The sequence below is a fragment of the uncultured Pseudoxanthomonas sp. genome (genome assembly GCF_947498795.1).
Taxonomy (GTDB): domain Bacteria; phylum Pseudomonadota; class Gammaproteobacteria; order Xanthomonadales; family Xanthomonadaceae; genus Pseudoxanthomonas_A.
The window spans coordinates 168,651-222,932 of the sequence record NZ_CANMLQ010000004.1 but is presented as its reverse complement, the minus strand read 5'-3'; the positions used below and the strand labels follow the sequence as shown (position 1 = coordinate 222,932).

Genomic DNA, 54,282 nt, shown 5'->3' with positions numbered 1-54,282 from the left:
GTGATCAGCCTGGGTTCGATCGGCCTGCCGGGCCAGGTGAGTTTCATGGCCACGGTGATGCCGGTGACGCAGTCGATGGGCCTGCCGATCGAACCGCTGGGCCTCCTGCTGGCGGTGGACACCATTCCCGATGTGTTCGCCACGACGGGCAATGTCACGGGTGACCTGACCGCCACCAGCATCGTCGCGCGCCAGTCGCCCGACGCCCACGACACGGATACTCCTACCGGCTGATGCCATCGGTCTCGTTGTCAGGCGTGCGGCGACCGATGCCGACAGCGTCTGCGCGCCGTGCTGCGATGTCTCGATGGCCGATGGCGTCTGTGTTTGCCGCCCCGCCCTCGCCATGCACCGGCGCATGTGGGCATCCCCGATTCCCGGATCCGGCGCGCCCTCAGAACGGCGTGAATCGCGGACCCGAGCGGCGCGCAAGCGACGCAGGGTGGTGCGAGAGCCTGTACGTGCTGACGAGTTGGCGGAGCGGATCGGCAATGTCCGCGTGCGCCTGCAGCGACGCGATCACGTCATCCCAGATGCCGTCCTGTGCCCAACGGGTGAAGCGGACATAGATGCTGTGCCACCGCCCCCATGCCAGGGGCAGCCGACCCCACGGTTGCCGCGTGACGGCGACCCACAGCACCGCTTCGAGGAATGCCCGCGTCCGCTCGCCATTCAGGGCACGCGCGCGGACCAGAGGCGGCAACGCGGCCAGGATCGCCTCCCAGCGTGCATCGTCCAGTCGCAGCATGTCGGTCTGATCGACCCCGTCTTCGCGTTCCACCCCGAGCACCGGGTTCCTGTCTTGTCCTTCCATCCTGCGTGTCTCCTGACGCCCCGGAAAAACATGCGCGTTTGCACGCGCTGCGGTATCCATCCGCTTGCTGTTTCATTCGTCGCGACGCCATGAAACGGGACACACTTCATGCCCCGGCGGGAATTGCAATCGCGCAACTGCTGAAAGTTCCCATCGCGTCCGCGCAATTTATGTACCGCTAAGTTTGGTATTCAGGAGGTGTTGTGAGCGGCGGCGGATACTTCGTGCACCGTCGCTTCCCTGGAGCGACGGACACACAACAACTAGAGAGAAAGACGTCCCATGAAGAAGTCCTTGCTTGCCCTGACCCTGTTGGCTGCCGCTCCGTTCGCCGCGTCGGCCGCGGAAGGCGTTTCCTACAACTATGTGGAAGGCGGTTACACCGCCACGAACATCGATGGCCCCGATGCCGATGGTTGGGCATTGAAGGGATCTGTTGCGCTGCACCCGAATTTCCATGTCTTCGCCGACTACAGCACGCAGGAAGTCGACGACGTCAACGTCGATTTCGACCAGTGGCGCGTCGGCTTGGGCTACAACCATGAGCTGTCCCAGCGCGTCGATCTGCTGACCCGTGTTGCTTACGAGAAGGCCAAAACCGACAGCTTCAACGTCGGCGGCGTTCGCGTCCCCAGCTACAGCGCAGACGGTTACAGCGTCGAAGTCGGCGTAAACAGCGCGCTGACCAGCCGCCTCAACGGCTACGCGCTGGCGGGCTATGAAGATGGCGATGATTACGATGGCGAGTTCTACGGCCGCCTCGGCGCGCAGGTGAAGTTCACCCCGAACTGGAGCGCTTCGGCCGACGTCAAGTTGGTCGACGGCGACACCCAGTGGTTCGTCGGTCCCCGCTTCAGCTGGTAATCCTCAACGCTCCCCTCGCGACGCGTCCTCTCTCCCCGCGTCGCACCCCAAAGCCCGGCCCCACGGCCGGGCTTTTCTTCGTGTGATGCGCTCCATTGCGCAAAGAAAAAGCCCGGCATGGCCGGGCTTGTTTCGTCGCATGTCGACGGCACTTACTTGAACAGCGTTTCCGGGTATTCCGGCTTCTGTTCGCGCGAGAGCAGGTGCTGCAGGCCATCGCGCGGGGTCAGGTCGCCATGCAGCACGGCGCGCACCGCGCTGGATATCGGCAGGTCGATGCCGTGCTTGTCCGCCTGGCGCATCACTTCGTCGGCCGTCTGCACGGACTCGACGACCTGCCCGATCTCGCGCACCGCGTCCTGCAACGACTGGCCGCGGCCCAAGGCCAGGCCAAGGCGTCGATTGCGCGACAGGTCACCGGTACATGTAAGCACCAGGTCGCCGAGACCGGCCAACCCCATCAGGGTTTCCGGCTTGGCGCCGATCGCCGCGGACAGGCGCAGCATCTCGTTGAGGCCGCGCGTGATCAGGCCTGCCCGGGCATTCAGGCCCAGCTGCATGCCGTCGGAAACGCCGGTCGCCACGGCCAGCACGTTCTTCATAGCACCGCCGAGTTCGGCACCGACCATGTCGTCGCCGGTATAGGCGCGGAACGCGGGGCCGTGCATCACGTCGGCGACCGCCTGAGCGAACGCCGGATCGGCGCCGTGCACGGTGACGGCGGTGGGGAGGCCCAGCGCGACTTCCTTCGCGAACGAGGGACCGGTGACGACCGCGATCGGCACTTCCGGACCCAGCACCTCTTCGGCGACCTCATGCAGGAAGCGGCCGGATCCTGTTTCGAAGCCTTTCGTCGCCCACGCCACACCCGCCCTGGCCGGGCGCAGAGGCGCCAGCTTGTGGAGCGTCTCGGTGAAGGCGTGCGATGGCACGACGACCAGAACTTGGTCCACATCGGCGAGCGAAGTGGCCAGGTCCGTGGTGGCTCGCAGGTTGTCCGGCAGGGGAATACGGGGCAGGTAGCGGGTGTTCTCGTGCCGCTGGTCGATCGCCTCGGCGACGGCGGCATCGCGGCCCCACAGCGTGACCGCGTGCCCGTGCCTCGCCATCAGCGCGGCGAGCGCGGTGCCCCAGGAACCGGCCCCGAGCACCGCGATCTTCAGCGGATCAGCGGATTGCAGATCAGTCATCCGTCACCCCTGTACGACGCCATTCCGACGTGACAGTGCACCCCGACTCAGGCGTTGCCGACGGGTTCCGAATTGGCCAGGCCGGCATCGCCGCCCTGCGCGGCGCGCTGGCGCAGCGATTCAGCGTACAGCGCTTCGAAGTTGATCGGCTGCAGGAAGAACGGCGGGAAGCCGCCGGCCTGCACCAGGTCGCTGACCAGCTGGCGCACGTACGGGAACAGGATATTCGGGCACTGGGTGCCGAGCAGCACGTCGACCGCCTGCGGCTCCAGACCGATCAGGCCGAAGATGCCCGCCTGCTGCACTTCCGCCACGTAGGCGGTCTTGTCGCCGGCCTTGCAGGTCAGGGTCACGCCCAGCACGACTTCGAAGGCGTTCTCGCCGAGGCGCTGCACGCGCTGGTTGAGGTTGAGCTGAAGCTCCGGCTGCACGTTCTCGGCGTAGACCGCCGGCGCACCGGGGACTTCGAAAGAAACGTCCTTGACGTAGATCTTCTCGACAGTGAAAGCGGGGCCAGCGGCTTCGGCGGCAGGCGCGACCGCGCCGTTGGTGGTCTCGTCGGACATTTCTTTGACTCCGGAATCTGGATTGCGGCGGTGAATGGAAATTATGTCATGGCGGCTCGCGGGGCCCGCTTCAAGGGCGGGTCCGCGGCCACGGGAACGGGCGGATCAGCGGCCCTTGACCAGCGGCAGGTCCGCCTGCTGCCAGGCGGCGATGCCGCCCTCGAGGGCGTAGACCTTCTCGAAACCCGCCTTCTTCAGGCGTTTTGCAGCGCCACCGGAGACCTGGCCGGTGCGGCAGACCAGCACGACGGGCTGCGACTTGGCGCCGGCCAGCAGCTTGTTCTCGGGGTCGAAGTTGCTCGGCAGTACGTTGCGGCTGCCCGCAATGTGGCCTTTCTCGAAGTCGTTGCTCGCCGACAGGTCCACGACCAGGGCGTTTTCGCTGTTGACCAGATGGGTCAGCTCGGCGGGGCGAAGTGCCTTGTAGCCGCGGAACATGCGCGCGATCTCGGTGTAGACGATGGCGACCGTCAGGCCCACGAGGGCGAGCGACAGGATCTGGTTGAAGGGAGAACGGGTGGCGAAAGCCAGGATTTCTTCGAAATTCACGGAGTTGGCGATCTTCGAGCGGGCGGCGATTGTCGCACAGGACGCCGCCGGGGCGTCGCTCGCTTATTCGCCGTTCCAGAGGTCGGGCAGGCCCACCACCAGCCACCAGCGCTTCACTTCCGGATCCCACCGCCAGCGTTCGCGGTAACGCATCGTCCGTTCGGCCATGGTGTGCTTGTTGATGACGCGCAGTTCGATCGCGCGCTCGACGGTTCCGTCGGGACCTCCGCTGGTCGACAGGTCCCGGTATCCCGATATCTGCACCTGCTGGTAGCGCTCGAACTCCAGCTCGGTCATCGGATGCTCGGCCTTGTAGGCCGGGTCGACGGCCTTCCAGGCATTCTCGAAGTCGCCCCAGCGGATCGAGGCCGCATACGCATCCTGGACTTCCTGCAGCTTGCCGCGCTGCAGGCGGCCTTGCGCCGCCGCGGGCACCAGCGCCAGCACCAGTCCCGCCGCCAGCAGCCATTTCACGATCACGCGCATGAGCACCCCCCGGTCATGCCGGCATGCTACCGCTTCGCGATGGCGACGAACCGCCCGCTGAGCGTGGTAGCCATTCCGCCTTCAGGCAACCGCACGCTCGCCTCCACCTGGATGCGGGCGCGACCGCGCTGCACGAGCGTGTCGATGAAGGCCTCCATCGACTGGCCTTCCGCGAAGGTCGCCTCCGCGACCAGGTCGCCATAGAGCGGTGCGAGGTAGCGGATCTGGCTGTCGGCCACGTAGACCTCGGCTTTCAGTCCGGCCAGCCGCAGCTTCAGCGTCACCAGACCCCAGCCGGCCACCGTCATCAGCGAGGTCAGGCTGCCCCCGAACGCATTGCCCTTGTCGTTGACGTTGGCCGACAGCGGCGCCGTCAACCGCAGGACGTCGTCGCGGAATCCCTCCACCTCCACGCGCATCGCTGCCACCGGCGGCATGCCGCGGCAGTAGTCGCTCAGTTCCTGCAGGGCTTCTTCGGGACGCATCACTCATAATCCGCGCATGGGACATCCAACGCCGCCGGCATGGTACGTCATCTCGCTGCGGCCCCAGGGCGCGCACGACGCACTCAGGCGCGCCGCGCGCCGCCGCGACGCCGGCCTGCTCGCCCTTTCGCCCTGGCGCATCCGACGCTGCGACGATGGCGCGGCGCGCGATGCCTTGCGGGCTGCGCTGGCGTGCCCGATCGTGGTGTTCACGAGTCCGGCCGCGGTCGCTGCGGCCCATGCGCTGCAGGCCCTGCGCGACCGGGACGGACAGGTCTGGCTGGCCGTAGGCAGCGGTACTGCCGCCGCGTTGCGGCGCGCCGGCATCGGACACGTCTCGTTTCCCGCACGAATGGACAGCGAAGGCCTGCTGTCCCTGCCCGAACTGGCCAGCATCCGCGGCACACCCCTGGGCTTCGTCACCGCGCCGGACGGTCGCAACCTGCTGGTTCCGACGCTGCACTCCCGCGGCGCCCGCGTGCACCTCGCGGAGGTCTACCGGCGCGAGCCAGTGGCGCTGGATGCCCGCGCGATCGAGGCGTTCGCCGCCCTGGATGCGCCTGCCTGCCTGCTGCTCAGCAGCGGCGCAGCACTCGAACAGGTGCTGGCGCAACTTCCGGGAAGCCTCGCCGCCCGGTTCAAGGCCTTGCCGGTGGCAGCCGCTAGCCAACGCCTGGTGGACGCGGCACGCGAAGCCGGCTTTGCCCACGTGGTGCTCGCCGAGGGACCGCGACCGGCCCAACTGATGAAGGCGGCGTGCACGATCGGCTGCCCCGGCATCCGGTAGCATCTGCGGCATCCATCACGTTTCGCCTGCCGCCAAGGACGCCTGTGAACGACCAGCCCTCTTCTCCGCACGGTTCCGGCTATCGCGCGCGCCTGGCGTGGGCGGCGCTGGCGGTGGTGGTGGTCGGTATCGGCGCGTGGCGGGGCTGGGCGTGGTGGCAGGAACGCGACGCGCGCGCGCAGACGCTTCAGTCGGCAGCGGAGCAACGCCTTGAAGCGCTGGAGTCGCGCACCGATGCCCTGCGTCGCGACCAGCGTGCGCAGGCACAACGCCTGCTGGACGCGGCGGCCACCAACCGCGTGCTGCGCGACGAAGTGCTCGGCCTGGGCCAGCGTGGTGCGCTGCTCGAGGAGAGCGTGGCCAAGCTCACCGATCCCACCCGCCATGGCGCGCAGGCGCTGCGGCTGGATGAAGTGGAGTTGTTGCTCTCGCAGGCCGCGCAGCGGCTGGACATCGCACGCGATGTGGCGGGTGCGCGGCGGGCGTACGCGTTGGCTGCCGGCGTCCTTGACGGGATCGACGACCATCGACTGCTCAACCTGAAACAGGCACTGGCGCAGGAGCGCGCGGCGCTGGATGCGCTCGGCGAGGGTCCGCAGGCGACAGCCATGAAGCGGCTGGAGGCGATCGCCGCCGCCCTGCCCGGATTGCCGCGCGAGCGGGACGCCGTCGCCGACCAGGCGTCGCGTCCGGCCTGGCAACGGTGGCTGTCACCGCTGGTCGACGTGCGTCCGACCCGCGACAGCACGCTGGTGACGCCGGAAGACCGCGCCACCGGCGACGCGGCGCTGCAGATCGAGATCAGTCTGGCGCGGGCTGCGCTGGAGCGCGACGACGATGCCGCCTTCCGCGCCGCACTGGCGCGCGTCGAGGGCTGGCTGCCGCGCTTGTGGCCCGATTCACCCGCACGACGGCAGGTTCACGCGCAGTTGCGCACATTGCAGGCGACGCCGGCGCCGGTCCGTCCCACGGAACTCGGCAGCACGCTGCAGCAGCTGCGCGCACTGCGCAGCGCGGGCGTGCGCCTGCCGGTGTCGACGCCATCCACCGATCCGCAGGAGGCCGCGCTATGAAGGTGTTCCGTACCGTGGTGGTGCTGTTGGTGCTGCTGCTGGCCGGCGTGCTGGCGTCGCAGTGGATGGCGACCACCGATCGCGATCTCGGCGAGGTGTTCATCCGGTTCGCAGGGTACGACCTGCAGACCAATGTCCCGCGCGCACTGCTTGCCCTGCTGTTGATCACGGCCGCGGCCTGGTTGTCCTGGCACCTGCTGTCGCTGCCGTTCCGCGCATGGGGCCGCCATCGTCGCAAGCAGGCGCGCGCACGGCTCATCGATGGCCTGGACGCCCTGCACGCCGGGCATTGGCAGAAGGCGGAAAAGCTGCTCGAACGTGCCGCAGACGACACGGAAGTCGGTGCCATCGCGCGCGTGGCCGCGGTGCGCGCGGCGCAGGCCCGTGGCGACGATGCGGCCGTGCAGCGCCATTTGAATGCACTGCGCGAGCGATCCGTCCAGGCGCACGCGATCACGGCCGCGCAGATCGCGCTCGATGGCGGACAGCCTCAAGAAGCACTGGCCTTGCTGGATGCCGTCGACGTGCAACCCCTGCCCCCGCGCGGCCTGGCACTGCGCGCCGATGCGCTCGCGGCCACCGCCCGCGCAGGTGAGGCCTATGGCTTGTTGGGCGCATTGAAGCAGCAGCAGGCCTTGGCGCCGTCCGCGTTCGACGCGCTGGAGATCTGCTTGGCCACACAGTCGTTGCGCGAAGCGGCCGACCCGAACGTGCTGGCCGAGCGCTGGGAAGCCCTGACTAAACCCTTGCGCGTGCAGGCGACTGTCGTGGCCGCCTACGCGGAGCGGGCCGCCGCGCTGCGCTGGGAGGACGCGGCGACGCGCAGCATCGAACAGGCCCTGGAGTCGCGCTGGGATGAAAGCCTCGTGGCCCTGTACGGCCGCCTGCCGGTGGGCAAACTGGATTCCCGTCGCGCCAGCGCGCAGCACTGGCTGCACGCGCACCCGGCCAGTCCCGCCCTGTTGGTGACGCTGGGGCGGCTCGCGCGGCAGCAGGGCCAGTGGACCGCAGCGCAGGAATTCCTCCATCGCGCGGTCGCGCAGGGCGCCGGCGCCGACGCGTGGGAAGAGCTGGCCACCGGCTTCAACGAGGCGGGCGACACCGTGTCGGCGCAACAATGCCGTGCCAACGTGGTGAAGGCCGCGCGGGGAGAAGCGCCGGTTCGTTTGCCGGTGCGCGACATGCGGCAGGAAATCCATGACGCCGCCGTCGTCGAAGAGCGCGACGCGCACGGCCTGCCGCGGCTCAAGGAGTGAGGATCACGCGGCGGACGGCTTCCTGCGCCAACGGCGCCACCCGATCACCGCCGCCAGCACCACCAGCCACACCGGCCACAGGGCAGCCAGCGCCACCACGACCTGCTGGCCGGCACGCCAACCCACCCTCAGCGCATCGCCCAGCTGGCTGAAAAAGCCGGGTCCGTTGTCGCGGAACACGGCATCCACGTCCACGCGCTCTGCCTTGCGTACCTGCACATCCTGACGCAGCGACAGCGTGATGGTGCTGAACGCCACGCGGTCCTCGAACTCTTTCTGCGCGATCACGGCTTCGTCGCGCTGGCCACGCGCTTCGCCACGCGCTTCGATGGCGTCGGCTTTGTCGCCGAGCTTGCCGCCTGCCTGCACCGCGTCGCCGAGTTCCTGCTGCTGGTCCTGTGCGCGCTGCCGCGCCAATTGCTGACGCAACAGCTCGAACTGCGCATCGCGCGCACTGAAGTTGCGGCGCTCCAGGAACTCCATCTGCGATGCGATGGCACGCAGGAATACCTGGGTCCGCTCGCTCGGCACGCGCACGGTCAGTTCGCCCTGTAGCCGGTACTCGGAAAGCTCCAGTCGCTTGCCGTCGCCGATCGGTCGGCTCTGCACGCGCTGCACTTGTGCCTGGATGTCGTTGTCGACGGTGAAACCGCCCTGCTTCGCGACTTCATCCTCGATCGCCAACGCCGTGCGGTAGACATCCTTCACCTGGAACTCCGCGGCGGCGGTGCGGATGAAGCGGCGTTGCGGATCCACCTGCACCAGCACGTCGGAGGCCAGTTGCGAGGCATCGACGCCCGGTGTCTGCAGCGGTGGCGGTTCCAGGTTTTTCTCCGGTGGCGCCGCTGCTGCGGCATTAGCGGCTTCGGCCATCGCCGGGGCGGACTCCATCGCCACCTCTGCGTCGGCCGGGGCCATCTCGTGCTTGCTGCAGGCGGTCGCCAGGGCCAACAGGCCCAAGAAGGAAACGACAAGGCACTTCCTGTACATGCGCATGGGAACTCCGGAGAGAGGAAAAAGGCGTAGCCGGATGGCCGTGCCGCACTCCAACGCGCGGCGGCGTCGAATGGGGTCGCGAGGCGTCATGGCGCCTTCGTCGTCGGTCCGGGTTCGCAGATCACGCAGCGGCCGCCGGGGTGCTCGGCGTTTCGCACCGACTTTAGGATGCGACGGGCTTCTGCCTGGCGCCGGGCGACGGTTGCGGTTTCTTCGGAGCCGTAGCGTTCGGCCAACGCGTACAGCACGACGACGTTCTCCATCGGACCTCCCGCCATGTTCAACGCCGCCCAGTCGGACAGCAGGTTCGCCACTACTGGATCCTTCGGCAGGACGAACTGCATGCGCTCGCCCAGCTGGTAGGCGAAGGCCTGATTCAGTGCGTACGCGTCGACACGCCGGCCGTCGTTGCCGGCCGGCAAGGTGGCAGGCAGTGGCGGGACCGTTGCGTCGCCGAACTGTAGGCCCGCAATCGAGTACCTCGCCAGGCGCACGGGATCCTTCGCCGACGCGAGCTTGCTCTCCAGGATCCGCGCGTGCAGCCATTCGGTACCGAAGTGTTCCGCCGGATTGCGCTGGATGCCCAAGCGTATCCAGGCCAGCGCCGGCGCGTCGTGGCCGGAAAGCTCCAATGCCGTGCCCAGATTGGCTGCTGTCTCGTGGTGGCCAGGCCAGCGACGCTCGATGGACAGCAACAGCTGCGCCGCCCGCGAGTGCTGGCCCTGGTACATCAGCAGGATGGCGAGCTTGGTCAAGTTCTCCAGGTCCGGCACCGACTGGGCCTCGGCGGTGAGGCTCCGCGCGTTCCGCAGATAGTGCTTCCTGACCTCGTTCGACGTCAGTCTCGCTTCCAGCTGTTCGCCGACGTCATCGTGGACATCAAACTGCCGCCCCTGATGATCGGTCCCGATTGCGTTGACGCAAGCCTGCACCGGACCTGCCGCACCGAAGGCAAACGCCGCCAGCAGCATCCATCCCTTGTGTCGCATCCTGCCGCCCCCCTGCCTGCATCCCATAACGCACGCTATCCGATGAGCGGCCACAGGGGAACGGGGGTGGGCCGTGGGCGTGTGACAATCGGATCAGCTGCCCTTCGGTAATCCGCGATGACCCGAACCCTGCACGTCCTGCTGCTCATGACGCTCCTCGTCATCGTGCCGGCGCAGGCGGAGACACCGGTCGCCCGGGGAACCGGCGGCGCTGCCGCGACGATCAGCGAGCAGGCCACGCAATCCGCCATCGCGATCCTGGACCAGGGCGGCAACGCGGTCGATGCCGCCGTCGCGGCGGCGGCGACGCTCGGGGTGACCGATCCTTTCAGTTGCGGCATCGGCGGCGGCGGTTTCATGGTGGTCTACCTGGCGAAGGATAGGCGGGTCATCACGATCGATCATCGCGAGACCGCGCCGGCTGCCACCACGCCGGCACTTTTCATCGAAGACGGCAAGGAGATGGACTTCGACACCGCGATCGCCAGCGGGCTGTCCGTCGGCGTGCCCGGCACCGTGCGCGGCTGGCACGAGGCGTTGCAGCGGTATGGCTCGATGTCGCTCGCGCAGGTGCTCGCGCCTGCGATCACGGTCGCGGAGGAGGGCTTCACCGTCGACGCCAACTTCTCACGCCTAGCGGAAGTGAACGAACGCAAGTTCAACCGTTTCCCCGCAACGGCGGCGTTGTACCTGAGGCATGGCAGGGCCATCCCGGCCGGCACCCTGCTGCGCAATCCCGATCTCGCCCGCACGTACCGCCTGCTGGCGGACGGCGGCGTGGATGCGTTCTACGCGGGCCCGCTGGCGAGCGCCATCGTCGACACGGTCAACCGCCCACCGACCGCGCCGGGCGTGCCGGTGCGGGGTAGCCGCATGACACTCGCCGACCTGGCCAACTACGAAGCGCGCCTGCGCCTGCCAGTGCATTCCACTTATCGTGGCTACGACCTCTACGGCATGGCGCCACCGAGCAGCGGCGGCGTGACCGTATTCGAAGCGCTGAACATCCTTGAGGGCTACGACCTGAAGACGATGTCGCGTGCGCAGGTCGAGCATCTGTATCTGGAAGCAAGCCGCCTGGCCTTCGCCGACCGCGATGCCTACCTGGCCGACCCGGAGTATGTCGATGCGCCGGTGACGGGCTTGCTCAGCAAGGACTATGCGGCACAGCGGCGTACGCTGATCGCTCGCGACAAGGCCGCATCAGGGCGCGTGGCCGCCGGCGATCCCTATCCGTTCCAGCAAGATCCCAGTCATCCCCTGCGCTCCACACCTCGCGCACTGCCCCCTGAAAACACGCACACCACCCACCTGACCGTGTCCGACAAGGACGGAAACGTCGTCGCCTATACCTTCACCATCGAAGACTGGGGCGGCAGCGGCATGGTGGTGCCGGGCTACGGCTTCCTGCTCAACAACGAGCTGACCGATTTCGATTTCACCGCGCCGCATCCGAACATCCCCGAACCCGGCAAGCGCCCGCGCAGCAGCATGACGCCGACGATCGCGCTGAAGGACGGCGAGCCCGCATTCTCGATCGGCAGTCCGGGCGGTTCCACCATCATCACGACGGTGCTGCAGACCATCGTCAACTACGTCGACCTCGGCATGCCGATGGACCAGGCCATCGACGCGCCGCGGTTGTCGCAGCGCAATGGCGAGGTGACCGATATCGAACCCGGGTTCGCCGGCAGCGCCCAGGCGAAGGCGCTGGCGCATCTCGGGCAGCGCTGGTCGGATCAACCCGAAGAGATCGGCGCCGCGAACGCGCTGGTCTTCAATGCGGATGGCACGGTGACGGCGGTAAGCGAAGGCCACCGTCATGGCGTCGGCAGTGCACAGGTGCAGACGCCGGCCCGCTAGTCGCGACCGGCGCCGCGCGATCGCCTATCGCTCGATGATGGCGACGACGCCCATGCCGCCTGCCGTGCAGATGGACACCAGTGCACGGCCGCCGCCGCGCTGCTTCAGTTCCTTCGCCACCGTGGCGACGATGCGCGCACCGGTGGCGGCGAACGGATGGCCCGTCGCCAGCGAGGAGCCATTCGGATTCATCTTGGCCGGATCGATCCTGCCCAGCGGTGCGTCCAGGCCCAGGCGGTTGCGGCAGTAGTCCTCGCTCTCCCACGCGCGCAGCGTGCACAGCACCTGCGCGGCGAAGGCTTCGTGGATCTCGTAGATGTCGAAATCCTGCAGCGTCAGGCCGTTGCGCTTGAGCATCTCCGGCACGGCCACCGTCGGCGCCATCAGCAGGCCTTCGCCGTGGACGAAGTCGACCGCCGAGACCTGCGCGTCCCTCAAGTACGCGAGCGGCTCGTGGCCGTGCGCCCTCGCCCACTCGTCGCTGGCCAGCAGCACCGCCGCGGCGCCGTCGGTCAGCGGGGTGGAGTTGGCGGCGGTCAGCGTGCCGCGGCCCGAGGTCTTGTCGAAGGCGGGCTTCAGCGTGGCGAGCTTCTCCAGCGAGGTGTCGGCGCGCAGGATGTTGTCACGCTCCAGGCCGCGGAAGGGCGCGATCAGGTCGTCGAAGAAGCCGCGCTCGTACGCGGCGGCCAGCTTCTTGTGCGACGCTACGGCGAGTTCGTCCTGCGAATCGCGGGAGATGTTCCACTCCTTCGCCATGTCCTCGCAGTGCTCTCCCATGCTCTTGCCGGTGCGCGGCTCGGCCACGCCGGGGAATTCGGGCTTCAATTCGCCGAACTTGAAGCCGCTGACCAGCGCCTTCAGCTTGTCCTGCGTGGTCTTGGCCCGGTTGGCGGCCAGCAGGCGTGCGCGCAGCTTCTTGCCGTAGACGATCGGCACTTCGGAGGTCGTGTCCGACCCGCCGCCGATGCCGGACTCGATCTGGCCCAGCGCGATCTTGTTGCCGATGTGGATGATGGTGTCCAGGCTGGTGCCGCAGGCACGCTGCAGCGTGATGCCCGGGGTCAGCGGCGACAGGCCGGAGGAGAGCGCGGCCTCGCGGCCCAGGTTCCAGTCGGACGAATGCTTGATCACCGCACCCATCGCCACTTCGCCGAGCTGCTGGCCATGCAGGCCGAAGCGCTCGACCAGCGCGCCCAGCGTGCGCACCGACATGCCCAGGTTCCCCACATCCGCGTAGGCCGTGTTCTGGCGGCAGAACGGAATGCGGACGCCGCCGAGGATGGCGACGGGGCGGGGTGCGGGCATGGGGACCTCTGTGCGAATGGCGATGACGGGATAGTGAAGATGCGCCTGCGTACGGCAGGCATAATGGGGGAGTGTAATGCGCCCCTCCATCGCCTCCAACCGCTGACATGACTCGATCCACAACCAGCCCTGTCGTGATGGGCGTGATGGCCCTGGAACTGGCAGCGGGCAGTACCCCTCGGCGTGCCGCCCTGAGTGCCGCCGATGCGAGCGGCCTGGCGGAAAAACTCGGCCGCGACCTGGCGACGCATGCGCCGCAGGTGCGTGACCTGGATCTCGTCTTCGCGGGCGCGCATTTCGATCCCGCCGAAGCGCTGCGCCCCGGTTGGCCGCTGCACCAGCGGCTGCGCGAGTTGCACCAGCGGGCACCGGGACGTGGCGACGGGGCGCGGGTGATGGCGTTCGGCGCCGACGACACCGGTGACATCCCGATGCCGCTGCAGGCCGACGACGGCTTGCGCGGCGGCCTGCTGCGCGTGCTGCCCTTCGTGCTCAGCGGCGACGTCTCCGCGGTCGAAGCGGTGGCAGAACGGCTGGAGAGCGTCCTGCTGGAAACCGGGATGGCCCAGGCCGATACCGCGCTGCTGGCGCAGACCGCATTCGGCGCGCAGATCGAACACGCACGCTACATGACGCTGCACGATCTCGCCGCCATGACCGCGATGCAGTACGACCATGGCGGCCTCGGCGCACTGTGGCCCGTGATCGAAACCGCCCTGATGGCCCCGACCGACGAGGCGTGGCTGGATGCCGTGCCGGAACCGCTGCTGCGCTACGCCAGTGGCGAGGTCCACATCGCGCTGTTCGAACCGATGGCCTGGCGGGCGCGCTATGCGACGCAGGAAGCGACCGACGAACGCCTCGAGCGCGCCTACCAGCATTTCCAGGCCCGCCAGCAGCAGATCGCGGCCGTGCTGGAAGCACATGGCATCCCGGTGACGTTCGCGCACTGCCCCGCCAAGACCGATGCGCGGGACACGTTGAAGTCCTAGCGTGCGCCATGCGCACGACCATGAGGACCACACATCATGCGGTCGTGCGCGTGGCGCACGCTACGATGTCGGGTGGTACTACTGGGTGACCTTGATGATCCCGCAGGCGACGCGCGCGCCTGCGTTGCCGGCCGGCTGGCTGGCGTAGTCGTCCGGCGCGGCATGCACGATCAGCGCGCGTCCGGCGACGTCGTTGACGGCACCGCCACCCAGCGTGAGGCCTTCGAGGTGCGCATCCACCTTGGCCACGCCGTCGGCATTGGCGGTCAGGTTGTTCATGTCGCCGGCATGGTGCGCGCCGCTGCCGGCCTTGCCGTGCGCGGCATTGAACGGGTTGAAGTGCGGCCCCGCGCTGCTGGCGTCGGCGGCGCTGCAGTCGCCCTTCTCATGGATATGGAAGGCGTGCGTGCCGTTCGCGGGCAGGCCGCCGATCTCACCGGTCAGGTGCAGGCCCTTGCCCATGGGCGTGAGGGTGACGCTGCCGCTGACCAGGCTGCCGGACGCCGATGCCAGCACGGCGACCGCCTGCCTGGCGGTACTGGTGGTGGGGACGACGGGCGTCGCCGTTGACGCCGGCGACGACGACGACGGCGTGGTGCTGCATGCCGCGAGGGCGAGGGCGGAAGCGGCGGCCAGCAGGACGATGCGCATTAGAGGGCTCCAGTACGGGTCGTGGCCGGGTACCGTAACCACCGCTACCTTCACGATCAATGAAAATCGCTGCGTTCCCTCATCCGCGCTTGCGACCGGGCCCCAGCTTCCGCGTCACGGTGTTGCGTCCCACGCCCAGCTTGGCCGCGGCTTCGGCGCGGCGTCCATGCGTCAGCTCCAGGGCGACCTCGAGCAGCGTGCGGTCCAGGCGCTCGCGGGCTTCCGCATGCAGCGCCTCGGCGCCTTCCAGCAGGCGGCGGCGCGCCCACTCGCCCAGCGCGTGGTCCCACTCGCCGCGTCCACCGGCGACCGGTGCATGCAGCAGTGCGCCCTGCAGGTCGGCGGTGTTGATGACATCGGCCGGTGCCAAGGCCGCCAGTCGCCAGCAGACGTTTTCCAGTTCGCGCACGTTGCCGGGCCAATCGTGGGCCTGCAGCAGATCCAGCGCTGGATTGCTGAAGCGCTTGGGGGCGATGTCGAGCTTGCGCGTGGCCATGGCGAGGAAGTTCTCGGCCAGTTGCGGCACGTCCGCGCGACGCTCGCGCAGGGGCGGCAGTTGCAGGCGCACGACGTTCAGGCGGTGCAGCAGGTCGGCGCGGAAGCGACCCTCGGCGACCAGCCCATCGAGGTCCTGGTGGGTGGCGGCGATCACGCGCACGTCCACGCGGATCAGTTCGCGTCCGCCGACGCGGAAGAACTCGCCTTCCGCCAGCACGCGCAACAGGCGCGTCTGCAACGGCAGCGGCATGTCGCCGATCTCGTCGAGGAACAGCGTGCCGCCATCGGCCTGCTCGAAACGGCCGATGTGCCGCTTCTGCGCGCCGGTGAACGCACCGGCCTCGTGGCCGAATAGTTCGCTTTCCAGCAGTTCCGACGGGATGGCGGCGGTGTTCAGCGCGACGAAGGGTTTGCGCGAACGCGGCGACTCATGGTGCAGCGCATGCGCCACCAGCTCCTTGCCGGTGCCGGTTTCGCCGGTGATCAGCACCGACAGCGGCGCCTGCGCCAGCCGGCCGATCGCACGGAACAACGCGCGCATGGTCGGCGTATCGCCGATCAGCTGGGGCGTGGCCGCCGCCGTCGCGTCGGCGTCCTGGGCAGCGTCGGCGCTCTCCTCCGCATCGGGCAGCGTGCGCGCGGCCAACGCCACAGCATCGTCCAGATCGAACGGCTTGGACAGGAATTCGTGCGCGCCACCGCGGAATGCGCCCGCCGTGCTCGCCACGTCGGTGTACGCCGACATCACGATCACCGGCAGCTGCGGATGCGTGGCCTTCAGCTTGTCCAACAGTACCAGGCCATCGTCGCCCGGCATGCGTACGTCGGTGAACAGGAGGTCGGGGGCCCCCCTCGCGCCGAGCGCGCTCAACGCGGCGGCGGCGCTGTCGAAGCCGTCCACGGCGTACCCCGCATCGCGCAGGGCGGTGGCGAGCACGAAGCGCACCGAGCGGTCGTCATCGACCACCCAGATGCGGCGCGCGTCGGCGGCGCTGCCATGGGCAGCCAGGCGATCAGTGGACATGACGTTCCTCGTCGTGGTCGTGCAGCGACTGCGGCAGCAGCAGGGTGAAGACCGTATGGCCGGGGCGCGAGCGGTAGGTCAGCGACCCCCGGTGTTCGCGTGCCACCTGTTGCGACAGTGCCAGGCCTAGCCCGCTGCCTTCGGCACGGCCGCTGACCAGCGGCAGGAACAGGTGCTCGGCGAGCGCTTCGGGCACGCCGCGGCCGTCGTCGACGATCTCCACCCGCAGCGCCATGGCGTGCAGGTGGTCGTGGATGCGCGAGCCGTGTTCGACACGGGTGCGCAGGATGATGTTGGCCGCACCCGCCTGCAGGGCGTTGCGGACCAGGTTCCAGACCGCCTGGGTCAGGCGGTCGGCGTCGCCGGACAGTTCCGGCAGGCTGGGGTCGTAATCGCGCTGCAGGCGCACCGACCAGCCGCCTTCGTTCTCGGCCAGGCGCAATACCCGCTCCAGCACGGTGTGGATGTTCAGCGGCGCATGCGGGCGCTGCGGCGAGGGCGACAGCAGTTGTTCCAGCAGTGTGTTGAGGCGGTTGATCTCGGACTCGATCAGTTCGATCAGTTCGCGCTCGTCGTCGTTGTCGTCGCGGTGCGCGGCCCGGCGTGCCAGCAGCTGGGCGGCACCCTTGAGGCCCGCCAGCGGATTGCGCAGTTCGTGTGCCAGTCCCTTCAACGCCGCGCTCAGCGCGTTGGGCAGGGCCTGGGTGGGATCGAGCGCGGGGAATTCGTCCACCGGGTGCGCTTCCAGCAGCCAGCCGCCGCCCTCCAGCCGCGACAGCCAGCCCTCGGCGAAGCACGGCGATTCGCCGGGCATACCCAAGGCCATGCGGTGCAGGCGCAGGACGTCGCGGTCGGTGTTGTCCAGGAAGCGCGCCATAGCGTCGCCTTCGATCTCCAGGGCCGCCAGCGGTTGCCCGATCAGGCGGCGGGTACTGACGCCCAGCCAGCGCGCGAAGGCCGGGTTGACGCCACGGATCAGTCCGCCGTCGTCCGCCCAGGCCACCGGCGTGCTCAGCGCGTCGGTGGTGGGGTCGAAACGCATGCGGGAGAGGTCCGGGGACGACATTGCACCAGTTTAGTGCAAAGCCGTCCCCGGCAAGCCATCAGGCCTCGTAGGCCGATTCGCCGTGCGAGGTGATGTCCAACCCCTCGCGCTCGGCATCCTCGGAGACGCGCAGGCCGACGGTGTACTTCACGATGAGGAAGGACACCAGGGCCACCACGCTGGACAGCACCACCGTGATCAGCACGCCCTGCGCCTGGATCCACACCTGCGACCCGATGGAGTACTCGGCCACGGCGGTCTCGGTAACGTAATCCCAGATGCCCGCGCCGCCCAGCGAGGGCGCAGCGAACACGCCGGTCAGCAGCGCGCCGGTGATGCCACCGACGCCATGCACGCCGAACACGTCCAGGCTGTCGTCCGCGCCCAGCATCTTCTTCAGGCCGCTGACGCCCCACAGGCACAGCACGCCCGCGATGGCACCGATGGCCAGCGCACCGTTCAGGCCGACCAGACCGGCCGCCGGCGTGATCGCGACCAGACCCGCCACGGCACCCGACGCGGCGCCGAGCAGCGAGGGCTTGCCCTTGGTGATCCACTCGACCAGCAGCCAGGCCACCACTGCCGCGGCCGTGGCCAGGAAGGTGTTGACGAAGGCGATGGCGGCGACGCCACCGGCTTCCAGCGCCGAACCGGCGTTGAAGCCGAACCAGCCCACCCACAGGATCGAGGCACCGACCATGGTCAGGGTCAGGTTGTGCGGCTTGATCGCCTCGCGGCCGTAGCCGGTGCGCTTGCCGATCACGTACGCGCCCACCAGGCCGGCGATGGCGGCGTTGATGTGCACGACGGTGCCGCCAGCGAAGTCCAGCGCGCCCTTGGCCCACAGGTAGCCCGACTTGGCCAGCACGCCGTCCACGGCATCGGTACTGGTGAACGCATCGGGGCCGGGGAAGAACCACACCATGTGCGCCATCGGCAGGTAGGCGAAGGTGAACCACAGCACGGTGAACAGCATCACGCCGGCGAATTTCACGCGCTCGGCGAACGCGCCGACGATCAGCGCGCAGGTGATGCAGGCGAACGCACCCTGGAACACGAAGAACGCCAGTTCCGGAATGTAGACGCCCTTGGTGAACGTCGCCCCGATCGAGGACGCATCCAGTCCCGCGGCGAACAGCCGGTCGGTACCGCCGATGAAGGCATTGCCCTCGGTGAAGGCGAAGCTGTAGCCGTACAGCGCCCACAGCACCGCGACCAGCGAGAACACGGCCAGGTTCTGGATCAGGATGGACAGCACGTTCTTCGAACGCACCAGGCCGCCGTAGAACAGCGCCAGGCCGGGCAGCGTCATGAAGATCACCAGCACCGCGGAGACCAGCACCCACACCGTGTCGGGCTTGCTGATGGTCGGGGCCGGGGCTTCCTCGGCGGGGGCGGTTTCGGCCTCTGCAGGGGCCGCAACGGCTTCCGCAGGTGCGGCTGCTTCGACCGGCGCAGGCGCGGCCTCGACCGCGGGGGCGGCTTCGGCAGCGGCGGCTTCGGCCGTGGGTGCGGCGGTGTCCTGCGCGGCGAACACGGTGGCGGTCGTGCCCACCGTCATCAGGCCGAACAGCGCGGCCATGCACAGCATCCGGGTACGGGTCTTCCACCCGGAGAACAGTCGAGTCTTCATGTGGGGCTCCGAGTGTTAGAGCGCGTCCGCGCCGACTTCGCCGGTACGGATGCGGATGACCTGGTCGATGGTGGTGACGAAGATCTTGCCGTCGCCGATCTTGCCGGTGCCGGCGGCCTGCTGGATGGCCTCGATGACGGCATCCAGTCGCTCGTCGGTCACGACGGTCTCGATCTTGATCTTGGGCAGGAAATCGACGACGTACTCGGCGCCGCGGTACAGCTCGGTGTGGCCCTTCTGCCGGCCGAAGCCTTTCACTTCGGTCACGGTGATGCCGGACACGCCCGCTTGCGACAAGGACTCTCGGACCTCGTCGAGCTTGAACGGCCGGATGATGGCGGTGATCAGTTTCATGCGCATACCCCGATGGTGGATGGAACCGGCCGACCGGAGCCGGCCGGCGGTTTCAGGTCACCCGTGCGCGCAGCCCCCTGGCGGCGGACACGTTGTCGGTGCGGAGCGGTGCATGAACCGCATCCGTGCCCACCGCGATCATTTGCGGCGGGAACGGATGACGTGGGAGGGAGCAGCGGTTCATGGACCTCTCCTGTATTTCCCCAAGTACAGCGTTGGTGCGATCTCCAGGAATCGAAGACAGGTGGTGCCCCGGTTCCCCAACCGGGCGAATGCATCGCGGGACGATGCACTCGATAAGGTGCGGCGATGGCGACGGGTGGGAGGGGAGATCCGTCGCCATCGCCGCGAGAACTCAGTGCGCGACCGCTGCGTCGCGGAGGGCCGGTGCATGGCCCTCCGCGTGCATGGCGATGTGCGCGCAGGCCTGCATCAGTTGGCGTAATACAGCTGGTATTCCAGCGGGTGCGTGGCCGCGCGGAACTTGGTCACTTCCTGCATCTTCAGCGCGATGTAGGCATCGATGAAGTCGTCCGACATCACACCGCCGGCCTTGAGGAAGTCGCGGTCCTTGTCCAGCGCGTCCAGCGCCTGGTCCAGGCTGGAGCAGACCTGCGGGATGTTCTTCTCTTCTTCCGGCGGCAGGTCGTACAGGTCCTTGTCGGACGGCGCGCCCGGATCGATCTGGTTCTTGATGCCGTCCAGGCCGGCCATCATCAGCGCGGTGAAGGTCAGGTAGCCGGACTGCAGCGGATCGGGGAAGCGGATCTCGATGCGGCGCGCCTTCGGATTCGCCACCCACGGAATGCGGCACGACGCCGAACGGTTGCGCGCCGAGTAGGCCAGCATCACCGGCGCCTCGAAGCCCGGCACCAGGCGCTTGTAGCTATTGGTGCCCGAGTTGGCGAACGCGTTGATCGCCTTGGCGTGCTTGAAGATGCCGCCGATGTACCACAGCGCCAGTTGCGACAGGCCGCCGTAGCCATCGCCCGAGAACAGGTTCTGGCCGCCCTTGGCCAGCGACTGGTGCACGTGCATGCCGCTGCCGTTGTCGCCGACGATGGGCTTGGGCATGAAGGTCGCCGTCTTGCCGTTGCGGTGGGCGACGTTGCGCACCACGTACTTCATGCGCTGCAGTTCGTCGGCCTTCTGCACCAGCGTGTTGAACTTGGCGCCGATCTCGCACTGGCCGGCGGTGGCGACTTCGTGGTGGTGCACTTCGACTTCGATGCCGACCTGTTCCAGCGTCTTGCACATCTCCGCGCGCAGGTCGTGCAGCGAGTCGGTCGGCGGCACGGGGAAGTAGCCGCCCTTGACGCCGGGACGGTAGCCGCTGTTGGCGCCGTCGTAGCTCTTGCCGCTGTTCCAGGCGCCTTCTTCGGAATTGATCTTGAAGAAGGTGTTGCCCATGTCATTGGCGAACTGGACCGAATCGAAGATGAAGAACTCGGGCTCCGGGCCGAAGAAGGCCACGTCGGCGACGCCGCTGGCCTTCAGGTGGGCCTCGGCGCGCTTGGCGATGCCGCGCGGGTCGCGCGTGTAGCCCTGCATGGTGGCCGGATCGAGGATGTCGCAGACCAGCACCAGGGTCGGGTCGGCGTAGAACGGATCCAGATAGGCCGTGCTCGGGTCGGGCAGCAGCACCATGTCCGACTCGTTGATGCCCTTCCAGCCCGAGATCGACGAGCCGTCGAACATCTTGCCGTCTTCGAACAGGGACGCATCCACGATGCTGACGGGGAAGGTGACGTGCTGTTCGACACCGCGCATGTCGACGAAGCGCAGGTCGACGAACTCGACCTTGTGGTCCTTGATCAGCTTCTCAACGTTGTCCAGGGACATCTCGGAACCTCGGGTTGGATAAGTGTGTGACGGAATACAGCAATCCCCGTGCCAACCCCAAGGACGCGGCAAGTTATTGATTGTCATGGACATCCTTGACGGATTCGTCACGCGAAGTCCCTTTTTTGGTGCAGAATTCCGGCTCAGCGAACCAACGCGGTGCGTGGCGCTTTCCACTATTCTTTGCCGCCCTCCCCTGCAAGCCCGATCCGATGACCGACCTGCTCGCCGCCCTGCTGCTCGGCATCCTCGAGGGCCTCACCGAGTTCCTGCCGGTGTCCAGCACCGGCCACCTGCTGATCGCGCAGCACTGGCTGGGCGAGCGGTCGGATTTCTTCAACATCGTGATCCAGGCCGGCGCCATCCTGGCCACCACCCTGGTCTTCCGCCGCCGCATCTGGGAACTGACGACCGGCTGCTGGCGCGATCCCCAGGCCCGCGACTACTCGATGAAGCTGGCGGTGGCCTTCCTGGTCACTGCGCTGGTCGGCCTGCCGGTGCGCCTGGCCGGATGGGAACTTCCGGAAACCGTCACGCCCGTGGCATGGGCCCTGATCATCGGCGGCGTGTGGATGCTGGTGGCCGAGCATTTCGCCGAGAAGCGCGGCGACGTCGCCACCATCACCTGGAAGGTCGCGGTGCTGGTGGGCCTGGCGCAGGTGGTGGCGGGCGTGTTCCCGGGCACCTCCCGTTCGGCCGCCGCGATCTTCATGGCGATGCTGGCGGGCACCAGCCGGCGTTCGTCCGCGGCGGAGTTCGTGTTCCTGGTCGGCATTCCCACCATGTTCGCGGCCAGCGGCTACGCATTCCTGGAACTGGTGAAGGACGATGCGCTGGGCAGCGAGAACTGGGGCGAGGTGGCGCTGGCATTCGCTGCCGCCACCGTCACCGGCTTCGTGGTGGTGAAGTGGCTGCTGGGCTTCATCAAGGCGCACCGCTTCACCGGCTTCGCGATCTATCGCATCGTGTTGGGCGCGCTGCTGCTTTTGTTGATGCCGGTCGGCAGCTGAGCCGCCGCGCTCCCTGCTCCCTGTAGGAGCGACGTCAGTCGCGACCGCACGGCCGGCATGCCCTGAAGCGGCTGTTTGCCATCCGGGCGCGCTGCGGCGCGTTCATCCCAATGCACGGTGAATGGCTATCGGGGCGCGGTCGCGACTGACGTCGCTCCTACAATCAAGCGCGATGCCCAGCCTTCACCCCATTCCAACCTGCCGCGCGTTTGCATGGGGCCACCGTCGACGGAGAACGCCATGAAACGACTGCTGCTGCTTGCCTTGCCACTGGCCCTCGCGGGCTGCCCCAAGCCGGCGGAACGGGCCGACACGCCAGCGCCCACCGTGGCCGCCACTCCGGACACCCCGGCAGCCGCAACGATCGACGCGGTCGCCCTGCTTCCCCGGTATCACTGGCAACTCATGGACGCGACGGACACGCAGGGCAGGCGCATCGATGCGCTGTTCGTACGACCCGACAAGCCAGTGCAGCTCGACTTCAGGGAAGGACGGCTGGGCGCGTCCAACGCCTGCAATCGCATGGGCGGCACCTACACGCTGTCGGACACCAGCCTCACCATCGGCCGACTGACGTCGACCATGATGGCCTGCACCGACAATGCGCTGATGGCGCTGGACCAGGAGATCGGCAAGCGACTGGAAGGGACGTTGAAGGTCGCCGCCACGCAAGGCGGCGTCGCTCAACTCGCGCTGACCACCGCGACCGGAGAAAAACTGCTGTTCGCCGGCAACCCGACCGCCGAAACCCGCTATGGCGGCCCCGGCCAACGCGTGTTCCTAGAAGTCGCGGCGGACACCAAGCCGTGCAGCCACCCGCTGATTCCCGACAAGCAGTGCCTGCAGGTGCGCGAGATCGCCTACGACGACAAGGGCCTGAAAGTCGGCACGCCGGGCGAGTTCCAGCACTTCTACGACAGCATCGAGGGCTACACGCATGAGCCCGGCATCCGCAACGTCCTGCGCGTGGACCGCTACACGGTGAAGAACCCGCCCGCCGACGGGTCTTCGAATGCCTACGTGCTGGACATGGTGGTGGAGTCGGCCAGCGAGAAGAAATAAGGTCCGTCGCACGAAGCGCGCCTGATCCAGGGCGTGCTTCGTGGCTGTCGGTCAGCCGCTATAGTGGCGCGTCACCGCACCTGACGCGCCAGCATGCACCCCCCCGCAAGGAACGCTTCTCCCCTTCCCTGGATCGCTGTCGCACTCCTGGTCGTCTCCGCCCTGCCGATGTGGTGGCCGGCGCTGCAGACGCCATTCTGGGGCGACGACTACGTGTTCCTGCATGCGGCGCATGCGACGAATGCCATGGGCGCGCCGTGGTGGTCGGATTTCTGGCCTTCGTCGCCGCCGCGCTTCTGGCGGCCGCTTTCGCAGGAAGGCTACTGGCGCTGGATCGACGTGTCGCTGGGCGGCAGTGCGCATGCCGCGCACGTGGTCAGCCTGATCCTGCATGTCCTGGCCACGCTGGGCGTTGCGCTGTTCGCCCTCCGCCTCGCGCGCGCCTGTCGCTGGCAGCACGCCGGCCGCATCGCCGCGCTCGCTGGCGCCGTGTACGGCGGACTGACGATGCACCTGCTGCCGGTGCATTGGGCGGCCGCCGCCAACAATGCCCTGCTGACGCTGTTCACCACGCTGCTGCTGGCTGCATGGATCGGTGCGCGTGATGCGGCCGGCAGCTGGCGTGCGGTGCTGCTCGCGTCGCTGCCGGCATGGCTGGCGCTGGCGTTGCTGAGCAAGGAATCCGCCGCGCTGACGCCCGCGCTGATGATCGTGGTCGCCGCTTTCGTTGCCATGCGCAGGCCGGATCGCGGCGAACTCGTCGCATGGCTCGCCTGCGTGGCCGTCGTTGGCGTGTGGCTGGTGCTGCGCGCGCGCTTTACCGCCAACACCGATGCGTCGTACGCATTCGGCCTGGGCAGCAATGTCGTGCGCAACGCCGCATCGTTCGGCGCATGGCTGTTGAACGTCCCGCGCGAGGCGATGCGGATGGCAGTCGCGGGCGAACGCATGCAAGGACTGGCCTGGATCGCGGCCACCGCGCTGCCGATGCTGGCAGCCTGGGCGGTCGCCGGTTGGCGCGGGCGGACGCTGCTGACGCGGTGGCAGTGGATGTGCGTCGGTGCGTTCGCCGTGCTGGCGTACGCGCCCTACTTCCTGTTCGCCTGGAACAGCTACGAGTATTACGCGGCCATTGCCGTGATCCTGCCCGTGATCGCGCTGGCGCGCTGCCTGGCGACCGATGCTGCCGCGCTGTGGGTGGCGATGCTGATCGTGGTGTCGTCGTGGATCGCGGTGGAGGGCACGCGCCGGCTGGACCATCCTGGCCTGATCGGTCGCGCGCACTGGGCGGAAACGACGCTGCAGGCACTGGAATCGCAACGTATCCCCGCGCCGCTGCATGTCAGCGTCGCGGACGCGCAGCGCTTCTATGCCATCGGCCAGGTGGGACTGGCATGGCGGCTGGGCCTGGATCCGGAGCAGGTCCGCGTGGCGCCGGCATGCCCGCCCACCGGCACGTGCCTGGTCATCGGGGCCGATGGGCGGACGCGCTGGCGACACGCGGCGGAGTGAGGCGCAGCACGCGCACCCCTCAGGCGATCGCGGCCGCGCGCCTCCTTACCACGCGCGTGCGCGGCCAGAGGTCGTGCCAGCCCCGCGGATCGTCATCGTCCGCCAGCAGGACCGAGAAGGCTTCGAACGGCACCACGCGACTCACGCTGCGCAGCAGTGCCTGGCCGAACCGGACCCGGCGCCCTGCCTCGTCGACCACGCGCGTACCGGTCACGAGCTTGCCGATCGTGGTTCCCGTGATGCCTTCCATCAGCGTGTAGTAGAGGATGATCGCAACGTAGCCGATCAGCTGTTCTTGCCACCACGTCAGCCGCCCGGCCCACGCCAGCACCGCGTCGCCGCCGATCATCCCCGCGACCAGCAGGGCCAGGAAGATGAGCCCGATCACGATGACGCGATCGATCATCCAGTGGACGAAGCGGCGGCCCTTCGTGGCCGGCACGTGCGGCAAGCCGTCGCCTCCGGGATCGGCGACGGCGCTTCGCGGGCTCTCGTAGGGATTGCCGCCGTCCACGGGCTCAATCGCGCAGGGTCACGTTCAAGGTGTACGTGCCGTGCACCAGTGCTTCCGCCAGCACATGGCCCTGCATCGCACGCTCCACGTCGCCGGCGGTGAAGCGGGCCGGCAGGTCGAGCGCGGCGACATCCAGTGCGAACAGGCGGAAGAAGTAGCGGTGCACGCGGGCATCGTTGAACGGCGGGTAGGGACCGTCGTAGCCGTGGTAGTCGCCTCCCATCTGCGCATCGCCGGCAAACCAGCCCGTGTAGTCGTTCAATCCCTGGCGTGCGCCGGCCGGTCCGCCGGGCTGCTGCTTGCCCCGGGCAGTGACGCCGTCACTGCAGCTGCCGGCCGCGATCTCGCGCACGCCGGGCGGGATGTCCGCCATCGCCCAGTGGATGAAGTGCGCGCGCGGCTGCTCCACCGGGATCTGCAGGTCGTCGCGACCCACGGTGTCCGGCACGGTCGGTGCATCGGGGTCGATGCAGAGCAGGGCGAAGGACTTCGTCCCGTCCGGCACGTCGGTCCACGCCAGGTGCGGGTTGCGGTTGGCGGCGAACCCGTCGGGCTGGCCCATCGCGAACTCGGCCGGGATGGGCTTCATGTTCTCGAAACTGTCGCTCCACAGACGCATGGGTGGCTCCTCGAAAAAGGGGAAGACCAGGCGCGGGAGGGGCGCCGTCGCAGTCCGGATGGCGCGCCCGGCCAACGCCCGGCAACGACCCAATTGTAACGGGCGGGACCGCTCAGGCCGTGGTGGCGGCCAGGCGCTCGGCGACCCAGCGCTCGGCGTAGCCATCGCCGGCGACGTTCTCGATGAAGGCGCAATGCCCGCCCCATGGCGCGATCTCCAGCGTGGCCTGGGGCGGCAACGCCCAGTCGCGGAAGGTGTCGAACGGGATCACCGGATCGTCCTCGGCCATCAGGATGTGCGCCGGCACCTCGAGGCCGGCAAGCCGATCCCCCGAGATCGCATAGCCGTCGAAGTAGGCGTCCAGGGTGCCGAAACCGGTGTGGCGCTGCACCAGCCAATCGGTCAGCGCGCGGATGTCGAGCGCCAGCACGGTGTCGTCGAAATCGTGCCGCTGCGGGAACAGGTGGCGCTTGCGCTCCAGCGAACGGCGCCACTTCCGCGCGAAATACCAGTCGTACAGCGGCATGCCGCGCTCGATGCGGTCCATCGTGGTGGCCGGATCCAGCAGCGGGCAGACCGCCGCCACGTGCGCCAGCGCCAGCCCGGCCTGCGGCGCGCGCAGTGCCAGGCGCAGTGCGAAATTGCCGCCCAGCGAATAGCCCGCCACCCGCATCGGGACGTCGCCGGCGAAGCGCCGCGATATGTCGAGTGCGGCATGCACCACTTCGTCCAGGCGGTTGGAGTGGAACAGGTCTTCGTTGAGGTGGTGAGTGTCGCCGTGGTCGCGGAAGTTCAGCCGGAACACGTCGAACCCGCGCGCCAGAAGCTGCGCGGCGGTCAGCCGCATGTAGTTGGAATCGGCGCTGCCTTCCCACCCATGCAGCAGCAGCACCAGGCCGCGCGGGGTACGCCCCGGCACCTGGCTGTGGAAGCCCTGCAGGCGCACGCCATCGCCACCGTCCACGATGTATTCCAGCGTTACCGCGCCGCTGCCCGCCAGCGCCCGCAGCGCACGGCGGCGGCGCAGCGCGCTGGATCCCAGCACCGATTGCAGGTGCGGGTTGCGCAGCCAGCGCGGCGGTCGGAAGTCGGCGGCAGTGATCATGGGGTCATCGCGGCAACGTGGGAACGAGGGTGGCATCGGTGGACCGAGTATTCCCTCGAATACGTCGCAAGCCCGTCATGGCGGCCGCTCAGGCGTCCGCCATCGCCCGCACGATCCGCTCGCGCGAGAGGTCGGCGATGCGCCGGCGACCCTCGACGTCGGCGACCCGGATCGGTTCCAGGAAGCAGATATCGGCCGTGCGCGCCGGCTCGCCGAGCAGGCGGACGAAGTTGGCGAAGAAGCTTTCCCTGGGTCCGAACGCCACCACCGGCTGGGCGCTGCCGCGTGCGCCGTAGCGCAGTGCGACCGGCTGCACCGGCACGCCGGCCTCGACCGCCGCCAGGAAGATGCGCGCATGGAACGGCCCGACCTCGTGGCCGTCGCGTGTGCGTCCTTCCGGGAACACCCCGACCGAACGCCCCTCGCGCAGGCGCCGCATCATGGCCTGCAGCACGCCGCCCAGCGATTCCTGGCTGCCGCGCTGGTGGAAGATGGTCTGTCCCTGGGCCGCCAGCCACCCCACGACCGGCCAGCCGCGGATCTCCTGCTTGGCCACGAAACCCATCATGCGCTGGCTGTGCAGTGCCTCGATGTCGATCCAGCTGACGTGGTTGGCCACGAACATCGTCGGACCCGGCAACGGCGTGCCGACCCGCCGCAGGCGGAACCCGAAGATGCGCATCAGTCCACTGGACCACCAGCGCACCGCGACGTCGCCCGCGGTTTCGGCGCCCACGCGTATCCACACCAGCAGCGGCGACAGGCACAGCAGGGTGATCGGCAGGAAGAGCAGCAGGTGGATGAGCAGCAACGGCACGCGGTACGCGTAACGGAAGGCCCGTGCCACGCCGCTGCCGCCAGCAACATGAACAGGGGGCGGCGTCATGCGTTCACGATAGCAGGAGTGAGGGTGGGAGGGGCAGGCGTGAGGGGAGCGGAGTGGGGCGTGAGCGAAGACGAGGGCTCTGGGTGTCCGCACTCTTCTCCCTTCCCCACTAGCTCCGCGGTACGACCGCCAGCGTCAGCCGCGAGACGCAGACCAGCTTGCCGTCGTCGTTCTCGATGCGGATTTCCCACAGCTGCGTGCTGCGGCCCACGTGCAGGGCCCGCGCGGTGCCGGTGACCACGCCGCTGCGCATCGCGCGCACGTGGTTGGCGTTGATCTCCAGGCCCACGACCATCTCTTTCGTCGTATCCACGCACAGGTTGCCGGCCACGCTGCCCAGCGTCTCGGCCAGCGCCACCGATGCGCCCCCGTGCAGGATGCCGTAGGGCTGCACGGTGCGCGCATCCACCGGCATGGTGCCGCGCAACCAGTCCTCACCCGCTTCGGTCATCACGATGCCGAGGTTCGACACCAGCGTATTGGCCGCATGCGCGTTGACGGCGGCGAGATCGACGGGGGCACGGAAAGCCATGGCGTTTCTCTTGAAGAGCGAGTGGAGGGGAGCGGGGCGCAGAGGCGTAAGAGGGTGAAGGGTAAGGGGTGCGCTCACTCCTCGCTCCTCTCCGCTCACTCCGCCCTTACAGAATAGGTACCAGCCCAGCGCCGAATGCGGTGAGCACGCGGGTGTACAGCCATTTCGGCCCGACGTTGACCTCGGGGAAGTCGCCGACCGCCACGTAGCAGCGATGGAAAGCGGGGTCTTTCGGGCTGACCGGCAGCGGGCAGTCGGGACCGGGCTGGAATTCGTAGCTGGTGGCGTAGCGCCATGGCCAGAGATCGAAGATCGGCAGGGCTTCGGACACCTTGCCCAGGCTGTAATCCAGCCCGGAGAACACCGGCGGCTTGGCGCGCGGCGCGATCGTCCAGGCGTTCTCCGGCGACATGTCGCGGCGGATGCTGTCGGCCAGCGCGCGTGCGAACGCGGGATCGTCGATCACCACCGCCGCCTCGGTGTTGTAGTTCTCCGACCGCGGGTCGAAGTTGTGCGTGCCGATCACCGCCGTTTCGCCGTCGATCACCATCGACTTCGCATGCAGTCCCATGCGCACGCCGGCGCGCTTCAGCGGCAGCGGCTCAGATCCGGCGCCGCTGCTCAGGAACGACGGCCGCGATTCGGTGCGCTGGAGGCGGCGCGTGGTCTCACCGGACGCCGCGTTCGACGAGGACCCACCCGAAGGACCGAGGGAACCCGACGGTCCGCGCAGGCGACCCGTGCCGCTGCCGCTGCCGCCGCCTTGCGCATCGGGCGAGGCGACGGGCGGGCCTTCCGGCATCAAGGCCGCATAGTCCACCGGCGCGTCCTCGGGGAACGGCTTGTATTCGTGGATGCGGAACCCGAACTCGCGCAGGTAGCGGCGCTTGTACTTGAACGACATCGAATAGACGATCGGGTTGTCGGTCGCGGCCAGGCTGTTGGTCGACACGGTCACCTGCGGCGGCGGTTCGCGCTGGCGCATGTCGCGGAACATCACCTGTGCCTGCTTCGACATGACCAGGTAAGGCGTCTGCAGCAGCACTTCCGACTTCGCGCCTCGGATCAGCGCTTCGAGTTCCGGCGCGGCGGGCGCGTCGTCGTCGCGTCGCTCGCGACGGTGCTTCTGCGGCAGGTCGGCGATGTAGCGCACCGCGCCGACGGCGAACGCAGGGTCGACGAAGCGCGCCTGCACCACCGCCGGGTCGCTCGCCTGCTCGACCGCTTCCTGCACGCGCGCCGGCCGCAGGTAGCGCGGCACCGGCATGGCCGGCACGCCATCGCGCAGCAGCCTGCGCCCCACGTCGTTGAGCCGCTCGGCCGGCACGCTCCGCCGCGCGTCCCAGAAGGCCTGGAAGTTCGCCGCCATGGCCGAGGCCTCAGGTCCGGCGACCAGCACGTCGCGGTCGCGGAAGTTGTACTCCGCATCCCAGTCGAAATAGTCGTCCTGGTAGTTGCGTCCACCGCTGATGCCAATGCGGTCGTCCACCAGCAGCAGCTTGGTGTGCATGCGCTGGTTGAAACGGCGGAAACAGCACAGCACGCTGCCGGCATAATCCAGATAGTTCAGCTTGGCCTTGCCGAAGCTGGGGTTGTAGATGCGGATGGAAAAGTTCTCGTGCGCGCCGGACAGCGCCGCCAGGATCTCCAGGTCGGCGATGGCCGACAGCTGGTCGATCAGCACGCGCACCTTCACGCCACGGCGCGCCGCCGCGAGCAGCTCGTCCAGCACCAGCCGCGCGCTGTCGTCCTTGTCGAAGATGTAGGTCTGCAGGTCGATGCGCGCGCGCGCGCTGCGGATCAGGTTCAGGCGCGCCAGCAGCGCATCCGACCCCTTGTCCAGGATCACCGCGTAATGCCGGGGCGCGGCCGGCGTGGACGCAGCCGATGCCTGGCCGGCCAGGTCGTACAGCGGCGACGGCAACGCACAGGCGTCGGCCTGTGCGCACTCGACGACCGGGGACCGGGCGGCGGCGGCGATGCCGGCCGCGCGGTCGCGCTGGCGGTCGGACAGGCTGGCGCAGGCCGTGCCCAGCAGCGCAAGGCTGAGCACCGCGCAGCGCACGGCGAGCGTGGAGAAACGGGAGGTCACTGTGTCTTACCGCCCCGGATGCGGGCACGCAGCACGAATACCACGCGGTCGCTGACCGCCAGCATCCAGTCGTCCATGTCGTAGTCGCTGCGGCGCACCGCACCGGTGGCGACGACGTCGCAGTCCACGGCGGGGCGGGCGCAGGTGCCGGGTGCCACCGTCAGGCTGCGCGGCCGGCTGATGCCCTTGATGCTCAGGTCGCCCTCCAGCGTGCCGCCGTCGTAGAGCAGCATGGGGTCGTAGGGCTTGGAGGTGAACGTGACCACCGGGTAGCGGTCGGCGTCGAAGAACTTCTCGCTGCGCGCCCATTCGGCATAGCGGGCGTGGTCGACGATCTCGACCTCGCGCGTGTACATCCGCAGGCGCACCTGCTGGCGCCCGTCGGGCAGGTGCTCGACCGATCCCTCGTAGCGGGGGAACACGCCGTCCAGCACCTGGCCCCAGCGCGTGCGCAGTTCGAACCCCAGGCGCGTGTGCCCGGGGTCGAAATCGTTCCTGCCCTGCGCCCACGCGGGTGCTGCGCACAGCAGGGCCAGGCACAGCACGACCAGCCAGGCGGCCAGTGGCAGTTCCGGCTTCATGGCCACCAGAACGCGGAGAGCTGTGCCACTCCCGGCTCGATGGCGGCGTCCACCGGCAGGGTCAGCACCACGACGCCCGCCGGCGGCATGCCGCGGTACTCGCTGGTCACGCCGGAATACATCAGCGCCGCCAGCTGCTCGAAGCCGGGGTTGTGCCCCACCATCAGCAGGCGTTCGGCCTCGCGGTGCTGGTCGGCCAGGTCGGCCAGCGTGCCGGGAGTGGCTTCATAGATGCGCTCCTCCAGCCGCTGCTCCACGTAGCCGATCGCATCCAGCACCGCTTCCAGCGTCTCCCGGGCCCGGCGCGCGGGGGAACACAGCACGCGATCAGGCACCAGGCCCTGCTCCTTCAACCAGCGTGCGACGGCCTCGGCCTCGGCCAGGCCCTGCGGCGACAGGGGACGGTCCAGGTCGGACTGCCCGGGGGTCGCCGGTTCGGCATGGGCATGGCGCAACAGGATGAGTTCACGCATGGGACGCTTGCTCCTTAGGCTTTCTTGATCCACTTCAACAACGGTTCCCAGTCGGCCTGGTGCTCGCGCACTTGGGCCGAGCGGTAGTCGAACAGGCTGCGGCCCAGGCCCGCCATCACCACGTAGGCCTGGGTGTCGCGCAGCTGGGTGATGACCGGGTAGGGCCAGGTCTTCAGCATCTCCACCGCCTGCTGCGATGCGTTCGTCCACGGCTTGCTTCGGTTGACCACCAGGCCGACCGGCAGTTTGCGCTTGTGCACGCGTGGCACCTTGGCCATGGTGTTCAGGAAGCCGACGGTGGCCTCGATGTCCAGCGCCGACGGCAGCACCGGCACGACGACGGCGTCGGCCTGCTCGAGAAAGCTTTCGAGATCGTCGGCCATCGCGCCGGCCGGCGCATCGATCACCACGCGCTCGGCGTCCTCCGGCAGCCACGCCTTCCAGGCACGCTTGCCGCTCGCGTCGATCGGCAGCACCGCCGTTTCCAGTTCAGCCCGGCGCTCGGCCCAGCGGGTGGAGGAATGCTGCGGATCCACGTCCACCAGCACGGTACGTTTGCCATCCAGTGCGAAGTACGCCGCCAGATTGGTCGCCAGGGTGGTCTTGCCCGCGCCGCCCTTGGAGCTGGCGACCAGAATCGTCTTCATGCGCGCACCTCGTTGCTGGAGAACCCGGAGGGTACACCGGGGGCGGTGAAGCAGAAAGGCGGGGAGGCAGGCGTGAGGGGAGAGGAGCGAGCGAAGGCAAGACCCGGCTTCCCCTCACTCCTCACTCCTCGCCCCTCATGCCTTGCTGTTATCGTTCCGTCCCCACGGACCGGATGCGCCATGAACGAGCTGCAGGACCTGACTGCGCTGATCCGCGCCAACACCCCGCTGATCGTCATCGAGACCCAGGACGAAGGCCGCGTGGTCGAGCTTTTCCGGCAGGCCTTGGGGCAGGTGTGGCGGGCGCTGTTCCGCTGGAGCATCACCGAGGGCCTGCGCCGGCTGGACATGGACCGCGAGGACGACGCCGTCGGCCCGCCCGACGCCAGCGCCGCCCTGCAGGCCATCAAGCAGGCCGAGCAGCGCGGCATCTACCTGCTGCTGGATTTCCACCCCTACCTCGGCTACGCCAGCAGCCAGCGCCAGCTCCGCGACATCGTGCAGCGCCGCCACAGCCTGCCGCACGTGGTGGTGCTGGTGGGTGCCAAGATCGAACTGCCTTCCGAACTGGACGCGCTGGCGGTGCGCTTCAACCCGCGCCTGCCCGACGGCCACGCCCTGCTGAAGATGGTCCGCGAGGAAGCCGAGCATTACGCCCGCGAACATGGCGGCCGCCGCGTCGAGGCCGATGGCGAGGCGGTCAAGCAGATCGTGCGCAACCTGCAGGGCCTGAGCCTGGTCGACGCGCGACGGATCGCCCGCCAGCTGATCTTCGCCGACGGCGCCCTGACCGCCAGCGACCTGCCCGCGCTGAACAAGCTGAAGTTCGAACTGCTCAACCGCAGCGGCCACCTCCACTACGAATACGACACGGCGAAGTTCGCCGATGTCGCCGGCGCATCGCGGCTCAAGCGCTGGATCGAGCAACGCCGCGCGGTGTTCGTGTCCGGCAATCCACCGCCGGGCCTGGACCTGCCGAAGGGCGTGCTGCTGCTCGGCGTTCAGGGCTGCGGCAAGTCGATGCTGGCCAAGGCCACGGCTGCCGGTTTCGGCGTGCCGCTGCTGCGGCTCGACTTCGGCACGCTGTACGACAAGTACCACGGCGAGACCGAAAAGAACCTGCGGGCCGCGCTGGCCTCGGCCGAACAGCTGGCGCCGTGCGTGCTCTGGATCGACGAGATCGAGAAAGGCCTGGCCAGCGGCGGCGACGAGGACGGCGGCGTCTCGCGCCGCGTACTCGGTTACCTGCTGACGTGGATGGCCGAACGCAAGGCTGGCGCCGGGAGTGGACAGGTGTTCCTCGTCGCGACGGCGAACCAGGTGCAGGACCTGCCACCGGAACTGCTGCGCAAGGGCCGCTTCGACGAGATCTTCTTCGTCGACCTGCCCTCGCCCGATGCGCGCGTCGAGGTATTGCGCGTGCATCTCACCCGCCGCGCGCTGGACCCGGAAGGCTTCAACCTGCCCGCGCTCGCCGCCGCGGCGAACGGCTTTTCCGGCGCCGAACTGGAACAGGCCATCGTCTCGGCGCTCTACGCCGCGCATGCCGAACAGAAGCCACTGGACACCGACCTGGTGATGCACGAGATCCGCAGCACCCGCCCGCTATCCGTGCTGATGGCCGAACAGGTGCAGGCGCTGCGGGAGTGGGCGCGGGAGCGTACGGTTCCCGCGGACTGACCTTGGCTCCGGTGGCGGTAGCGACGTCAGTCGCGAATGGCCGACAGCAGTCTGTCCAACGTCATGCCAGCAGGAAGCCGACAACGTAGATCACCAGGATCAGGAACGACAGCAGGATGAAAAGCTGGAAGCGGTAAAGCAGGTACAGCACCTTCCGCTCTTCGCCGGGCAGGTCGAACAACGCCCTCGACATGCGGAACTTCATCAGGTTCGTCACCAGGTGCAGTGGCGTCCCGAACGAACGGAACTGATCGATCTCGGGGTGATGCGGATGCACCTCGGCAATGGCCGCCTTCAGCCGGCGGATCCAGACGTAGTTGTTGGCAAAGGCACTCAGCACTACGGCGAACAGGGCGTATTCGATCAGCTTCATGCCGGGACGCGCCCGCCGGGAATCCCGTGTCCGTGGAGCGGCACTGTACGACTCAACGCGCACCACCGTCGCACATCTGCCGGCGCCTCGGCGGCACGTACGCCTCGCTGCCGAAGCAGTAGGACGTCCTCAACGCACCTTCCATCTGATGCGCGTAGGTGGTGTACCACTCGGCCACGCTCACGCGCAGTCCGCAATCGGAATCGCCGTGCCCCGTCATGACCTGAACACGCTGGGGGCCTTTGCCCTTCACATACTCGGACACCTCGAAAGTAACGCGCACGTTGTCCAGGAACCTTCCGTAGGCACGGATCTCTTCTTCCGACGGTGCGCCGAACAGCGCAGCCAGCGTCGCGCGGACCTGTCCCCACGCATTCCGCGCCGGCGGCAACGGACGTACCTCTTCGATCTTCACCGGACTGCCGACGAACACCAGCGTCGCCTTCTCCAGCGGCGAGCCTTCCAGATCCTCCGGAGAACACAGGCAGGCGAGTACGTTGCCCGCCACGCAGGCCGCTGGCAGTACCAGGTATCGCCATCGCGACATGCGCCTCATGATGTCCCCCTCGAACCTGTCTCACACGATTCGCGCATCCGCCGCTCATCCCCGCGTGTTCTTCTCATCCCACGCCATCGGCTGCCACAGCTCCACCTTGTTGCCTTCCGGATCCATGATCCACGCGAACTTGCCGTTCTCGTGCGACTCGGGGCCTTTGACGACCGGCACGTCGGCGGCGCGCAGCTGGGCCAGCAGCGCATCGAGGTCGTCGACGCGGTAGTTGATCATGAAGGCACTGTCGCTGGGGCTGAACCACTGGCTGTCCCTGTCCGCCACGGTCCACACCGTCAGTCCCCTGTCGTCGGCCGTGTCCTCCGGCCAACGCAACACGGCGCCACCCCATGCTTCCAGGGGCAGTCCGAGATGCGTGTGGTACCACGCCGCCAGCGCCTTGCTGTCGTGGCGACTCTTGAAGAACACGCCGCCTATGCCCGTCACTTTCGCCATCGTTCCGTCCTCCCGGGATTGATTGTGTGTGTTGACCACGGTTTCGCACGCCACGTCGACGCGGTCGTCAGAACGTGGTGGTCTGCCTCAGGTACACGTCCATCGTGTAGGCGAACGCATAATCGCGCATCTTCGCGCGCTCTTCCTGCCGATACCGCGCGGGATCGAGGAAGATGCCCGCGTTCGTACTGGTTTCGGATACGACGGCAGTGGCCTTCTCGAACGCCATGAACGGTCCGATGCACGCGGCGTAGGCTGCGGTTGCCACTTCCGTCGGCGTGCCCTTCACGGGCGTCAGTGCCCTGGCGAAGCGGCGTGCGTAGTCGGCATGGCAATCAAGCACCGCCTTGGCGTGCGGGTCGTCGCCGAACATCGGGTCGGGCGGCGTCTCGGCGTGGGCCAAGGGAACGAGGGCCATCAGTGAGACGAAGGTGGCCAGGGCAGTCAACCGCATGTACAACTCCTTGAGGCAAAGGGATGGTCCAGGATCGAGCGTCCCGCCCGTACAAGTGCAGCGCTGACACGCAACCATCTGGAACAAAGAAGGCGCGGTGCTAGCCCGCACTCCGGTAGATGAAAACACCCGCAATGACCACGTCATAGCTCGGATCTTGAAACCTGGAAGGCACGAACGACGACGTCGTGTCCAGGATGAACACGCCCCTCTGCTCAACGAAGAATTCCGACGTGATGATGTAGACCCCCTCGTAACTCCGATACACCCTCTCTGGCTCAAGGTCCGCCACGGACTTCGGCCAACGAGATGCGGGTATCTCCCCTTCCGGATACTCAAGCAGGGCGTGACGAGCGTCCACCAGGCTTTCAGCGTGGGCGCGAGTAAGCGAAGGCCCGCAAGTGGAAAGAGGCAGGGAGAGCAGCGACATGCACGCCAGCAAGACGGTCTGCCTCGCGTTTCGTGCTCGCTTCATGGATCGGGCCGGTTCTCGTGCATCAAAAGAAGTGAGCATTGGCTCGTTCGGGCGACGGACGGCGGACGAGGGGATGGAGCGCGATTTCCCTTCTCGCCGACTCTGCCGTCCATTGACCCGCAGCTTACTCCTCCCACATTGCATCTATCGAGCTGAGCGCATACCCGGCACGCATGCCATGGCGTATGCGGGATATGCGGGATGCCAGACCCGCCAAGGCTTCGCCCTTCGCCCGGTTGCAACCCGCCGCACGCATCTGGGATGCTCGCCTTTCCACCGGCAGGACACTCGACCGCCGCCCGCGTCCCGACTCCCGGACCGGGAACCTTGGAGGCAAGGAACGGTCGACAGAGACGAAGGAACGAAGGGGACACGATGATCGAGTTGCAGGGCGTGCAGCGCCATTACGCCATGAGCGGGCAGACAGTACGGGCCTTGGCGGGGGTGGACCTGCACATCGGGCAGGGGGAATTCGTCGCCATCACCGGTGTGTCGGGGTCCGGCAAGTCCAGCCTGCTCAACATCCTCGGTTGCCTGGACCGTCCCAGCATCGGCACCTACCTGTTCGAAGGCCGCGACGTGGCCACCTTCGACGACGAGGCCAGCAGCGACCTGCGCAACCGGCGCATCGGCTTCGTATTCCAGAGCTTCCACCTGCTGCCGCGGCTGACCGTGCTGGAGAACGTCATGCTGCCGCTGCGCTTCCACCGCCAGCCGCCGCCCGGCACGCAGGAGCGCGCCCTGTCGTTGCTGGACCGCGTCGGGCTGGCCGAGCGCCGGGACCATCGGCCCAGTGAACTGTCCGGCGGGCAGATGCAGCGCGCCGCCATCGCGCGTGCGCTGCTGCTGCGGCCGGCCCTGTTGCTGGCCGACGAACCCACCGGCAACCTGGATTCGAAGAGCGCCGCCGATGTGCTGGCGCTGATCGACGAGGTGCATGCAGGCGGCCAGACCGTGGTGCTGGTGACCCATGACAACGACATCGCCGGGCGCGCACCGCGCCAGGTGAAGCTGCGCGATGGCAAGGTGGAATCCGATGCGCTCCAGTAAGACGTGGCTGACCGTCATGGTCCTCGCCGCGGCCGCGCCCGCGCAGGCGGTCGTGCTGACCGGCGAAGTCCGCGCCATCGACGCGCAGCAGATCCTTACGCCGCAGTCCAACAGCGCGCCGGTGGTGATCCGCTACTACGTGCCGGAAGGCGAGCGGGTCAAGAAGGGCGACGTTGTGCTGCGCATCGACCCGGGACAGTCCGCCAGCCGCATTCCCGATCTGGAAGCGCAGATCGAGCAAGGCCGTGCCAAGGACGCCAAGGATTTTGCCGAGCTGCAGGTCAAGGCGGTACAGGCGGAAATGGCGCTCGTAGAGGCAGAAGCAGAGCTTGCCAGCGCAAAGCTCGATGCGACGATTCCGCCCGATCTGATTTCCGCGCTGGACTACGACCGCTACCAAGGCGAACTAGACCGCACCACCCGCGAAGTGGCGCTCAAGCGCAAGGATCTGCAAGCTGCCAACGCCGCCGTACAGCGCCGCATCCAGGACGGACGTCTGCAGATAGACAAGCTCGTACTGCAACGCGACTACCACGCTGCGCTCATGCGCACTTCGGAAGTCATCGCCGACCGCGACGGCGTGGTGGTGCACGGATTCAACAATAACTGGATTGGCGGGCGCATCGACGAGGGGTCGTCAACCATGCCGGGAAGCAAGGCCGGCGAGGTGGTCAGCAGCGGCCGTATGAACGTGCGTGCTTGGGCGTTGGAGCCCGACCGCCGCGGCTTGGTCGTCGATCAGCCGGTGGATCTGGCGTTCGACGCCGTGCCCGGACGCAGGGTCGCCGGCCGCATCGCTTTCATCTCCGGCGCGCCCGACCGACGTCCGGAATGGGGAGAAGGACGCTACTTCACCCTGGATATCACGCTGGACGCGCATACGTTGCCGCTGATGCCTGGCATGAGCGTGCGTGTGATCGCGAAACCGGTGGGTGCGCCGGCCACAAAAGGGAGGATGCCATGACACGGCGAGTTTCCCTGCTTGCGCTGCTTCTGCTCGCCGGCACCTCCATGACGCATGCCGCCTCCCTGCGTGTCGATGGCGAGGTTTATGCGCAGCGCAGTGCACAATTGGTTCCACCAGCCGTGGACCGGCTGTGGCAGTTCAACCTGACCCAACTCGCACCCGACGGCAGCACCGTGAAGAAAGGCGACATCGTGGTCGCCTTCGACACCAACGAACTCGTGCGCCAGCTCAGCGAGAAGCAAAGTCTGTTGCAGGAGAAGAAGCGCGAGCTGGAGAACCTGACGCTCGATGTCGCCGAGCGCGAGCGCAGCCAGCGCTTGCTGACCGCGCAAGCCGAAGCAGAGCGCGACAAGGCCGGCCGCAAGACCCAACAGCCGCGCGAGCTGATCGCTGCGCTGGAGTACGACAAATTGGTCGAGGATCGCCGCCGCACCGAACGACTGGCAGTCCTCGCCCAGCAGGCTGAGCACGCAGCCACAGAACAGCGGCGGCAGGAACTGCGCTTGGTGACATCGGAACTGCGGCAGGCGCAGGCCGATGTGACGCGCCTGCAGAGCTCCATAGGCGCGCTCACGCTACCTGCACCACGCGATGGCGTCTTCATGCACAAGAGCAACTGGAATGGCGAGAAATTCGATGTCGGTTCGCAGGTATGGCGCGGCCAGACGATTGCCGAGATACCTGACCCGGCCACGCTCGCGGTGCGTGCAGAACTGCCCGAACGCGACCTGCAGCGCGTCAAGGCAGGCGTGCGTGCACGCATTGTGGTGGAAGGCGGCGGCGGCAGTGCGTACTACGGCAAGGTGGCGAGCATAGGCCGCGCCGTGCGCAGCAAGTCGCAGGTGCAGCCCGTGCCCGTGCTCGACCTGGAGATCCGGCTCGACGACACCAAGGCGAAGTTGCGCCCCGGCCAGGCGGTGCGGGTGGAGCTGACCGTGCCCGACATCGCCGGAGGTGGGAAATGAGCCGCGGGATGCAGCGTGCGACGCTGCTGGCCATCGTCACCCTGCTGGCAGCCTGCGGCAGCGACGACATGCCGATCGCCAGCGAGACCGTCGCGAAAGGTCCGGTGACCCTGCACGTCCGCGGCGAAGGCGAACTGCGTTCATCCAAGCCGACACCCTTGAACGTTCCCGGCAAGAACTGGGCGCAGCGGCAGGTGGTGTGGATGGTGCCGGAGGGCAGCCTGGTGAAGAAGGGCGACGTGCTGGCGCGCTTCGTGTCGCCCGAAGGCGAACAGCAACTGGCGCAGGCGATGATCGACCTGCAGCGCAACGCACTGGCGCGCGCGGCGAAGGAGAGTGGACTGGATTCGGCGCAAGGGCGCGTGGAAGTCGACCTGTCGCTGGTGGCGGTGCAGCTGGGGATCGCGCAGCGCTATGCCGATGCCGACCTCAGCACGGTCGCCCGCAACCAGGTGCTGGATGCGATCGAGGACAAGGAGTACCTGCAGGTGCGGCAGGGCACGCTGCAGTGGCAGCGCGACCAGTCGGGCGTGCGGGGTGGCGCCGAGCTCGCGGTGCTTGATGCGCAACGCGCCACCTTCGACATGAACGCCAAGACGCGCCGCGACGACTTGCAGGCGCTGGAGCTGCGGGCGCCGAACGATGGCGTGTTGCTGCTGGCCGCCAACTGGTCGGGCGACAAGCCGATGGTCGGCGCCAACCTGCGCGCAGGCTTCGAGTTCGGCAGCCTGCCGGACACCTCGTCGATGGAAGTGGAAATCGACCTGCCGCAGATCGAAGCGCAGGGCGTGCAGACGGGTGACGCGGTGGTGCTGCACCCGCTCGGCCGTCCCGACCAGCGCATCGACAGCAAGCTTTCGTGGGTGGCGAGCGCAGCGAAGGTTCGCAACCGCGAGAGCCCGGTGAAGTTCCTGTCGATGCGCGCGCCCATCCCCGCCGACGCCATCGAACGTTACCGGCTGATCCCTGGTCAGCGCTTTGCCGCCTCGGTCGTGCTGCTCGACGCCGAGGACGCGATCGCGGTGCCGAACGTGGCCATCGAACAGCGCGACGACCGCCACTGGGTGCAGGTCAAACAGGGCAACGACTACGTGGCGCGTGAAGTGAAGCTTGGCGTGCGCGGCACGGCCCGATCGCAGGTCCTGTCGGGCCTGAAGGCCGGTGACCAGGTGCGCCTGTCGCAGGTCGACGTGCCCGCACCCGGCGATGGCAAGGACAAAGACAAGGATGCGACGGACGCCGACGGCGATGATGCCGCCGCTGACGACGCGGAAGGAAAGAGCGCATGACCGGCCTGTTCAACCGCCTGCCCACCGTCTGGCGCGAAGCGGTGGAGGAGCTGTGGCGTCGCCGCCTGCGCACGCTGCTGACGCTGCTGGGCATGATCTTCGGTGTGGGCGCCATCGTGGCCATGCAGGCGGTCGGCGAAGGCAGCCGGCGCGAGGCCTTACGCTTGGTCGAAGGCCTGGGCCTGCACAACCTGATCGCCGAAGCCAAGGCACAGGACGAGGACACGCTCAAGGAAACCCGCGAACGCAGCCTGGGGTTGACCGTCGCCGATGCCGAGGCCGCACTGAGCGTGGTGCCCGGCGCGGAGCGCCATGCCGCCGAAAAGCAGGTGCGCACGCACACGGTCTTCAGCGACACGGGACGCAGCGATGCGCAGGCCAGTGGCGTAAGCGCCCATTGGTTCGACCTGTCGTCGCTGAAGATCGCCCAGGGCCGCGCCTTCGATGCCGATGACGAAGCCGCGCTGGCGGCGGTGGCGGTGCTCGGCCATCAGGCGGCTGCCGACCTGTTCCCGAAGGGCGATGCGGTCGGGGGCCTGGTCAAGGTCAACCACGTCTGGCTGGAGGTGATCGGTGTGCTCGCCGACCGCGACCTGGGCCAGGACGATTTCGAAGGCGTGCAGCTGGGCTCGGAGAGCAACCGCATCTATGCGCCACTGGCGAGCGTGCGGGCACGTTTCCGCTTCCAGCCACAGGAGGATGAAGTGGACCGCTTCCTGCTGCGGCTGGACGATCCGCAGCGCCTGGCCGCCGGCGCCGGCGTGCTGTCGGCGGTGCTCGACCAACGCCATGCGGGCATGGCGGACTACCAGTTGATCGTGCCGCAGCAGCTGTTCCAGCAGCACCAGCAGACGCAGCGCATCTTCCAGGTGGTGATGGGCGCGATCGCGGGCGTCAGCCTGCTGGTGGGCGGCATCGGCATCATGAACATCATGCTGGCGAACGTGCTTGAGCGGCGCCGCGAGATCGGCCTGCTGCGAGCACTCGGTGCACGCCGTCGCGATGTGATCGCACAGTTCCTGCGCGAGGCCACGGTCATCTGCATCGCGGGCGCGCTGCTGGGCCTGGTGTTCGGTGGTGTGCTGGCCTACCTGATCGCCACGTTCGCGGGCTGGCAGGTCGCATGGGCGCCGCTGCCGATCCTGTTGTCCGCGGGCTTCTGCGCGGTGGTCGGCCTGGGCTTCGGCGTGTATCCCGCGCGCCAGGCCGCGCAGCTCGATCCCATCGCGGCGTTGCGCCACGACTGAGGCAACGACTTTGCTGAGTCCTCGTGCGGTGCCCAGATGTGGGCGCCGCACGTCAAAGGACGTACTACGCGGCGGTACTTCCGGCGCCTGATCCGCTCACTTGCCGCCGTGCGGCGGCGGAGCTTCCACCAGCGTGCCCGTGCTGTAGTGGCCGCCGGAAGCGGCGCAGTCGATGTCGCGCGCGGGTTCCCACTTGATGGCGGTGCCGGTCACGACGGGCCTGACGAACCGCCAGGGCCAGAAGCCGAAGCGCTGCGAGCCGTTGTAGTGGATCACCGCATCGGCACCCGCCGCCCTGGCATCGGCGATGACCATGGGAAGGATGTCGTTGATGCTTCCGTAGCTGCCCTTCCCGTACTTCAGCTTCCTTACCGTGACGTATGAGAACTCAGCCGGTGGCGTCGCGGTAAAAAGACAGATGCCTCCCTGCTGGCTTTGCGGCTCAGGAGCCGGCGCCGTCTCCTGGGCGCTACAGAATTGCTACGCGCACACCAGCGCTACACCCGTCATCAGTTTGCCGAACATGTTTGAGTTCCCCCTTGTTGGTTTCTGCGGTCTGTTGAAACTATGCGAGAAGCCTCTCGTGCCTGATGCGCGTCATGCCGATCTGCGAACCGGATTAGGATTGAACCGATTCTTAGCGCGTATAGATCGAGAACGAGGCAGAAGCCGGTGCTGCGCATTGACTGAGGTCGTCAAGGGTAGCGTCGATCTGGTCTCTCAAGCGATGTTCGCTACCCACGTACGACCAGTTCATTTGGTTGGAGTGACCGTCACGTGCGCTGAGGAAGAACTTAGTGCCGTGTATCACCGTTAAGCCTGTTGCATCATCAAATGCGTGACCAATCGGAATGCTCTGAGCGGCCAGTTGGTTGTAGATCTCCGTTGATTCAGGGCAATCAGCAATTTCGAGGACAACTGAGCAACTTCTATTCCAATCTCCCACGGCCAAGAATAGTTGTGGCTCTCTCGTCGGTTGACCAAAAGCACCATTCAGTCCGCGGCGGAAGTGGGCCACTAGACCGGTACCATTGCCAACGTCAGGAAGGCGACCGATGCGGATGTCTGTGAGGTTCAGCGTTGTGCCGAAGTGCTCAGGCGAGAGAAGCAATTCAGAGAGGCCTCTGTCATGACAGCCGTCACCCAGAGATGACCAGTTAAGGGGCTCAACGGAAGCAGTACTTGCGCAACCGGCGAGTCCAATCACTGATAGTGCGATGACAGTTTTCATGCAGGCTAAGTGAGGACCATGCCACGCCACGAAGCGGCGCCGGTTTGAATGAATTCTCAGGCCCTTCCCGATGACAGCTAGTCATACCAAAAGCCCTCATTGCTGAGCCACCGACATAGTGCCGTCGTCGAGCCCTGAGCCTCAGGAGAGGCTGGTCCGAACTCAATCCGATCCGACTGGGCTTGCTGTAGCAGAACATGGCCGTGAACGATCTTGAGTTGGTTGAGAACACCGAACTGGAACTCACCACTCAGCTGTCCGCGATCAATCATGTCCTGGAGCTTCCCTGCAGCCGCAGCGGCTGCAGGACGACCGAGGTCGGATTATTGGATCTGCATGTCTGGCTCGATCTTGCTCACAGTGTCCTTGCATAGCGGAGGCTCTGGACCCGTCGCAGCAGCGAGGGAGAACGCTAGTAGAACTGCGATGCTCATGAAGGGCCCCAGCGCTTGGCAGACCCCATCAAGGGGTGATGGCAGATGTTCACTTTCCGCCCAGCACGCGTCAAGGCGCAGGATGTAGCGAGGCGCAAGAATCTTGGTGACGATCAAGCAACAGCCGCAGCGTCGATCACCGCGGAGCGTCTTCGTCGTTCGACGAACCCCGCGACACGCGGCGCTCCATCCACGCCAATACGGAAAGCACGGCCAGCGTCAGCAGCGTAGCCATCAGGGCCAGCCAGCCGTGGCCGAAGCCCACCGCCACGCCGATCACCGCCACCATCAGCAACGAGGCGGCGGTGGTGATGCCGGCGACCACCCGGCCGCGGTGGGCGATCATCGTGCCGGCACCGATGAAGGCGACACCGGCGATCACCGCTTCCACCAACCGGAACGGATCGATCTGCACGCGGCCGTGCGCGTCATGGTGCGCCTGCGCCAGCATCATGTCGCCCATGCCGGTCAGCATGGCGGCGGCGCCCGCGACCAGCGTATGCGTGCGGAAACCGGCGGGGCGGTCCTTCATTTCGCGCTCGAGCCCGATGACGCCTCCCAGCAACATCGCGAACGCGATGCGGGCGACTACCGGCGCCTGTGCTTCCCATCCATCGAACATGGCGAGACCTCCGGTGCAGATGCTTCCACCGGCTCGGTCAAGACCATGCGAAAGCGGTCAGGGTGCGCTGGGCGGGCCGTCCGTCAGCAGGGCGCGGTAGTCCGGACGGTCGGGCAACCAGCCGACGGGCGGATCGCCGGCGAGGCCATTGGCCTGCAGCTGGCGGCGCATGGCGGCGAGTTCGCCGTCGCGCAGGAACACATCGACGTAGTCGGCCGGCAGCTGTCGTGCGGTCGCAGGACGCTGGTACAGCAGCATCGTGTTCTCGTAGACCCAGGCGAAGCGGCGCAGGCGTTCGCGTGCGGCCGCACGTTCGACATCGGTATCGGCCCACTGCACCAGCTGCGGCAGCGCGACGGCGCGCGTGATCAGGATGGAGGCATCGTCGGCCATCAGCGCGTAGATGCGCTTGCAGGCGGATCTTGCCTGGAGCGGCAACGCCTCGACCTGCGTCCGGCACCGCTGCGTGACCGGCGACAGGCTCGGCATCGCGATGGCCGCATTGATTCCCATCACCGCCATGTCCGCAAGATCCTGCGGCGTGGCGGCCCGGCCGATTCCGAAGTCCTCGCCCATCGCGGCCGCCAACGCAGGATCCAGTGGCGGTGCCGGCACCTGTCTCAGCGTCGAGGCCATCAGCAGGCCGACGTCGTTGACGTGCCCGCGATAGTGGGTCGCATTGGCGGCTGCCTGCCAGTAGCGTTCGGTGGCGTTCCCGTCCCTGCGCTCGGCGGCATCATGATAGGCGGCAAGCAGGACCTCGGCGTTCCCGGGATCGGCGGCCATCAGGCGTTGCAGCAATTGCGCGCGATCACAGCGCGCGTCATTCTTCGGGCAGGCATTCAACAACGCCCAGTCCACCAATGGGTCGTCGCCGGTAGATGCGTCGTAGGCGGCCTGGATCCAGTCACGCGCCTCGCGGCGCCAGAAGCTGCGGCTCTCCTGGCGGCGCGCGTCATCGTTCTCGATCGGCCACAGCCATCCCGCGACCAGCAGGTCGCGTGGCGTACCGCGCGCGGCAATCGTGCGCAGCTGTGCTTCTACGTTGGCGCGCCAGGCGCCATGCCATGCCTCACTGGCGGCGGCCAACTGCGGATCGGACTCGACCCGCCCCGGTATCTCGGGAGGCGGGCCCTCCTGCGCGATGGTGGGCGATGCCGCTACCACCGACGCCATCATTCCCAGCCACAAAGCCAGCCTTGTTCTCGTGCGCATCGCCCACTCCTGTCGGGAACCGCGGTCACGTTCGCATGAACTCCGTACCGGACGCCAGCGCTGCGCCCTCCTCCCGACAGCCCCGCTCTTGTCCGTGATCGCTGCGCGCGCGGAAAGCAGCGTCTCTGAGTGCCGTGGCCTGACATCGCTGGACCCCGCCTCCCCGCGGACGATAGCCATGGTCCCGACCTCCCCTATGCCGCCAGCTGTCCCACCACCCACGCCCACATCGGCAGCGTCACCAGCGACAGCAGGATGCCGTAGCCCACCATCGCGGCGGCCAGTCGCGGCGCGAGTTGGTGTGAGATCGCCAGCGCGGCGGCGGTGATCATCGGCGGCATGGCCGACTCCAGCACGTTCGCCTGCAGCATCTCGCCCGACATGCCGAAGGCGAGCGACAGCGGCAGCGCGAGCGCAGGCATCACCAGCAGCCGCAGCAGCAGGCCGACGGCAAGTGGCTTCACTTCGTCGCGCGGCAGTTTCAGCTGGATGGTCAGGCCGACCGCCAACATCACCAGCGGCAACATCGCATCAGCGAGATTCCTCAGCGCCGCGCCGATCCATGCCGGCGGCTGCGCCGGCATCAGCGTCAGCGCGACCAGCAGGGCCCAGACCGGAGGGAACTTCACGATGCGCAGCCCGATCTCGCGCGGGGTAGGCGGCGCGTCGCCGCCGTAACGCGCCAGCACGTAAAGCCCGAAAGTGGAGAGCAGCACGAAGGTGCCGAACTGGTCGTACACCACTGCGTACGGCAGCGCGTGTTCGCCCAGCAATGCGCGCACCATCGGGTAGCCGATGAAGCTGCTGTTGCACAGCGCCACGCACAGCAGCAGCACGGCGTGCTCGTCGCGGCGGAATCCGAACGCGCGCGTCGCCAGGGCCACCAGCGCCAGGGTGGCGATCGTCAGGATCCACGGCGTGGCCACCACGCCAAGCACGGACACATCGACCTGAAGGCGAGGCACGTAGATCAGTACGGCGGCGGGCAGGCAGACGTACAGCACCACGCGGTTGAGGACGTCGGCGGCATTCACGGGGAACACGCGCAGGCGCGCGAACACCATGCCGAGGGCGAGCAGGGCCAGGATCAGGGCGAAGGCATCGAATGCCATGGTGCAGCGGGCGCGACGTGGGGACGGCAGGATCGCACAGCGCTGCGCGGGGCGCTGCGGGACCTTGGTAGCACGCGCGATCCCCCCTCATTCCGTCGGTGTCCGATCGCCGACGGCGGTTCACGCCGGAATGACCGACCGCGGGGAAGCGACATCCCCTTGCACACGCAAGGCTTATCATGGCGGCATGACCAACCCCGCATTCCCCACCACCTCCGGCGCGATCACCCTGGAAGGCCCTGAAGGGCCACTGGAAGCCCATGTCGACTGGCCCGAGGAGGGCGAGCCCGTTGCGCCCATCACTGCCGTGGTCTGCCACCCGCTGCCCACGGAGGGCGGCACCATGCACAACAAGGTGGTGGTGATGGCCGCGCGCAGCCTGCGCGAACTCGGCGCGGTGTCGGTGCGCTTCAATTTCCGCGGCACCGGCGCTTCGGCCGGATTCTTCGACCATGGCGACGGTGAAAGGGACGACCTGCGCGCGGTGGTGGACTGGGTGCGCGAACAGCGGCCGGGCACGCAGTTGTGGCTGGCCGGTTTCAGCTTCGGCGCGTACGTGTCGCTGCGCGCGACGGACGCGCTGCAGCCGGACGCACTGGTCTCGATCGCGCCGCCCGCCGGCCGGTGGGATTTCGATGCGATCGTGCCGCCGACCTGTCCGTGGTTGGTGATCCAGGGCGAAGAGGACGAGATCGTCGAGCCGCAGGCGGTCTACGACTGGATCGATACCCTGAAGCAGCCACCGGAGCTGATCCGCATGCCGGAAACCAGCCACTTCTTCCACCGCAAGCTGATGGACCTGCGCGGTGCCATCAAGCACGCGATGAAAGGCTACGTGCCGGCGTGACGACGGACGACGCCGGAAACATGGCCGCGGCGCCTTCGCAGGTGTATGCGCGCGGCGCGGCGCAGGGCCAGTGGCAGGACGACCCCGCGCAGCATCCTGCGCTGGCCGAGCTGGACCGCATCCACACCGCGCTGCTCGCCGACGACGGCGCGCCCGGCCTGTTCGGTCGATTGTTCGGCAAGGCGCCGGAGCCGGTGAAGGGCCTGTACTACTGGGGCGAAGTGGGCCGCGGCAAGACCTTCCTGGTCGACCTGTTCTACAACAGCCTGCCGCTGCCGACATATTCGGTCTCGCAGAACAAGGCGCACGGCGAGGGTGGCGGCAAGTACCGCACGCACTTCCACCGCTTCATGCGCGGCGTGCACGAGCGACTGCGCCTGCATGCCGGCGAAAGCGACCCTTTGGCGAAGATCGTGCGCGAGGTGCGCGGCAAGCTGCGCGTACTGGTGCTGGACGAGTTCTTCGTCACCGACATCGGCGATGCGATGCTGCTGGCGCGGCTGCTGGATCGCATGTTCGCCGAGGGCATCACGCTGGTGACAACCTCCAACACCGCGCCGCAGAACCTGTACAAGGACGGCCTGCAACGCGCGGGCTTCCTGCAGGCCATCGAACTGCTGCAACAGCACTGCGCGGTGCTGCGCTCCGACGGGCAGGAGGATTACCGCCTGCGCGCGCTGACGCGCTCGCCCGTCTACCGCACGCCGCTGGACGGTGCCGCCGACGACTGGCTGGCGATGCGCTGGCGCGAACTCAGCGGCGGCGAGGCGGCGCACGGCGGCAACATCGAGATCGATAGTCGCAAGATCCCGGTGCGGGGGCGCGGCAAGAGCATCGCGTGGTTCGATTTTTCCGCACTGTGCGAAGGCCCACGCGGTACGGCGGACTACATCGAGGTGGCGCACGAATTCAACACCGTGCTGCTGGGCGGCATCCCGCGCTTCGATGCGCTGAACGAGGATGCCGCGCGCCGCTTCGTGAACCTGATCGACGAGCTGTACGACCGCCACGTCAACCTGGTCTGCACCGCCGCGGAAGCGCCCACGGCGTTGTACTCCGGCACCCGCCTGCAGGGCGCGTTCGAGCGCACCGCCTCGCGCCTGATCGAGATGCAGAGCGCCGAATACCTGGCCACGCCGCACAAGGCCTGAGCCATGGACGCCGTGCCGACCGCGATCGCCTCCACGCTGCAGAGGACGATCAACGTGGGTGGCCGGCTCTGCGTGCTGACCGGCGCGGGTATGTCGGCCGAGAGCGGCATCCCCACCTTCCGCGGCACGCACGACAGCCTGTGGTCGCGCTTCGATCCGATGCGGCTGGCGACGGCCGAGGCCTGGCGCGAGGATCCCGCCCTGGTCTGGGGCTGGTACCGCTGGCGCATGCAGCTCGTACGCCATGCGCAACCGAATGCCGGCCATCGCGCACTGGCGGAGTTGGCGCAACGCGTGCCGCTGTCGCTGGTCACCCAGAACGTTGACGACCTGCACGAACGCGCCGGCAGCGTCGTCGAGGCACATGTGCATGGCAGCCTGTTCGCCCTGCGCTGCTTCGCCTGCAGCCATGCGCACACGATGCTCGACGACTACATGGAAGGCGTGCAGCGTGTCGAGCCGATGCGCTGCACGGCGTGCGGCGACCGCATCCGACCGGGCGTGGTGTGGTTCGGCGAAGCCTTGCCGGACGACGCGTGGGCATCGGCGGTGGATGCCGCCGAGCGTTGCACGTTGATGCTGGTGGTAGGGACGTCGGGCCTGGTGTATCCCGCGGCCGGCCTGCCCGCACTGGCGCGACGCCACGGCGCGACCGTGGTGGAGATCAATCCGGAACCGACGGCGCTGTCCACGGAGGTGGACCTCGTCTGGCGGGCGACCGCAGCGCAGGCCTTGCCTTTGCTGGTTGGCTGAAGCGCAGGCACCGGTTTCACGCACGAGTTGCCAGACTCGGCGCGAGCATTGCGGAGGAGATCTCCCATGAAACCCATCGTCCGTATTCCCTTGTTTGCCGTCGTTGCCGGCGCACTCCTCGTCGGCTGCGACCATGCGCCGAAGCAGGAAGAGGTTGATGCTGCAACGCGGACCGCGGCCGAGATCGCCGATCCGGCGCCGCCGGTGACGGGACGTGAAGCGCCACAGTTCCAGTTCTCCGACGACGACATCGGCATTGCGCTTGCGCCCACGCCTGGCTTCGCGCTGCGCCGCGACTTCACCCGCGACTATCTGTCCAACGGCGACTGGAAGACCTTCGCCGCCCCCGACGTGCGCGGCGAACCGCTGGTCGCGCTGGTGCTGGACGGATCGGACAAGATCACCGCCGCCGAATTGCGCATCGGCACCAGCACCGACAGCCACGCCCTCGTCACCTGCCTGGACCCGCCGGAAGGCGCGACCACCGAACCGCCCGATGAGGTACGCATCGACGGCCAGGCATTCCGTCACTTCCGTGCCAGCGACGCTGCGATGAGCCATTACCAGTCGGTCGATGCCTATCGGTCGGTGCGCAACGAGCGCTGCATCGCCATCGACCTGCTGGTCGCCGGCACCCGCCCAGAGGTCTACGACCCGCCTGCGACGCCGCCCTTCGACGAAGCGATGGCGCGTGCGCGGTTGCAGGAGGCGCTAGGTGCAGTGCGGATCATTCGCTGACGGCTTTTCCACTCTCCACCACCACAGGGACGAGGACCGGCGCGAGGGGGAAGCGCGGCCTCAGGTTCTTGTGGGAGCGACGTAAGTCGCGATCGGCGATCGGTAAAGCCCCATCGCGACTTACGTCGCTCCCACGCCGAGCACTACTGCAGATGACGCCGTACGAACGCGTCAACGGTGTTCGTGTAGTCGGTCGGCAACCCGAGATTGCGATTCACCTCGCCATGCGAGAGATCCTCCGGCAGCACCTCCATCGCCACGCCCAGCGCCTTCCCCTTCTTCGCCATCGCGCGCCCCTGCGGGCATGCGTCCTGCCGCCGCGACGAGCAGACGAACAGCATCGGCACCGCGTCGCGCGTGAGCTGGTGGTAAGGCGAGGCGGCGATCCAGTCGGCCGGATTTCGGCCGAACGCTGCATCATAGATGCGCGGCAGTGGGGGCTTCTTCATCGTCAGCGGCACGTCGAGCGCGCCGCTGTCGAGCGAGACCACACCGCGCGGACGGGCGGCCCCCGCGTCGCGCCACAGCGTGGACGACGCACCCACCAGTGCGGCGAGGTGCGCGCCGGCCGAGTGGCCCATCAGCATCACGTTCGCCGGATCGGCGTTCCATGACGGCGCGCGCTTCTGCACGTCGGCCAGCGCGCGCGCCACATCGCGCGCCTGATCCAGCGGCGCGGTATCGGGACGCATGCGGTAGTTGATCGAGACCAGCACATAGCCTTTCGGCAACCAGTACGCCGCCTTGTTCTCGACCACGCCCGGGTTGTCCTTGTTGCCGTTGGCCCAGCCGCCGCCGTGGACGAACAGGATCACCGGCGCGCGTTGCGGTTGCGCGGGAAGGTAGACGTCGTAGCGTTGGCGCGGATCGTTGCCGTAGGACACATCGCGGACGGCGCGTGCGCCGGCCGGCAGCGTCGGCGCACGCGCTGCGGGCTGGCGCGACGCATCGCGCATCTCCTGCAGGCGCTCACGGAAGGTCTGCGCGGCCAGCGGCAGCACGGCGAACAAGGCACAGGCCAGCAGGCCGGTACGGAACAGCGTCTTCATCGCATCACCTCGTGGGGACGTCCGGTTCAACCCGCGCGCAGCACCAGCTGGGCGCGCAGGCCGTGGGGGGTATTCGGCAGCAGGCGCAGTTCGCCGCCGTGCTGGCGCGCCACGCGGTCGACGATCGGCAGGCCCAGGCCGCTGCCGCCGCCCGCCTGGTCGTGGACGAAAGGCTGGCGCGCGCGCTCGGCCGCTTCGGCGGAGAGGCCGGGGCCGCCATCGGCCACCTCGACCACCCAGGCCAGTCCTTCTGCCCACAGCTGCAGCGACAACGGCAACGCGCCATGCCGCTCGGCGTTGACCAGCAGGTTCTCGACCGCGCGCAGCAGCGCCATCGGCTTGCCGGGCAGCAGGGCGTGCTCGGGCAGGTCGACGCGCCATGCTTTCGACGCTGCGGCAACCGCATGCCGACAGATCGCGGCGAGGTCGACGGTCTCGCTGCCCTCGTCGCGGCCATCGCGCGCGAACGCGATGAACTGGCCGAGGATGGCGTCCATCTCGGCGATGTCGCGATGCATGCTGCGGGTCAGTTCCGGATCGGTGTCCGGCACCATCTCCAGGGCGAACTGCAGGCGCGTCAGCGGCGTGCGCAGGTCGTGCGAGATGCCGGCCAGCAGCAGTGCGCGCTCTTCCGCCGCCGCGCGCACGTCGCGGCTGGCGTCACCCAGCGCCTGCGCCAGGTCCGCGACCTCGCGCGGGCCTCGTGCATGGACCGGCGGCGGTGCATCGCCCCGCACGATGGCCGGCGCGGCCGCGGCGAGCTGGCGTAGCGGTTGTACGAGCCGACGGGCGAAGTACGCCGCGGCCAGCCAGACCAGCACCACGCAGCCCACCAGCATCAGCACCGAGAAGCGGCGCATGCCGGTACCGGGGCGGTCGTACGCGAACGACACCCACAGCGGTTCGCGCGTGGCGGGTTTCAGCCAGATGACGCGCAAGCCGCGGCCGGCGTCCATCCGCAGTTCGCGACCGTCGCCCAGCGTGCCGACGGCCTGCTCGCGCAGTTCGCGCAGCAAGGGGGCGAAGCGCGGCCGGGCATCGGCGGGCGGCGTGCTGCGCACCTCCAGCCCGGCCGCCCGCAGCTGCGCGACCGTGCGCGCATGCGGCTGGTGTTGGTCGAGTGCTTCGACCACCTCGGCGAAGCCCTGCATCGCGCGCAGCAACTGGTCGGCGGCAGGCCGCGTGGCGAGCTCGCGGCCGAGCAGGACCGCCAGCACGCCCGCACCGATCAGCACCAGGGTGATCACCAGCGCCAGTTGGCCGAACACACTGCGGGGCAATGGCGACCTCATGGCGTGGCCTCCGGCGGCACGAACACATAGCCCACGCCCCACACCGTCTGGATCAGGCGCGGCTGGCGAGGATCGTTTTCCAGCAGGCGGCGCAGGCGCGCGATGGTCACGTCCATGCTGCGTTCGAACGCCTCGTGCTCGCGGCCGCGCGCCAGGCTCATCAGGCGGTCGCGGCTGAGCGGCTGGCGCGGATGCCGCAGCAGCACCGACAACACCGCGAACTCGCCGCTGGTCAGGCGCAGCAGCACACCGTCGCGGGTGAGTTCGCGCCGGCCCAGGTCGAGCGTGAAAGGCCCGAACACCACCTCGCCGCCGTCGGCCTGCGGTGCACCGGGCACCGGACGCGTACGTCGCAGCACCGAACGGATGCGCGCCAGCAGCTCGCGCGGGTTCACCGGCTTGGGCACATAGTCGTCGGCGCCGATTTCGAGCCCGACGATGCGATCGATCTCATCGCCCTTCGCCGTCAGCATCACGATCGGCGTCGCGTCGCCCTGGCCGCGCAGGCGGCGGCACAGCTCCAGGCCGTTTTCGCCGGGCAGCATCAGGTCGAGCACGATCAGGTCGAAGTGGCCGCGATCCAGTGCCTGCCGCATCTGTGCGCCGTCGCCGGCGCCGCGCACGTCGAAGCCCTGCGATTGCAGGTAGCGCTGCAGCAGCTCGCGCAAACGCACGTCATCGTCGACCAGCAGCACACGGGGCAGGGCGTCTTCCATGGAGCCACTATCGCCCGCCGCCGCGACGCCCGGCAAACCCCGCCGACGGCCTGTTTGTAAGCAGATGTTTCGAGCGCGGCCGGCAGACACATCTGCTGTCAACCGCGACACACCTTCCCGCGTTGCCCGCCCTACCGTGGCCCTGCCGCTGTTTCCCCATGCGGCCATCCCGCACCCCAACGAGGATTCCACCATGAGCAAGACCCCGCTCCTGATCGCCGCCACCTTCGCCCTGTGCGCCAGCACCCTGTTCGCCGACCATGCCGAAGCCCGCGAGCGCAGCCGTGCCGTGCAGCGCACCGCACAAGGCGGCAATGTCGCAGTCGAGCGCAGCAATGCGCGCTTCGACAGCCAGCGCCAGCGCAGCTGGCAGGCCGACGGCCAGGGCAATGCCACTGCCGCACGCAGCGGCGCCATCAGCGGTGCCAACGGCGGTAGTGCCGGCTACGACCGCAGCGCCTACCGCAATGCCGATGGGAGTGCCGGCCGCCAGGGCAGCGCCTACGCGAACGGACCCAACGGCGGCACCGCCAGCACCACCGGCGGCATCAGCCGCGATGCGGACGGCAACGTGACCGGCGCACGCAACACCACCGCCACCGGCGCGAACGGCAACAGCTACACCGGCAGCACCACGGTATCCGGCGGCACCGTGTCGCACACGGGCACCTGCACCAACGCCAGCGGCGAGACCATCGCCTGCCCGCGCGGCCACTGACGACCACACCTTTCTGCAGGCGCGACGGCAGGCACCCCCTATGCCGCATGGACGCCCTCCCACCCGTCGCGCCTGCACCTTCCTTCACGTCCTGGAGAACGCCATGTCCCGAACCATCCTGCTTCCCTTCGCCACCGCCCTGTCGGTGTTCTCGCTGGTGGCGCCGGCCCACGCGCAGCAGCGCACCCTGACCGACGAACAGAAAGCCACGCTGCAGGAACGCCTCAAAGCCGCCGATGCCAACGGCGACGGCCTGATCGACAAGGCCGAGGCCGACGCCAAGCTGCCGCGCATCGCCAAGCGCTTCGATACCCTGGATGCGAACGGCGACGGCAAGCTTTCGCCCGACGAAATGCGCGCAGCGGGCGAGAAGCTCGCCGAACGGCGCGGGCGGTAGGGCCGCGCCATGGACCGCATGCGCGTCTTCGTCGGACTGCCGCTACTGGTGTTCGCGCTGATCGCGGCGATGGAAGCCGCGTGGCTCGCGCGGCGAGGTGTGCGCTACGACTGGAAGGGATATTGGGCGTCCTTCGGCGATGCCGTGGGCCGCGCCCTGACGGGCTTGGTGATCCAGGGCGGCATCGTCGGCGTGCTGCTGTTCGC

General features: G+C 68.0%; 59 protein-coding genes and 1 pseudogene (2 of these 60 running past the window's edge). 24 read left to right on the top strand and 36 right to left on the bottom strand.

Annotated elements, in window-relative coordinates; translation table 11 throughout:
• Nucleotides 1-234, top strand: partial view of a dicarboxylate/amino acid:cation symporter gene (locus tag Q0907_RS12075; RefSeq protein ID WP_299344988.1) — the end only. Its footprint begins 1,029 nt before the window's first position; 234 of the gene's 1,263 nt are visible here — the last part of the coding sequence; the start codon falls outside the window, past its left edge; its stop codon occupies nt 232-234.
• 160 nt (nt 235-394) lie between these two features.
• Here the strand turns inward: Q0907_RS12075 and Q0907_RS12070 are convergent, their stop codons facing one another.
• Complete coding sequence (locus Q0907_RS12070; RefSeq protein ID WP_296278582.1) at nt 395-814, bottom strand: transposase; 420 nt, start codon at nt 812-814, stop codon at nt 395-397.
• A 282-nt stretch (nt 815-1,096) separates the two neighbouring features.
• Here Q0907_RS12070 and Q0907_RS12065 point away from each other — a divergent pair, with 282 nt between their 5' ends.
• On the top strand, nt 1,097-1,678 hold the full coding sequence (locus Q0907_RS12065) for a diffusible signal factor-reguated Ax21 faimly protein (RefSeq protein ID WP_299344985.1): 582 nt from the start codon (nt 1,097-1,099) through the stop codon (nt 1,676-1,678).
• Between the two features lie 152 nt (nt 1,679-1,830).
• On the opposite strand, the gene Q0907_RS12060 is transcribed toward Q0907_RS12065, so the two are convergent.
• The 5 genes from Q0907_RS12060 to Q0907_RS12040 all read right to left on the bottom strand — a co-directional run bounded on the left by Q0907_RS12060 (nt 1,831) and on the right by Q0907_RS12040 (nt 4,954).
• Nucleotides 1,831-2,868 (bottom strand): NAD(P)H-dependent glycerol-3-phosphate dehydrogenase, encoded by a 1,038-nt coding sequence (locus Q0907_RS12060; protein ID WP_299344982.1) that lies wholly within the window; start codon nt 2,866-2,868, stop codon nt 1,831-1,833.
• A 47-nt stretch (nt 2,869-2,915) separates the two neighbouring features.
• Nucleotides 2,916-3,434, bottom strand: a complete 519-nt coding sequence (gene secB, locus Q0907_RS12055; RefSeq protein ID WP_296278585.1) for a protein-export chaperone SecB — start codon at nt 3,432-3,434, stop codon at nt 2,916-2,918.
• Nucleotides 3,435-3,539: 105 nt separating this feature from the next.
• Complete coding sequence (locus tag Q0907_RS12050; protein WP_299344979.1) at nt 3,540-3,983, bottom strand: rhodanese-like domain-containing protein; 444 nt, start codon at nt 3,981-3,983, stop codon at nt 3,540-3,542.
• 63 nt (nt 3,984-4,046) lie between these two features.
• Nucleotides 4,047-4,469 carry a hypothetical protein gene (locus Q0907_RS12045; protein WP_296278587.1) on the bottom strand — a complete coding sequence of 141 codons (423 nt, stop codon included), beginning with the start codon at nt 4,467-4,469 and terminating at the stop codon, nt 4,047-4,049.
• A 26-nt stretch (nt 4,470-4,495) separates the two neighbouring features.
• The gene (locus Q0907_RS12040; RefSeq protein WP_296278588.1) at nt 4,496-4,954 is read right to left on the bottom strand and encodes a YiiD C-terminal domain-containing protein; all 459 of its coding nucleotides are present in this window, start codon (nt 4,952-4,954) and stop codon (nt 4,496-4,498) included.
• A 16-nt stretch (nt 4,955-4,970) separates the two neighbouring features.
• Between Q0907_RS12040 and Q0907_RS12035 the strand changes: the two genes are divergently transcribed.
• The 3 genes from Q0907_RS12035 (at nt 4,971) to Q0907_RS12025 (ending at nt 8,070) form a co-directional block, all read left to right on the top strand.
• Nucleotides 4,971-5,741 (top strand): uroporphyrinogen-III synthase, encoded by a 771-nt coding sequence (locus Q0907_RS12035; RefSeq protein WP_299344976.1) that lies wholly within the window; start codon nt 4,971-4,973, stop codon nt 5,739-5,741.
• Nucleotides 5,742-5,833: 92 nt separating this feature from the next.
• Nucleotides 5,834-6,814 (top strand): uroporphyrinogen-III C-methyltransferase, encoded by a 981-nt coding sequence (locus Q0907_RS12030; RefSeq protein ID WP_299345248.1) that lies wholly within the window; start codon nt 5,834-5,836, stop codon nt 6,812-6,814.
• Nucleotides 6,811-8,070 carry a heme biosynthesis HemY N-terminal domain-containing protein gene (locus tag Q0907_RS12025; protein WP_299344974.1) on the top strand — a complete coding sequence of 420 codons (1,260 nt, stop codon included), beginning with the start codon at nt 6,811-6,813 and terminating at the stop codon, nt 8,068-8,070. The genes Q0907_RS12030 and Q0907_RS12025 overlap by 4 nt, the downstream gene beginning before the upstream one ends.
• A gap of 3 nt (nt 8,071-8,073) precedes the next feature.
• Here the strand turns inward: Q0907_RS12025 and Q0907_RS12020 are convergent, their stop codons facing one another.
• Nucleotides 8,074-9,066, bottom strand: a complete 993-nt coding sequence (locus Q0907_RS12020) for a DUF4349 domain-containing protein (RefSeq protein WP_296278592.1) — start codon at nt 9,064-9,066, stop codon at nt 8,074-8,076.
• 86 nt (nt 9,067-9,152) lie between these two features.
• Nucleotides 9,153-10,037: a hypothetical protein gene (locus tag Q0907_RS12015; RefSeq protein WP_299344971.1), complete on the bottom strand. Its 885-nt coding sequence runs from the start codon at nt 10,035-10,037 to the stop codon at nt 9,153-9,155.
• A 135-nt stretch (nt 10,038-10,172) separates the two neighbouring features.
• On the opposite strand from Q0907_RS12015, the gene ggt reads away from it, so the two are divergent.
• Nucleotides 10,173-11,918, top strand: coding sequence for a gamma-glutamyltransferase (gene ggt / locus Q0907_RS12010; RefSeq protein ID WP_299344969.1), 1,746 nt, complete (start codon nt 10,173-10,175; stop codon nt 11,916-11,918).
• A gap of 24 nt (nt 11,919-11,942) precedes the next feature.
• On the opposite strand, the gene Q0907_RS12005 is transcribed toward ggt, so the two are convergent.
• Nucleotides 11,943-13,223, bottom strand: coding sequence for an acetyl-CoA C-acetyltransferase (locus tag Q0907_RS12005; RefSeq protein ID WP_299344966.1), 1,281 nt, complete (start codon nt 13,221-13,223; stop codon nt 11,943-11,945).
• Nucleotides 13,224-13,330: 107 nt separating this feature from the next.
• On the opposite strand from Q0907_RS12005, the gene Q0907_RS12000 reads away from it, so the two are divergent.
• Entirely contained in the window at nt 13,331-14,215 is an 885-nt protein-coding gene (locus Q0907_RS12000) for a hypothetical protein (protein ID WP_299344963.1), read from the top strand.
• Nucleotides 14,216-14,293: 78 nt separating this feature from the next.
• Here Q0907_RS12000 and Q0907_RS11995 read toward each other — a convergent pair whose 3' ends face one another.
• The 6 genes from Q0907_RS11995 to glnA all read right to left on the bottom strand — a co-directional run bounded on the left by Q0907_RS11995 (nt 14,294) and on the right by glnA (nt 21,262).
• Nucleotides 14,294-14,866, bottom strand: coding sequence for a superoxide dismutase family protein (locus tag Q0907_RS11995; RefSeq protein WP_299344960.1), 573 nt, complete (start codon nt 14,864-14,866; stop codon nt 14,294-14,296).
• Between the two features lie 79 nt (nt 14,867-14,945).
• Nucleotides 14,946-16,388 carry a nitrogen regulation protein NR(I) gene (gene ntrC / locus Q0907_RS11990; protein ID WP_296278598.1) on the bottom strand — a complete coding sequence of 481 codons (1,443 nt, stop codon included), beginning with the start codon at nt 16,386-16,388 and terminating at the stop codon, nt 14,946-14,948.
• Complete coding sequence (locus tag Q0907_RS11985; RefSeq protein WP_296278599.1) at nt 16,378-17,430, bottom strand: ATP-binding protein; 1,053 nt, start codon at nt 17,428-17,430, stop codon at nt 16,378-16,380. The genes ntrC and Q0907_RS11985 overlap by 11 nt, the downstream gene beginning before the upstream one ends.
• A gap of 61 nt (nt 17,431-17,491) precedes the next feature.
• On the bottom strand, nt 17,492-19,066 hold the full coding sequence (locus tag Q0907_RS11980) for an ammonium transporter (RefSeq protein ID WP_299344956.1): 1,575 nt from the start codon (nt 19,064-19,066) through the stop codon (nt 17,492-17,494).
• A 15-nt stretch (nt 19,067-19,081) separates the two neighbouring features.
• The gene (locus Q0907_RS11975) at nt 19,082-19,420 is read right to left on the bottom strand and encodes a P-II family nitrogen regulator (RefSeq protein WP_056880236.1); all 339 of its coding nucleotides are present in this window, start codon (nt 19,418-19,420) and stop codon (nt 19,082-19,084) included.
• Between the two features lie 432 nt (nt 19,421-19,852).
• Entirely contained in the window at nt 19,853-21,262 is a 1,410-nt protein-coding gene (glnA, locus tag Q0907_RS11970) for a type I glutamate--ammonia ligase (protein WP_296278601.1), read from the bottom strand.
• A 212-nt stretch (nt 21,263-21,474) separates the two neighbouring features.
• Between glnA and Q0907_RS11965 the strand changes: the two genes are divergently transcribed.
• The 3 genes from Q0907_RS11965 to Q0907_RS11955 all read left to right on the top strand — a co-directional run bounded on the left by Q0907_RS11965 (nt 21,475) and on the right by Q0907_RS11955 (nt 24,846).
• Nucleotides 21,475-22,272 (top strand): undecaprenyl-diphosphate phosphatase, encoded by a 798-nt coding sequence (locus Q0907_RS11965; protein WP_296278602.1) that lies wholly within the window; start codon nt 21,475-21,477, stop codon nt 22,270-22,272.
• A gap of 240 nt (nt 22,273-22,512) precedes the next feature.
• Nucleotides 22,513-23,334, top strand: coding sequence for an META and DUF4377 domain-containing protein (locus Q0907_RS11960; protein ID WP_299344952.1), 822 nt, complete (start codon nt 22,513-22,515; stop codon nt 23,332-23,334).
• Nucleotides 23,335-23,427: 93 nt separating this feature from the next.
• Entirely contained in the window at nt 23,428-24,846 is a 1,419-nt protein-coding gene (locus Q0907_RS11955; protein WP_299344951.1) for a hypothetical protein, read from the top strand.
• A 19-nt stretch (nt 24,847-24,865) separates the two neighbouring features.
• On the opposite strand, the gene Q0907_RS11950 is transcribed toward Q0907_RS11955, so the two are convergent.
• The 9 genes from Q0907_RS11950 to Q0907_RS11910 form a co-directional block, all read right to left on the bottom strand.
• Nucleotides 24,866-25,360, bottom strand: coding sequence for an RDD family protein (locus tag Q0907_RS11950; RefSeq protein ID WP_299344949.1), 495 nt, complete (start codon nt 25,358-25,360; stop codon nt 24,866-24,868).
• 4 nt (nt 25,361-25,364) lie between these two features.
• A complete protein-coding gene (locus Q0907_RS11945; RefSeq protein ID WP_299344947.1) occupies nt 25,365-25,979 on the bottom strand; it encodes a YbhB/YbcL family Raf kinase inhibitor-like protein in 615 nt (204 codons plus the stop codon).
• 112 nt (nt 25,980-26,091) lie between these two features.
• Nucleotides 26,092-27,081: an alpha/beta fold hydrolase gene (locus Q0907_RS11940; protein ID WP_299345245.1), complete on the bottom strand. Its 990-nt coding sequence runs from the start codon at nt 27,079-27,081 to the stop codon at nt 26,092-26,094.
• Nucleotides 27,082-27,172: 91 nt separating this feature from the next.
• On the bottom strand, nt 27,173-27,970 hold the full coding sequence (locus tag Q0907_RS11935) for a lysophospholipid acyltransferase family protein (protein ID WP_299344944.1): 798 nt from the start codon (nt 27,968-27,970) through the stop codon (nt 27,173-27,175).
• Between the two features lie 109 nt (nt 27,971-28,079).
• On the bottom strand, nt 28,080-28,502 hold the full coding sequence (locus Q0907_RS11930) for a hotdog fold thioesterase (protein WP_296278608.1): 423 nt from the start codon (nt 28,500-28,502) through the stop codon (nt 28,080-28,082).
• A gap of 106 nt (nt 28,503-28,608) precedes the next feature.
• The gene (locus Q0907_RS11925; protein WP_299344941.1) at nt 28,609-30,594 is read right to left on the bottom strand and encodes a phospholipase D family protein; all 1,986 of its coding nucleotides are present in this window, start codon (nt 30,592-30,594) and stop codon (nt 28,609-28,611) included.
• A complete protein-coding gene (locus Q0907_RS11920) occupies nt 30,591-31,175 on the bottom strand; it encodes a YceI family protein (protein WP_296278610.1) in 585 nt (194 codons plus the stop codon). The genes Q0907_RS11925 and Q0907_RS11920 overlap by 4 nt, the downstream gene beginning before the upstream one ends.
• Entirely contained in the window at nt 31,172-31,648 is a 477-nt protein-coding gene (locus Q0907_RS11915) for a histidine phosphatase family protein (RefSeq protein WP_299344939.1), read from the bottom strand. The genes Q0907_RS11920 and Q0907_RS11915 overlap by 4 nt, the downstream gene beginning before the upstream one ends.
• Nucleotides 31,649-31,662: 14 nt before the next feature.
• The gene (locus tag Q0907_RS11910) at nt 31,663-32,295 is read right to left on the bottom strand and encodes a ParA family protein (protein WP_192274192.1); all 633 of its coding nucleotides are present in this window, start codon (nt 32,293-32,295) and stop codon (nt 31,663-31,665) included.
• A gap of 180 nt (nt 32,296-32,475) precedes the next feature.
• On the opposite strand from Q0907_RS11910, the gene Q0907_RS11905 reads away from it, so the two are divergent.
• Nucleotides 32,476-33,975, top strand: coding sequence for an AAA family ATPase (locus tag Q0907_RS11905; protein ID WP_299344936.1), 1,500 nt, complete (start codon nt 32,476-32,478; stop codon nt 33,973-33,975).
• A gap of 61 nt (nt 33,976-34,036) precedes the next feature.
• Here the strand turns inward: Q0907_RS11905 and Q0907_RS11900 are convergent, their stop codons facing one another.
• The 4 genes from Q0907_RS11900 to Q0907_RS11885 form a co-directional block, all read right to left on the bottom strand.
• Complete coding sequence (locus Q0907_RS11900; protein ID WP_299344932.1) at nt 34,037-34,348, bottom strand: hypothetical protein; 312 nt, start codon at nt 34,346-34,348, stop codon at nt 34,037-34,039.
• A 52-nt stretch (nt 34,349-34,400) separates the two neighbouring features.
• Nucleotides 34,401-34,895 carry a hypothetical protein gene (locus Q0907_RS11895; RefSeq protein ID WP_299344929.1) on the bottom strand — a complete coding sequence of 165 codons (495 nt, stop codon included), beginning with the start codon at nt 34,893-34,895 and terminating at the stop codon, nt 34,401-34,403.
• A 54-nt stretch (nt 34,896-34,949) separates the two neighbouring features.
• Nucleotides 34,950-35,354, bottom strand: coding sequence for a VOC family protein (locus Q0907_RS11890; RefSeq protein ID WP_299344926.1), 405 nt, complete (start codon nt 35,352-35,354; stop codon nt 34,950-34,952).
• A 67-nt stretch (nt 35,355-35,421) separates the two neighbouring features.
• Entirely contained in the window at nt 35,422-35,808 is a 387-nt protein-coding gene (locus Q0907_RS11885) for a hypothetical protein (protein ID WP_299344923.1), read from the bottom strand.
• An 850-nt stretch (nt 35,809-36,658) separates the two neighbouring features.
• Here Q0907_RS11885 and Q0907_RS11880 point away from each other — a divergent pair.
• Genes Q0907_RS11880 through Q0907_RS11860 form a run of 5 tightly spaced genes read left to right on the top strand, consistent with a single transcriptional unit; the run spans nt 36,659 to nt 41,801 of the window.
• Nucleotides 36,659-37,333, top strand: coding sequence for an ABC transporter ATP-binding protein (locus Q0907_RS11880; RefSeq protein ID WP_299344920.1), 675 nt, complete (start codon nt 36,659-36,661; stop codon nt 37,331-37,333).
• Nucleotides 37,320-38,297 carry an HlyD family efflux transporter periplasmic adaptor subunit gene (locus Q0907_RS11875; RefSeq protein ID WP_299344917.1) on the top strand — a complete coding sequence of 326 codons (978 nt, stop codon included), beginning with the start codon at nt 37,320-37,322 and terminating at the stop codon, nt 38,295-38,297. Before Q0907_RS11880 ends, Q0907_RS11875 begins: the two co-directional genes overlap by 14 nt.
• Entirely contained in the window at nt 38,294-39,265 is a 972-nt protein-coding gene (locus tag Q0907_RS11870) for an HlyD family secretion protein (RefSeq protein WP_299344915.1), read from the top strand. Before Q0907_RS11875 ends, Q0907_RS11870 begins: the two co-directional genes overlap by 4 nt.
• A complete protein-coding gene (locus tag Q0907_RS11865; protein WP_299344913.1) occupies nt 39,262-40,554 on the top strand; it encodes a hypothetical protein in 1,293 nt (430 codons plus the stop codon). Before Q0907_RS11870 ends, Q0907_RS11865 begins: the two co-directional genes overlap by 4 nt.
• Nucleotides 40,551-41,801 carry an ABC transporter permease gene (locus Q0907_RS11860; RefSeq protein WP_299344910.1) on the top strand — a complete coding sequence of 417 codons (1,251 nt, stop codon included), beginning with the start codon at nt 40,551-40,553 and terminating at the stop codon, nt 41,799-41,801. The genes Q0907_RS11865 and Q0907_RS11860 overlap by 4 nt, the downstream gene beginning before the upstream one ends.
• A gap of 96 nt (nt 41,802-41,897) precedes the next feature.
• Here Q0907_RS11860 and Q0907_RS11855 read toward each other — a convergent pair whose 3' ends face one another.
• Nucleotides 41,898-42,116 carry a hypothetical protein gene (locus Q0907_RS11855; RefSeq protein ID WP_299344907.1) on the bottom strand — a complete coding sequence of 73 codons (219 nt, stop codon included), beginning with the start codon at nt 42,114-42,116 and terminating at the stop codon, nt 41,898-41,900.
• 322 nt (nt 42,117-42,438) lie between these two features.
• Nucleotides 42,439-43,032 carry a hypothetical protein gene (locus Q0907_RS11850; RefSeq protein WP_299344904.1) on the bottom strand — a complete coding sequence of 198 codons (594 nt, stop codon included), beginning with the start codon at nt 43,030-43,032 and terminating at the stop codon, nt 42,439-42,441.
• 203 nt (nt 43,033-43,235) lie between these two features.
• Between Q0907_RS11850 and Q0907_RS11845 the strand changes: the two genes are divergently transcribed.
• The gene (locus Q0907_RS11845) at nt 43,236-43,406 is read left to right on the top strand and encodes a hypothetical protein (protein ID WP_299344901.1); all 171 of its coding nucleotides are present in this window, start codon (nt 43,236-43,238) and stop codon (nt 43,404-43,406) included.
• Nucleotides 43,407-43,602: 196 nt separating this feature from the next.
• Here Q0907_RS11845 and Q0907_RS11840 read toward each other — a convergent pair whose 3' ends face one another.
• From Q0907_RS11840 to Q0907_RS11830, 3 genes are all read right to left on the bottom strand, one after another.
• Nucleotides 43,603-44,088, bottom strand: coding sequence for an MgtC/SapB family protein (locus tag Q0907_RS11840; RefSeq protein ID WP_299344898.1), 486 nt, complete (start codon nt 44,086-44,088; stop codon nt 43,603-43,605).
• Nucleotides 44,089-44,145: 57 nt separating this feature from the next.
• Complete coding sequence (locus tag Q0907_RS11835; protein ID WP_299344896.1) at nt 44,146-45,303, bottom strand: hypothetical protein; 1,158 nt, start codon at nt 45,301-45,303, stop codon at nt 44,146-44,148.
• Nucleotides 45,304-45,497: 194 nt separating this feature from the next.
• Nucleotides 45,498-46,415, bottom strand: coding sequence for an AEC family transporter (locus Q0907_RS11830; protein WP_299344893.1), 918 nt, complete (start codon nt 46,413-46,415; stop codon nt 45,498-45,500).
• Nucleotides 46,416-46,602: 187 nt separating this feature from the next.
• On the opposite strand from Q0907_RS11830, the gene Q0907_RS11825 reads away from it, so the two are divergent.
• The 4 genes from Q0907_RS11825 to Q0907_RS11810 all read left to right on the top strand — a co-directional run bounded on the left by Q0907_RS11825 (nt 46,603) and on the right by Q0907_RS11810 (nt 49,904).
• Nucleotides 46,603-47,262, top strand: a complete 660-nt coding sequence (locus tag Q0907_RS11825; RefSeq protein ID WP_296278630.1) for a CocE/NonD family hydrolase — start codon at nt 46,603-46,605, stop codon at nt 47,260-47,262.
• Nucleotides 47,263-47,282: 20 nt separating this feature from the next.
• A complete protein-coding gene (zapE, locus tag Q0907_RS11820; protein WP_299344891.1) occupies nt 47,283-48,413 on the top strand; it encodes a cell division protein ZapE in 1,131 nt (376 codons plus the stop codon).
• 3 nt (nt 48,414-48,416) lie between these two features.
• On the top strand, nt 48,417-49,166 hold the full coding sequence (locus tag Q0907_RS11815) for an NAD-dependent deacylase (RefSeq protein WP_299344888.1): 750 nt from the start codon (nt 48,417-48,419) through the stop codon (nt 49,164-49,166).
• Between the two features lie 66 nt (nt 49,167-49,232).
• On the top strand, nt 49,233-49,904 hold the full coding sequence (locus Q0907_RS11810) for a hypothetical protein (protein ID WP_299344885.1): 672 nt from the start codon (nt 49,233-49,235) through the stop codon (nt 49,902-49,904).
• A gap of 143 nt (nt 49,905-50,047) precedes the next feature.
• Here Q0907_RS11810 and Q0907_RS11805 read toward each other — a convergent pair whose 3' ends face one another.
• The 3 genes from Q0907_RS11805 to ompR are packed head-to-tail and all read right to left on the bottom strand — an operon-like array spanning nt 50,048 to nt 52,961.
• Complete coding sequence (locus tag Q0907_RS11805) at nt 50,048-50,953, bottom strand: alpha/beta hydrolase (protein ID WP_299344882.1); 906 nt, start codon at nt 50,951-50,953, stop codon at nt 50,048-50,050.
• A 26-nt stretch (nt 50,954-50,979) separates the two neighbouring features.
• The gene (locus Q0907_RS11800; protein ID WP_299344879.1) at nt 50,980-52,245 is read right to left on the bottom strand and encodes an ATP-binding protein; all 1,266 of its coding nucleotides are present in this window, start codon (nt 52,243-52,245) and stop codon (nt 50,980-50,982) included.
• Nucleotides 52,242-52,961: a two-component system response regulator OmpR gene (ompR, locus tag Q0907_RS11795; protein WP_299344876.1), complete on the bottom strand. Its 720-nt coding sequence runs from the start codon at nt 52,959-52,961 to the stop codon at nt 52,242-52,244. The genes Q0907_RS11800 and ompR overlap by 4 nt, the downstream gene beginning before the upstream one ends.
• Nucleotides 52,962-53,154: 193 nt before the next feature.
• On the opposite strand from ompR, the gene Q0907_RS11790 reads away from it, so the two are divergent.
• The 3 genes and pseudogenes from Q0907_RS11790 to Q0907_RS11780 all read left to right on the top strand — a co-directional run.
• Entirely contained in the window at nt 53,155-53,679 is a 525-nt protein-coding gene (locus Q0907_RS11790; protein WP_299344873.1) for a hypothetical protein, read from the top strand.
• A 235-nt stretch (nt 53,680-53,914) separates the two neighbouring features.
• Nucleotides 53,915-54,031: pseudogene (locus Q0907_RS11785) on the top strand (hypothetical protein); the annotation flags it as partial.
• 54 nt (nt 54,032-54,085) lie between these two features.
• A protein-coding gene (locus Q0907_RS11780; RefSeq protein ID WP_299344870.1) for a sterol desaturase family protein crosses the window boundary here: on the top strand, nt 54,086-54,282 show its start. The gene runs 667 nt beyond the window's last position; the window shows 197 of its 864 coding nt (coding positions 1-197); its start codon is at nt 54,086-54,088; the stop codon falls past the right edge of the window.

Bases quoted from the DNA above. Each gene is read 5' to 3' on its own strand.
- Q0907_RS12065 (WP_299344985.1), top strand. From the start codon at position 1,097: ATGAAGAAGTCCTTGCTTGCCCTGACCCTGTTGGCTGCCGCTCCGTTC.
- Q0907_RS11880 (WP_299344920.1), top strand. From the start codon at position 36,659: ATGATCGAGTTGCAGGGCGTGCAGCGCCATTACGCCATGAGCGGGCAG.
- Q0907_RS11860 (WP_299344910.1), top strand. From the start codon at position 40,551: ATGACCGGCCTGTTCAACCGCCTGCCCACCGTCTGGCGCGAAGCGGTG.
- Q0907_RS11945 (WP_299344947.1), bottom strand. From the start codon at position 25,979: ATGCGTCTGTGGAGCGACAGTTTCGAGAACATGAAGCCCATCCCGGCC.
- Q0907_RS11855 (WP_299344907.1), bottom strand. From the start codon at position 42,116: ATGGTCATCGCCGATGCCAGGGCGGCGGGTGCCGATGCGGTGATCCAC.
- Q0907_RS12020 (WP_296278592.1), bottom strand. From the start codon at position 9,066: ATGCGCATGTACAGGAAGTGCCTTGTCGTTTCCTTCTTGGGCCTGTTG.
- Q0907_RS11975 (WP_056880236.1), bottom strand. From the start codon at position 19,420: ATGAAACTGATCACCGCCATCATCCGGCCGTTCAAGCTCGACGAGGTC.
- ntrC (WP_296278598.1), bottom strand. From the start codon at position 16,388: ATGTCCACTGATCGCCTGGCTGCCCATGGCAGCGCCGCCGACGCGCGC.
- Q0907_RS11830 (WP_299344893.1), bottom strand. From the start codon at position 46,415: ATGGCATTCGATGCCTTCGCCCTGATCCTGGCCCTGCTCGCCCTCGGC.
- Q0907_RS12000 (WP_299344963.1), top strand. From the start codon at position 13,331: ATGACTCGATCCACAACCAGCCCTGTCGTGATGGGCGTGATGGCCCTG.
- Q0907_RS12005 (WP_299344966.1), bottom strand. From the start codon at position 13,223: ATGCCCGCACCCCGCCCCGTCGCCATCCTCGGCGGCGTCCGCATTCCG.
- zapE (WP_299344891.1), top strand. From the start codon at position 47,283: ATGGCCGCGGCGCCTTCGCAGGTGTATGCGCGCGGCGCGGCGCAGGGC.
- Q0907_RS11995 (WP_299344960.1), bottom strand. From the start codon at position 14,866: ATGCGCATCGTCCTGCTGGCCGCCGCTTCCGCCCTCGCCCTCGCGGCA.
- Q0907_RS11805 (WP_299344882.1), bottom strand. From the start codon at position 50,953: ATGAAGACGCTGTTCCGTACCGGCCTGCTGGCCTGTGCCTTGTTCGCC.
- Q0907_RS11910 (WP_192274192.1), bottom strand. From the start codon at position 32,295: ATGAAGACGATTCTGGTCGCCAGCTCCAAGGGCGGCGCGGGCAAGACC.
- Q0907_RS11850 (WP_299344904.1), bottom strand. From the start codon at position 43,032: ATGAAAACTGTCATCGCACTATCAGTGATTGGACTCGCCGGTTGCGCA.
- Q0907_RS11955 (WP_299344951.1), top strand. From the start codon at position 23,428: ATGCACCCCCCCGCAAGGAACGCTTCTCCCCTTCCCTGGATCGCTGTC.
- ggt (WP_299344969.1), top strand. From the start codon at position 10,173: ATGACCCGAACCCTGCACGTCCTGCTGCTCATGACGCTCCTCGTCATC.
- Q0907_RS11935 (WP_299344944.1), bottom strand. From the start codon at position 27,970: ATGACGCCGCCCCCTGTTCATGTTGCTGGCGGCAGCGGCGTGGCACGG.
- Q0907_RS12060 (WP_299344982.1), bottom strand. From the start codon at position 2,868: ATGACTGATCTGCAATCCGCTGATCCGCTGAAGATCGCGGTGCTCGGG.
- Q0907_RS11965 (WP_296278602.1), top strand. From the start codon at position 21,475: ATGACCGACCTGCTCGCCGCCCTGCTGCTCGGCATCCTCGAGGGCCTC.
- Q0907_RS11980 (WP_299344956.1), bottom strand. From the start codon at position 19,066: ATGAAGACTCGACTGTTCTCCGGGTGGAAGACCCGTACCCGGATGCTG.
- Q0907_RS11895 (WP_299344929.1), bottom strand. From the start codon at position 34,895: ATGTCGCGATGGCGATACCTGGTACTGCCAGCGGCCTGCGTGGCGGGC.
- Q0907_RS11890 (WP_299344926.1), bottom strand. From the start codon at position 35,354: ATGGCGAAAGTGACGGGCATAGGCGGCGTGTTCTTCAAGAGTCGCCAC.
- Q0907_RS11810 (WP_299344885.1), top strand. From the start codon at position 49,233: ATGAAACCCATCGTCCGTATTCCCTTGTTTGCCGTCGTTGCCGGCGCA.
- Q0907_RS11835 (WP_299344896.1), bottom strand. From the start codon at position 45,303: ATGCGCACGAGAACAAGGCTGGCTTTGTGGCTGGGAATGATGGCGTCG.
- Q0907_RS12045 (WP_296278587.1), bottom strand. From the start codon at position 4,469: ATGCGCGTGATCGTGAAATGGCTGCTGGCGGCGGGACTGGTGCTGGCG.
- glnA (WP_296278601.1), bottom strand. From the start codon at position 21,262: ATGTCCCTGGACAACGTTGAGAAGCTGATCAAGGACCACAAGGTCGAG.
- Q0907_RS11985 (WP_296278599.1), bottom strand. From the start codon at position 17,430: ATGCGTTTCGACCCCACCACCGACGCGCTGAGCACGCCGGTGGCCTGG.
- Q0907_RS11905 (WP_299344936.1), top strand. From the start codon at position 32,476: ATGAACGAGCTGCAGGACCTGACTGCGCTGATCCGCGCCAACACCCCG.
- Q0907_RS12015 (WP_299344971.1), bottom strand. From the start codon at position 10,037: ATGCTGCTGGCGGCGTTTGCCTTCGGTGCGGCAGGTCCGGTGCAGGCT.
- Q0907_RS11920 (WP_296278610.1), bottom strand. From the start codon at position 31,175: ATGAAGCCGGAACTGCCACTGGCCGCCTGGCTGGTCGTGCTGTGCCTG.
- Q0907_RS11930 (WP_296278608.1), bottom strand. From the start codon at position 28,502: ATGGCTTTCCGTGCCCCCGTCGATCTCGCCGCCGTCAACGCGCATGCG.
- Q0907_RS11960 (WP_299344952.1), top strand. From the start codon at position 22,513: ATGAAACGACTGCTGCTGCTTGCCTTGCCACTGGCCCTCGCGGGCTGC.
- Q0907_RS12035 (WP_299344976.1), top strand. From the start codon at position 4,971: ATGGGACATCCAACGCCGCCGGCATGGTACGTCATCTCGCTGCGGCCC.
- ompR (WP_299344876.1), bottom strand. From the start codon at position 52,961: ATGGAAGACGCCCTGCCCCGTGTGCTGCTGGTCGACGATGACGTGCGT.
- Q0907_RS12040 (WP_296278588.1), bottom strand. From the start codon at position 4,954: ATGCGTCCCGAAGAAGCCCTGCAGGAACTGAGCGACTACTGCCGCGGC.
- Q0907_RS11790 (WP_299344873.1), top strand. From the start codon at position 53,155: ATGAGCAAGACCCCGCTCCTGATCGCCGCCACCTTCGCCCTGTGCGCC.
- Q0907_RS11825 (WP_296278630.1), top strand. From the start codon at position 46,603: ATGACCAACCCCGCATTCCCCACCACCTCCGGCGCGATCACCCTGGAA.
- Q0907_RS12025 (WP_299344974.1), top strand. From the start codon at position 6,811: ATGAAGGTGTTCCGTACCGTGGTGGTGCTGTTGGTGCTGCTGCTGGCC.
- Q0907_RS11865 (WP_299344913.1), top strand. From the start codon at position 39,262: ATGAGCCGCGGGATGCAGCGTGCGACGCTGCTGGCCATCGTCACCCTG.
- Q0907_RS11900 (WP_299344932.1), bottom strand. From the start codon at position 34,348: ATGAAGCTGATCGAATACGCCCTGTTCGCCGTAGTGCTGAGTGCCTTT.
- Q0907_RS11870 (WP_299344915.1), top strand. From the start codon at position 38,294: ATGACACGGCGAGTTTCCCTGCTTGCGCTGCTTCTGCTCGCCGGCACC.
- Q0907_RS11915 (WP_299344939.1), bottom strand. From the start codon at position 31,648: ATGCGTGAACTCATCCTGTTGCGCCATGCCCATGCCGAACCGGCGACC.
- Q0907_RS11885 (WP_299344923.1), bottom strand. From the start codon at position 35,808: ATGCGGTTGACTGCCCTGGCCACCTTCGTCTCACTGATGGCCCTCGTT.
- Q0907_RS11815 (WP_299344888.1), top strand. From the start codon at position 48,417: ATGGACGCCGTGCCGACCGCGATCGCCTCCACGCTGCAGAGGACGATC.
- Q0907_RS11800 (WP_299344879.1), bottom strand. From the start codon at position 52,245: ATGAGGTCGCCATTGCCCCGCAGTGTGTTCGGCCAACTGGCGCTGGTG.
- Q0907_RS11875 (WP_299344917.1), top strand. From the start codon at position 37,320: ATGCGCTCCAGTAAGACGTGGCTGACCGTCATGGTCCTCGCCGCGGCC.
- secB (WP_296278585.1), bottom strand. From the start codon at position 3,434: ATGTCCGACGAGACCACCAACGGCGCGGTCGCGCCTGCCGCCGAAGCC.
- Q0907_RS12070 (WP_296278582.1), bottom strand. From the start codon at position 814: ATGGAAGGACAAGACAGGAACCCGGTGCTCGGGGTGGAACGCGAAGAC.
- Q0907_RS11840 (WP_299344898.1), bottom strand. From the start codon at position 44,088: ATGTTCGATGGATGGGAAGCACAGGCGCCGGTAGTCGCCCGCATCGCG.